The sequence below is a fragment of the Flavobacterium sp. DW-iso2 genome (genome assembly GCF_058725285.1).
In genome coordinates this window covers 1-57,671 of sequence record NZ_JBZXDY010000018.1, presented here as the reverse complement: position 1 = coordinate 57,671, position 57,671 = coordinate 1, and the positions used below count along the sequence as shown (strand labels likewise).

Here is a 57,671-nt window from a genome sequence, read left to right as displayed (position 1 = left end):
CCCTGATCTTGACTGGATGTTTATCACTCAAGTGAGAAAGCAGTGCATTCTGATCAAAATCTTTTATAGAAAACAGATCTAAATCAATACTCAATCTATGACCTATAATTAGGCTCAGGGCTGTACCTCCTACAAGATTAAATTCTTTCAATTTTTCATCTTTCATAAGTCTTTGGAGAAGTTCCCACATCTCCTGAGTAACTGTTTCTTTGTAGAGCATAATTTCATGTTTGTAGAAAATTAATTCTCGAAACAATGCGCTCTTACAAAGTGGGTGCTATTGGCTTCCTTTGGCACCAGTTGCCTATATAGAGCTTGATAAAAGCTCCATTAGGTCAACTCAAGGCAAATACTACCAATTGGTTCCATTTCATATTGTTGCTGATGATAATAAAATACATTGTTCGTTAAATTTTTTAAGTAATACAAGTGTTCGTTATGGAAAACCAAGGCAAAACTAATTCGCACAAAGGTGGTAGGCATCCAAAAAATGATCCTGCTGTTCATCGCTATTCTATTAGTTTAACTTCTGAAGAAAATGCACGTTTTCTTTCACTGTATGAACAATCAAGTATGAATGTTAAAGCACACTATATAACTGCATGTATTTTTCAAAAAGGCATCACAACTATAAAAGTGGATAAGGCAGCGGTAGATTATTATATCCGCCTTACTGCTCTATTCGGACAGTTCAGGGCTGTGGGGGTAAATTACAATCAAATAGTAAAGCTATTGTACCATAATTTTTCAGAAAAGAAAGCGGCTGCTTATCTCTTTAAGCTCGAACAGCAAACTATTGAATTGGTTCAATTATCTCAAAAAATAATCATGCTTACAGCGGAATTCGAAACAAACTATCTGAAAAAAAAATAAAAAAATGATAGCTAAAATTAATCGGGGCAAAAATTTAATGGGTGCGCTTTATTACAATTATCATAAGGTTGAAAAAGAAAAAGCGCAGGTTTTGTTTACCCAAAAAATGATTGAAGCGCCCGATGGTAGTTATTCTGTATCTCAGCTGGCTAATTCTTTCGAATTGTATCTATTAGCCAATCGCAAGACAGAAAAACCAGTACTCCATATATCAATTAATCCTGATCCAAAAGATACCGTAAGTGATACTGATTTTAGCAGTATTGCACAGGACTATATGAAACAAATGGGTTACGAACAGCAACCTTTTGTGGTTTTTAAACACACTGATATTAATCGCACTCATATCCATATTGTATCAATTTGTGTGGATGAACAGGGAAGAAAAATATCTGATCAATTTGAAAAAAGACGTTCGATGGTCATCTGCAGATCATTGGAAAAAGAGTATAATCTGATATCAGCTATTGAAAAAAAAGAAAATTTGCAGCATTTTACATGCACCCCCGTTGATTATAAGTCTGGTGATGTCAAAAGCCAAATGGCATCTGTACTCCGCTATTTGCCCAAGTATTATAAATTTCAAAGCTTTGGTGGCTATAATGCTTTGCTTTCTCGATTGAATATTACTGCTGAAGAAGTCAAGGGTGAATATAACGGTATCACAAAGCAAGGATTGGTTTATTTTGCTTTAAGTGAAAAAGGAGAAAAAGCCAGTAATCCATTTAAAGCTTCTCTATTTGGAAAAAGTGCGGGTTATACACACCTGCAATCCTACTATGAAAAATCCAAAATTATCTTAAAGGATCATCCCAACAAAGCTTCTATAAAAGCAACCATCGAAAAAAATATGCAAGCAACAGCAAATGAAATTGATTTCATAAAGCGATTGCAACAGCAAGGAATTGATACGGTCATTAGACGCAGTAAAGAAGGAAGAATTTACGGTATTACTTTCATTGATCACTCATCCAAAACCATTTGGAACGGTTCACAATTTGGAAAAAATCTTTCAGCCAATGTTTTCGAAGGATATTGGAATAAGGATGATAAACTGCAATACTCATCTCATGAAAATAAGTCTAATTCACAAAGGGATCAATCAGAGAAAATTGATATTGGCCAAAACCACCAGATATATAAATTTTTAGATACACAAAATATTCAAAATGTTGCACTTGAAAACGGACTTATAGATACACTGGGTACATTGCTTTCTAACCATCAAGGAGAGGACTATCAGGAAGAAGCATTTGCTAAAATGATTAAGAAAAAATAAAAACAAAGAAAACGGTAATAATGCTAATTCATTTGGACAAAAAAAGATTCTAAGTAGAGGGTACTAAATACCCTCCTATTAGGACTTGCGTTTTGGTAGATATATGGATTGTAAAGGAATTTATCTACCAAATTGCGACTGCCTCTTTGATTATATAAAGACTTTCCCGACCAAAGGAAGGGAGTGTCTTTATTTAATAAAAAAATAGTTTTAAAAATTGGCTTTAACAAGCCATGTTACGACAAGCACTTCCTTTTAGTAGTATTAAAGAGAGAACAATACATCTAATTTATACATTCAGGGGATGATAGTACAACTATTTGAAAACTTATATTAAAGTAAGGAGGTGAAATAATGGATAATTTAGAAAGGCAAACAACTGAAAAAGAAGAAATTATCTCAAAAATTTATGATGAGATAGAAAGAGAAAAAGAAGAAAAATTTGTAAATTTATTGGTTGAGATTATTGTGTCAATTACATTAAAACAAGTTTATGAAGAGAGCGATTAGATATTTGAGATTTAGTCAATTGGGACAAAGTAATGGTTCAATTGAAAGACAGGAATTGTATACAGATCAATATATACAACATCACAATATACAATTGGTCGATACCTTCATAGACAGGGGCAAAAGTGCCAAAACTTTTGATCGTCCTGATTTTATAAAATTACAGACTTTTATAGCCAAGCATTATAAATCGGTAGATTATTTACTTGTGGATCAGCTCGACCGTTTTAGTAGGGATGCAGGCGAAGCTATGAATATGGTCAAACAATTTCAAAAGAAATACAGCATCCAAATAGTTAGTGTAACAGAAGGAATTACTTTCGATTATGATACACCAGGAAGTTTTTTCAGAGCGGGTTTACAATTATTGCTTGCTGAAGAAGACAATATCAACAGAAGTATAAAAGTTCGAGGTGGATTATATACTGCCCGAGCAAAAGAAGGACGCTTTTTAACAAGAGAAAAACCTTTTGGCTATTATAAAGTCGGAGAAGGCAAAGAACGTCATCTTGAAATTAACGAAGAAGAAGCAAAAGTGGTACGCATTGTATATGACATGTTTCTTCGTGATGTCCCTTTGTATAAAATCAAGGAGAAAGCTTATGAATTGGGCTTTGATAGAAAAGGCAATATGGCTGTAGATCGCGTACTTGCCAATCCTGTTTATGCAGGACTTGTGAGAGTAGAAGCTTTTAAAGATTTGCCTGGAGGACTTTTTCCTGCAATACATGAAGCCATTATAGATAAAAGCTCTTGGCAGATGGTACAAGGTAAAATGAAGAATGAAGATAAAGTAAAAGTTGTCGTTGATGATGATATTCCACTTAGAGGTGTTTTAAAATGTCACTGTGGGGTTCCCCTTACTGGTGCGCCTTCACGTGGTAAATCAGGTAAGTACTTTTACTATTACAAATGCAAGCATTCCAAACATAATAATATAAGTGCTATTAAAGCACATGAGCAGTTTTTAAACGCATGTGATCTTATGAGTATTTCTGAAACCAATATCAAAGGAATCAGAAATAATTGTTATTCTACAATTGAACTTGAAATGAAAGTTAATAAGAAAAAAGCAGTCGAGAAAAAGCACGAACTCGATGAAGTAAAGCAAAAACTCAATACAGTTGAAGAAAAGTGGTTTAAAGACGAAATCAATAAAGACACTTATGATAGATGGTATCCCGTTTACAGTGGTCAAATTTTAAACCTCGAAGCAGCTATTGAAAGACTTAGTGCTAATCAGGGAAAAGTTTTCGAAGTTTTAGATGCCAATCTTGATATGTTATCCGATATGCGATACGTTTATACAAAGTCAGATACTTTGCAGAAAAGAGAATTTGTAAACATGGTGTTCAACAAGAACTTGTACTATGAAAAGGGTATCTATCGAACACCTACAATGATGGATATGTTATCGCATAATGCCAGTAAAATGGAGGAAAAGGGATACCTTATATATCAAAAAAAGAGGGATACTTTTTCAAGTATCCCTCAAAGTGGGCGATGAGGGGTTCGAACCCCCGACCCCCTCGGTGTAAACGAGGTGCTCTGAACCAGCTGAGCTAATCGCCCTATTTCACAATTCGAATAATTTCTTGTTCCTTATTGCGAGTGCAAATATAAGCCTAGATTTTATATTTACAAGCAAAAAACGAAAATAAATTAGTAATATTTTTACCAAAATCCCTTTCGTACTCACTTACAGCGCATTAATACAAATAGTCCTAACTACTATTTTTTTGTAATGAATCACGATAGTATTACATTTGCATTATAAACAGCAAATAATGGCAAGGTTCAAAGAAAATGATTTACCAAAATCAAAAATTACCGCAAGTTCTCTCAACAAAGCAACTCTTATATTTAAATATGCAGACAATCACCGCTGGAAGTTTTATGTAGGATTAGTTTTTTTATTGCTTACAGGAGCCACAGCATTGGCTTTCCCCAAATTAATGGGTATGTTGATTGACAGTGTGAAGAATAAAAGCTATACTGATGCCAATAACATTGCTTTATTACTGATTGGGATTCTTTTTATGCAATCCATTTTTTCGTTTTTCAGATTATCCCTGTTCATCAATTTTACGGAACATACTTTGGCCAACCTAAGACTGTCTTTATACAGCAACTTAGTAAAACTGCCGATGTCTTTCTTTTCGCAAAAGCGTGTTGGTGAATTAAATAGTAGAATCAGTTCCGATATTACACAAATTCAAGATACTTTAACTTCTACCATTGCTGAATTCCTTAGACAGTTAATTTTAATTGTGGGTGGAGTTGCGTTACTAGCCACCGAAAGTATCAAACTAACTCTATTAATGTTGTCAGTTGTTCCTTTAGTAGCTGTTGCTGCAGTTGTTTTTGGTCGGTTTATTCGAAAATTTTCAAAAAACGTTCAAGACCAAGTAGCTGAAAGTCAAGTTATCGTTGAGGAAACGATGCAAGGAATCAGTATTGTTAAGGCTTTTGCCAATGAGTGGTACGAAATTGCCCGTTATGACGGAAAAATAAAAGAAGTCGTGAAGTTAGCCATCAAAGGCGGAAAATACAGAGGATACTTTGCATCCTTTATTATATTCTGTCTTTTTGGAGCTATCGTAGCCGTAGTTTGGTTTGGTGTTCGATTAAGCATCAACGGAGAAATGAGTGTGGGACAATTGATCTCCTTTGTATTGTACTCTACGTTTGTAGGAGCTTCTTTTGGTGGAATTGCCGAATTGTACGCGCAAATCCAAAAAGCAATTGGAGCTACCGAGCGTGTTTTTGAATTATTGGAGGAAACTCCAGAAAAAATCAACTCAAAACAAAATGCCTCTTCGATTCAAAAAATAAAAGGAAATGTTACTTTTAAAAATGTAGCCTTCAGTTATCCTTCAAGAAAGGAAATAAAAGTATTGAAGAACGTCAATTTTACGGCAAATTTTGGTCAAAAAATTGCCATCGTTGGACCTAGTGGAACGGGGAAATCAACTATTGCCTCTTTATTATTGCGTTTCTATGATATTGATTCTGGTGAAATACTAATTGACGGAAAAAATATTTATGATTTCGAATTAGAAAATCTTCGAGGCAATATGAGTATTGTTCCCCAAGATGTGATTCTTTTTGGCGGAACAATAAAAGAAAATATTGCTTACGGAAAACCAGATGCTACAGAAGAGGAAATTCTTTTGGCGTCCAAGCAAGCCAATGCTTTCAATTTTATCGAAGGTTTTCCTGAAAAATTTGAAACCATTGTGGGAGAACGAGGAATTAAACTTTCTGGAGGTCAAAGACAACGTATTGCAATTGCGAGAGCGTTACTTAAAAATCCAAGTATATTGATCCTCGATGAAGCAACGTCTTCACTGGACAGTGAAAGTGAAAGATTAGTGCAAGAAGCTTTAGAAATTTTAATGCAGGGAAGAACAAGTATAATTATCGCTCACCGTCTCTCTACTATACGTACTGCTGATCAAATATTAGTACTTGACAATGGCGAAATAACTGAACAAGGTACGCATCAAGAATTAATGACTTTAGAAAACGGAAAATATAAAAATTTGAGTAATTTACAGTTTAGTAATTCTTAATCTTTTTATTAACCCTCTCCAAAAGAGAGGGAGTTGTTAATTCTACAATTTTAAAAAGCGCTAATTAGTCTGGAAATCAGAATCAATTAGAAATACGATACCTTCGATTTTAAGTAGCAATTAGACAATGAAACTAAATAAAACTTAGCTGATAAATGGGTTGTAACATCGTATTGCTGATTTATATTTTATAAAAATACCGATTCAATAATTATCTCTGTTAAAACTGAGTTTGCAATAAAACACTCCGTGTGGGCGCGATGGTGAATTTCATTTATTATCGTTTCATCTGGAATGTAATCTCCTGTAAAGGTTATTTTTGGTCGTAGATGGGTATGATCATAATTTTAAAAGATAAATTGTCTGAATCATTTTTTCATCTTAAATTAACTTTATGTTCTGACATGGTTATTTTTTTTAATTAATTATTCTGGTTTGCGTTTCTTATTTTTAATATGGTGTTTTTTAAGCTCACTCCCTTTAGTATCAAAACGGGTTATGCTATCCTGACCTACAACATTTACGTAGGATAGTGGCTTTGCAACTTCAGGCTTTTTTTTTGTGTGTGCCTCATCGTGCCAAGCATCCGATTTGATTAGTTGATTATTTTCGCTTTCATCATTGATGTAGCATTCAAATTTATCACCTTGTCGCTTATATAATGATTTTTTTTTGTGAGGACCTACCCAAGGAGAATCGGTTTTAAAATTAGTTGACCAGGTTTGGCAACACAAATAGCTTCCACAAGGACCAATATCGCCAATTCGATTTGCTTCTTCACGCAACCCAATTTGACACATCTCTATCCGCACATGAAAGGCTTCGAAAAGGCATTTAATTAACTCCCGATAATCCACACGTCCTTCGGCAGTGTAATAAAATGTGGCTTTAGCTTTATCACCCTGATAATCTACATCGGTTAGTTTCATTGATAAACCGAGCTCTGTGGCTATCACGCGTGCTTTACACATCGTATCAAATTCCATTTCTTTGGCAAGCTTCCATTTACTTGCATCATAGGAGGTTGCTTTGCGTTGGATTTTTTTAAAAATATCTTCGCTGCGTACATTCTTTTTCTTAAGCTGCAAACTTACCAGTTCACCAGTTAAGGAAACATGCCCAACATCATAACCACCCTTATTGCCATCAACTACAACTAATTCTCCATTTTTTAAATCTATGTTTTGATGGTTAAGATAAAATTCCTTTCGGGATCCTTTAAATTTTATCTCAATAATAGTGTAAACTTTATCATCAAGTGGTACAACAATATCCGATAGCCAGTCATATACATCGGATTGGCTGCTACCATAGGTATAAACTAAGTCGTTACTTTTGATTCCACTTAGAACAGAAGGACCTTCTGTTGAATAATTTTCCATAGTACCCTATATATTAATTCCCTTTCGAGAGTGTATGAAAGTTTGAAATTTCAGTTTAATAAAAGAAAGATAATCAAAATTCGTCTTCATCAATCCCTAGAAGCATATTGTAAACTTCTTGTAATTCCAATAACGTTTTTTTATTCCCCATTTTTTTGGCAATCTCAATTCCTCTTTTATAAGTTTCAGCTGCTTTGTCTACTTCATTCAGCGACTCATATAATTTCCCCAATTGATAATAACTCGCTACATAATTTTCATCATCCTTTATCAATTTCAAAAAGCAATTTACAGCGGTATCATTTTCTTTAACCAAAACATATTCTAATGCCAATGCGTATTTCAGAAAAGAGTCGTTGCTATCTTCCTTTAAAAATTCCTGTAATTGTTCAATTCTATTATTCATTATTTTTTTTTTGGTGAAAGTAGTAACCACAATAAAAAATCTTTTGTAAAATAATTCCAAGCCCAGTTGATGAATACAATTTGCTTATTTATTAGATTCCAAATAACATTTAATCTTTAAAAATGCCAAACGATAAATCGGCGATTATCGAGTTAAAATTAGAAGCTAATTTTTTTCTTTGTTGATTAACAATACTCCTCATAAGCGGCCTTTAGGTTTTCGGCAATCATTGCTCCCGACTTTCCTTCAATATGGTGGCGTTCTACAAAATGGACTAATTCTCCGTCTTTGAATAGGCCTACACAAGGCGATGAAGGAGGAAATGGGAAAAAATGTTTGCGTGCTTCTGCAGTGGCTTCAGTATCGAAACCTGCAAATACAGTTGTGATTCGGTCAGGGCGCTTGCTTGCGTCCAATGAAAGTTTTACTCCCGGTCGTGCGGCACCGGCAGCACATCCACAAACTGAATTGACAACTACTAAAACGGTACCTTTTGAATTAATGGCTGCATCTACTTGCTCAGCGTTGCGCAGGTCTTCAAAACCAGCAGATGTAAGTTCTTCCTTCATTGGTATTACTAATTGTTCTGGATACATAGTGTGATATTTAAAATAAAATTCAAGGTTTTAAAGAGAACCCTAATAAACTCTGTGATTTTTTTAATTTAAAATAGGAATCATTCGAATGAATAATCAATTTAAAAACATTGGTTAAAAAATATGCTTTTCAGCATGATAGGAAGAACGAACCATAGGGCCACTTTCCACATAACGAAACCCTTTTTCGAGACCTATTACCTTATATTTAGCAAATACTTCAGGATGAATAAATTCTACAACCGGCAAATGTTTTGGTGAAGGTTGCAAGTACTGCCCCATTGTTAATACATCGCAGCCTACTGCACGTAAATCATCCATTGTTTCATAAATCTCCTGTTCGGTTTCTCCTAATCCAAGCATAATTCCTGATTTAGTTTTCATTCCGGCCTCTTTCAGTCGTTGTAATACCTCGAGGCTTCGATCATATTTTGCCTGCACACGAACCTGTTTTGTTAACCTGCGAACCGTTTCTGTATTATGAGAAACGATGTCGGGATGTGCATCTATAATACGTTGAAGGTTTTCCCAACTGCCCATAAAATCGGGGATAAGCGTTTCAAATTTTGTTTCAGGACTCACTCTGCGAATCGCATTAATCGTTTCTACCCAAATAATGGAGCCGCCATCTTTTAAATCATCACGGTTAACCGAGGTAATTACGCAATGTTTCACATTCATGAGACGCACGGATTCTGCTACACGCTCCGGTTCTTTTAAATCAACAGGCAACGGACGACCGGTAGCCACATTACAAAATCCGCAGGAACGGGTGCATATATTTCCTAGAATCATATAGGTGGCGGTACCTGCCCCCCAACATTCGCCCATATTAGGACAACTGCCGCTTTCGCAAATGGTATGTAATTTATGAGTCGATACGATTTCTCGAACCTTTTTATATTCTTCGCCCATTGGCAGTTTCACTCTCAGCCAATCTGGTTTGGTTTTATACCTTGGCTCTTCTACTATTTTAATATCGTTATGTAACATTTTTAAAAAAATTGGGAATTATTAAAATAAAAGCAACCCTTTTATTTTTGGTTCCGGTTAAACATTTGTTCTATCCTAGACTAAAAAAAGGGTAAAACGGTATAATATATTAGTTCGTCATTTATATTGTTAAGTGATAATCGCGTAATTTATACTGTATCTGTTACTGTTGCCGTGGTATAGCTGTTATGCGGTTTCCGTAACTACATTTTTCACTTCGGGAAGCATTTCCCGCAGCATGTTTTGGACACCCATTTTCAAAGTAGTATTAGTAGAAGGGCAGCCGTGACAAGAACCTTTGAGCATCACGGTTACTGTTCCGTTTTCGAAAGATTTAAAATTAATGGCGCCACCATCTCCTTCAACGGCTGGCCGAATATATTCATCAAGAATTGAAATTATTTTTTGTTCAATATCCCCAGAAATGTTTACCGGTACTTCTGATTTTTCTTCAATTAATTCGCCATTGAGAAGAGGTTCTTTTAGGGCAAGCTTTGCTTTAATTAGCTCCTTAATTTCCGGTATTACCTCATACCATTCAAAGCTTTCGTCCTTGGTTACGGTAATAAAATTGGAAGTAATAAAAACGCCTTTTACATAAGGAAGTTCAAATATTTTTGTGGCAAGAGGAGAAATGGCTGCCTTTTCTTTTGTGCGGAATTCAATACTTTCTCCTTCCTCATCGATTAACAAAAAGGTCAGTACAAATTTCATTGTGACGGGATTAGGCGTCATTTCGGTATAAATGGAGATTGGTGCGTTCATTTTTTTATATTTATTTAACCTTTTATCGAAAAAAGGATAGGTGTTATTTTATTAATTTTACCATTTCACATCTGCCACTTGAGCTGGTGCTTTTGCATTTTGGATAGACACTTGTTGTGCCACCTTGCGTGCCATTTCCATGTAAGCAATAGCCTGGGGTGTGTTTTCCTGCAGCACAGTGGGGCGACCTAGATCACCAGATTCACAAATATTTTGTACTAATGGTATTTCTCCCAACAACGGAACTTCTAATTCTTCGGCAAGTTTTTTTGCTCCATCTTTGCCAAAAATATAATACCGTTTCTCCGGCTCGTCGGGAGGACTGAAATAGGCCATATTTTCTACAATGCCTAAAACGGGTACATTTATCGACGGTAATTGAAACATTCCAACTCCTTTTTTGGCATCAGCCAAAGCCACAAATTGAGGAGTGCTTACAATTACAACTCCGTTCAAAGGAACGGCACCAACCAGTGATAAATGAATGTCGCCAGTTCCGGGAGGTAAATCAATAATCATATAATCTAATTCCCCCCATTCTGCTTCCTGAAACAATTGGACAACCGCTTTTGATGCCATTGGTCCACGCCAGACTAGCGCTTGGGAAGTATCTACAAAAAACCCGATTGATAATAATTTGACTCCAAAACTTTCTACGGGAATCATTTTATTTACACCATTAATCTCTTTAATCAGTGGCTTTGCATCCATTACATCAAACATAATGGTTTGTGAAGGTCCATAAATATCAGCATCTACCAAACCAACCGATGCCCCTAGTTTTACCAAAGCCAAAGCCAGGTTTGAAGCTACCGTTGATTTCCCAACACCACCTTTACCAGATGCTACTCCTATAATATTTTTAACATTTGGTAACAAAGGTCCACCGCTTTTTCGAGAGGAAACATCGGAAGTCATTTTCACATTTACATTTGCTTCTTCATCTATAAAATGCAAAATCGAATTTACACAAGCCTTGTGAATCAATTCTTTCATTGGGCAGGCAGGCGTTGTAAGTACTACGGTAAAACTCACGTTTTTACCCTCTACTTCTAAATCCTTGATCATACCAAGAGTTACCAAATCCTTTTTTAAATCAGGATCTTCAACATTTTTTAAAGCTTCTAAAACTTGTTCTTTTGTAATATTCATTTTGGCCTCCTTTTATTTCTTTAATTTTTTGTTCTAAAAACTATTTACTTCCCGTACCATAACCAATCTATCATCACCTACAGAAACCAAATAGTTATTATAAGTACTCCAAATCAATTTATTTACCGAATGTGTATGAGCATCAAAATTTTCTTTGGTGATGCGTTTTAATAATTGAAACGTTTTTGCATCCCAAATTTTGATGGTTTTATCACGGCTGGCAGTGGCAAAAAGTGTAGCATCGGGACTAAATACGATATCGTAAATTGCCCAATTATGTGCAGGAATTGACTTTAGTAAATCATAATTTCCTACTTGCCATATGTTTAAATGTGCATCTCTTCCTCCAGTCAAAAGAAATTTACCATCAGGGCTGTAACGCACAACATTTGATGCAAGTCCATGCCCAATAAAATCTTTTTTATAATCCAATGTATGCAGATCAAATACAAGAATATTACAATCCCCTAGTGCAACCGCTATTTCGGAAGTGGTATAATTAAAATCAATGCTGCGTACTTTTTCCTTGGATAGTTTTTTCATTTTAATCAATGACAAAGTATCGAGTGAGCAAACGGCAAAATTACCATCGCCACCGGCTGTATAAAAGCAATTGGTTTCTAAGGAATATTTGATATCAAAAATCGGTGCCGTATGATGTTGCAGCATTTTTATTTCTTCCTTTTTCTCTAAATCAAGGATGTGAATACTTCCGGTTGTTGTTCCCGCAAGCAATAATTTTTTTTCAGGAATATGACAAATAGCATAAACAGCAGCAGGTAAAGATGCTGAAAATTTTTCGGCTTGCAGAGTTTCTAAATTCCATAATGCGATAAACATATCGCTACCCGCTGTAAAAACAGTATGTTCAGATATGCCTTTATCCATCGCATATACACAGCCGCTGTGGCCAGTAAGTGTTGCGATATGTTTTATACCAATGTTTATTTTTTTTATTGTCTCCATTTTATTTTAAAAAATTATGCCCACACTATTTTATTTGTAAAGCTGTAACCTAGTGGATTATTGAAATGCTAATTAATTATTTTTTTATCGGGCTACTTTTCTTTCCTTATTTCGAAACTATAGCTACTTCTGACGGTTATTATTTTGTTATAATCCCAGTATATTTTAATTTTGGGGCGATTATCAATAATTAGTTCATCTCTCTTTTTTTATTTCTTTTAATACTATTCCTTTTTTAATTCCTTTTATTGCTAAATTCAGGAAGGCGATTATGGTATTTTTGATTTTTGAGTAGCTATTCTATTCCTATTTAAAGAATATGGTATTTAGTCGTTTTCCAAATTTAAATTTGTTTGGGCTGCTTGTATAACGGCACCATAGAACAAGCTTCGCCATACATAACACTTTTTGCAATTGGTCGTAAAAGCCTAGTGATTTCGACATAAGCCGCTTTAGGAACTGGCAGATGGCCACAACCCTTGATCACGATGCGAGCATCTTTATATTCATCGAAATTTAGTTTGTTAAGGATCTCATTATACAAAATGGTTTCCAGTGTTTCTAAATCACCAAACACAACCCTTTTTACGTAAGGCTCTAATTGAATTGCTAACAACATATAAGCCCAAGTAGGGACAACGGCATCTGCTGAACAAATAAGTGAAACGTATTTATCTGAGTATTTACTCCAGTCTTCATGCTTAACAAATTCCCTAAAGTCTTTTTCTTTCAAGATTAAACCTTGAAATAAATGCTCTTTTATATCCAATACTACACGATTACCTTGAGGGTAAAACGTTTCGAGGTCAATGGTGATGATGCCACTTAATGCTACTTTATTAATTATTTCTTTTTCCATTTTACATAAATCCTAATTCGAGTTCTGCCTCTTCGCTCATCATTTCTTTTTCCCAAGGCGGGCTATAAGTCATTGTTATTTTTGCTGATTTAATCCCCTCTATTTCACGTAATTTTTGTTCTGTTTCAGGGGGCAAGCTTTCAGCTACAGGACAGGATGGTGATGTTAAAGTCATTAGAATAGTAAGGTTGTTCTCTATATCAATATTGAGTTCGTAAATCAATCCTAACTCCCAAATATCAACTGGAATTTCCGGGTCGTAACAAGTTTTAAGGGTATTGATAGCCTTTTGCGCAAGCTCCATATTTTGTGTAATAATTTCTGCTGCCATATCTTTTATTCAAATGTTTTAGCAATCTTTCCTTCAATATAGTCACGCAAAGCCTCAATTTTTACAGTGTTCACAACTTCCGAAGCGAAGGCGTGCATCAATAATTTTTTAGCATTTGTTAGACCTATTCCACGAGCCTGTAGGTAAAATATTTTTTCTTGATCTAATTTTCCGGTGGATGTCCCGTGCGAACATTTTACATCATCGGCATAAATTTCTAATTGCGGTTTTGTATTGATTGTTCCGTCTTCGCTTAGTAAAATATTTTTATTGGATTGAAATGCATTTGTTTTTTGAGCATCTTTTCTAACAAATATTTTTCCATTAAAAGTAGCGGTTGACTTTCCGTCAATAATCCCTTTGTAAAGCTCGTTGCTGTTGCAATTTGGCTTGCGGTGATCTACGACAGTATGATTATCAACTACTTGATTTCCTGCAGTTATATACAATCCGTTCAAATGCGATTCGATATGTTCATCATCTAACACTAAAGTTAAATTATTGCGAACTAATGCGCCACTCAAGGTAAAAGTATGGGTAGAAAATACGCTTTGTTTCTTTTGAATTACTTGTGTGGTATTCATTAAATAACCCAACTCATTTTCATCCTGAATTTTATAATGATCTAGAATAGCGTGCTTATCGACTACAATTTCTGTTACTGCATTACTGAATGTTTTGGCTTTAGAATCAACCGTTTCAAACGATTCAATAATTTTTGCTTGCGCATTTTCATCCACAACGATTAAATTACGTGGATGAATAATGGTACTTTTGGATGCTGTTGAAATGTGAATGACGTGTATCGGTTTTTCAATTATCACATTTTTTGCAATATGAATAAACACGCCATCTTTAGTCATTGCGGTATTTAACGCTATGAATGGATCCGTTTTAATATCTGCATATTGCGCATAATGTTTTTCAAAAAGAGCAGAATTGCTAGTTGCCGCATTTACTAAACTGCAAATCGTTACCCCTTTTGGAAGATTTTCTAAATTGGATAATCCTTCCACAAAAATGCCGTTTTCGATAATTACATTATAAGCCTCTTTTAAAAATTTCAGCGGTTCAATTTGCTCATCACTACAGTTTTTACTGGTCGATAAATCAAATTCCCCTTTTAATATTGAACTGATAGGAGTATATTTATATTCTTCGTGATTTCTGGTTGGAATACCTTGTTTGTAAAAGCTTTCCATCGCCTGATCACGAAGTTGTGTATCGCCGAATAAAAATAATTTTGATGTCTCAAATTCAAAAATCAATTTATCTTTTATCGTACTGGTTTTAATTGCTGTTTCCATTTTGTACTAAATTAAGCTTCTACTTCTTCTACTTCTTTAATAAAATCGTATCCTTTTTCTTCTAGTTCTAAAGCCAATTCTTTTGGCCCTGTTTTCACAATTTTTCCATTGTATAAAACGTGAACAACATCGGGGATAATATAATCCAACAACCTTTGATAATGCGTGATAACAATGGTTGCGTTATCTTTCGATTTTAATTTATTCACGCCGTTAGCAACAATTCGTAAGGCATCAATATCAAGTCCACTATCGGTTTCGTCAAGTATGGAAAGTTTTGGCTCCAGCATTGCCATTTGAAATATTTCATTTCGTTTTTTTTCACCACCGCTAAAACCTTCGTTTATCGAGCGACTGATAAGTGCTTTATCTATCTCAACTAACTTTTGCTTTTCTTTCAACAGTGTTAAAAACTCTTTTGCTGCCAGAGGTTCCAAACCTTTGTAAGCACGAATTTCGCCAATAGCTGTTTTTAAAAAATTAATATTGCTTACCCCCGGAATTTCAATTGGATATTGAAACGCAAGAAATATACCTTCTCTAGCTCTATCTTCCGCTTCTAGTTCTAATAAATTTATACCGTTATAGATTATTTCACCTTCTGTAACTTCGTATTCGGAACGCCCTGCAAGTACTGCAGATAAGGTGCTTTTTCCAGAACCGTTAGGGCCCATAATAGCATGTACTTCTCCCGCTTTTATTTCTAGATTAATCCCTCTTAATATTTCTTTCCCGTCAATTGACGCGTGTAGATTTTTTATTGATAGCATTTTTTTAAAATTTATGAGTTAAAATTTATAGGTTATAAAAGATCTCTCCTTATCCTACTGAGCCTTCCAAGGAAACCTCCAGCAATTTTTGGGCTTCAACAGCAAACTCCATTGGCAATTGACTTAATACGTCTTTGCAATAGCCATTTACAATTAAACCAATGGCTTTTTCATTATCAATACCCCTTTGTTTGCAATAAAATAATTGGTCTTCACCAATTTTTGAAGTTGTTGCTTCATGCTCGACAATGGCGGTGTTGTTTTTTATTTCGATGTATGGAAAGGTATGTGCTCCGCATTGATCAGTCATCAATAAACTATCGCATTGTGAAAAATTACGGGCATTCTCTGCACCTTTTCCAATACGGACTAACCCTCTGTAACTGTTGTTGCTGTAACCTGCCGAAATCCCTTTGGATATGATGGTACTTTTAGTATTTTTACCAATGTGGATCATTTTTGTTCCAGTATCGGCTTGCTGATAGTTATTAGTGAGGGCAACAGAATAGAATTCACCTATCGAATTGTCGCCTTTTAAAATCACCGATGGGTATTTCCAAGTAATTGCAGAACCTGTTTCTACTTGAGTCCAAGAGATTTTAGAATTTTCTTCCAAACAAATACCACGTTTTGTAACAAAGTTGAAAATACCTCCTTTACCGTCTTTATCCCCTGGATACCAGTTTTGTACGGTGCTGTATTTTATCTGTGCATCTTTATGTGCCACGAGCTCTACAACGGCTGCATGCAATTGATTTTCATCACGCATCGGTGCCGTACAGCCTTCAAGATAACTCACATATGAATCTTCATCAGCAATAATTAAGGTGCGTTCAAACTGACCAGTTCCAGCCGCTTCTATTCTGAAATAAGTGGAAAGTTCCATCGGACAACGAACTCCTTTTGGAACATAACAAAATGTACCATCTGTAAATACAGCCGAATTCAGCGCTGCATAAAAATTATCGGTGTAGGGAACAACAGAGCTCATGTATTTTTGTACCAATTCTGGATGTTCCTGAATTGCTTCGCCAAACGAACAAAAAATAATTCCTTTTTCTGCTAATGTTTCTTTATATGTTGTTGAGACCGAAACGCTGTCCACAATAATATCCAACGCTATTCTACTTTCCACACCTGTTAGGCGTTCTTGCTCTAAGATTGAAATACCGAGTTTCTGAAATGTTTTCAATAATTCAGGATCTACTTCATCTAAACTGTTTAGTACTTTTTTTGGTTTTGGAGCTGAGTAATATATGATATCTTGAAAATCTGGTTTTTGGTAAGAAACATGAGCCCAGTCTGGCTCCTTCATTGTTATCCAATGACGGAAAGCTGTTAAGCGATAGTCTAACATCCATTCGGGTTCCTTTTTTTTGGCAGAAATAAAACGAATAATATCTTCATTCAATCCTTTTGGTGCGTTGTCAGCTTCAAAATCGGTAACAAACCCGTATTTGTATTCCGTGCTGAGCTTTTGTTCTAAAACCTCGTTCATACTATTTAAATTTTACTATTGTTATTTTGTTCATCGGTAATTCCCAATCCCAAAAATCATTTTGATTAAATTATTAAATGCAAACTATCTTTTTTGGCAAATAATTCTTCTTCGCTTTCGCGCCAATCTTCATCATCTACACAGCAATCAACAGGACAAACTGCAGCACATTGAGGCTCATCATGAAAACCAACACATTCAGTGCATTTATCGGCTACTATGTAATAAACATCATTGGATACAGGTTCTTGCGGTTCATTTGCATCGGCAGTCAATCCGCTTTTTGAGGTAAACATTCCCTTTATGGCTGTTCCATCCGCGAAGCGCCATTCATCGCCGCCTTCGTAGATTGCATTATTCGGACATTCTGGTTCACAAGCGCCACAATTAATGCATTCGTCTGTAATTATAATTGCCATTTTTCTTTTTTTATATTGTTGAAAAGTCGAAAGCTTTTCCAAGAAACACTTACAAGCTTTAAACCTTAAATCTAATATTAAACGCCAAACGATTCTCCACAACCGCAAGTTCTGCTTGCATTTGGATTAACAAATACAAATCCTTTTCCGTTTAAGCCTCCCACATAATCGAGCTCCGTACCTATTAAGTAAAGGAAGCTTTTTTTGTCAACGGCAATCTTTATTCCTTTGTCTTCAAAAACCTTATCGCTCTCTGTAATCACATTGTCAAACACGAGTTTATAAGTAAGACCGGAACATCCGCCACCATCCACACCTACTCTAATAAAGGTTCCTTCTGGGCTGTTTTCGTTTGCTATTAAACTTAATGCGTGTTCTTTTGCATTTTCTGAAACTGTTATCATTCTATTTCTAATTAATGATTATAATAATTCTTTATTTTCTCCACTTATTTCTTCAAATAAACTTTTAAAAGTAACTGTAGCTTCTTTTTCACCATGGGACAAATCAGATAGTGTGATGGTATCTAGTAACTTATCTATTGCAGATTGAACTATGGTCCAAAGTGATCGAATGGAGCAATCAACTGAATTGCTGCATATTTTCATTACGCCAACATGATTGACGCAAAATTGTTCGTCAAATAACCGCCCGCCTAAGGCATTCAAAATATCGTTTACTGTTATCGTATTTGCAGGTCTGGCCAATACATATCCTCCAACATGTCCTTTGGTACTATTAATTAAACCTTCCATACGAAGGATTCGGGTCAATTTAGAAACATTAGGTTGCGATAATCCTTCCGCTTCACTGAGCTGAGGAATGCTCAAGCCGGACTGATCATTACATTTTGCAATCCGGACTAATAGTCTTAAGCCATATTCGTCTTGTGCTGTTATTTTCATTGTTTAAAAGTTTGATGTTTTAATAATGGATTTTTAATATTTAAAATAAACCTATAAGACAAATGTAAACATTGTTTTTCAATATATACTAAAAAGTATATATTAATTTATACTAAAAAGTATATTAATGGATTTAGTAAAAACTACTATAAAAAGTATCTCTTCATTTGAAACCTCTTTATTGTAACAAAGAGCAATCTGTTAAATGACTAACAACGCTTATTAATCTAAGAAAATAGCCTTTTGTTAATCATACGATTAACCTTAATTCAGTACCTCGGTTAAAAAAAAAAGTTAAAATTGACCTTGAAGGTTGTTTTTTCAGGATACAGTCAACTGTCCAAAGAAGAACTTGACTTAAAAAAATAATAGAAAAGCAAAGGAATTATGCTAACTATTATAGATAAATAATTAAACGAACTACATTATTTTTATTAGCTATGAAACAAGCAAGTACTTTCGATTATAAAAAAAATGAAACAAAAAAGTGATGCATTATACTCAAAATCATCAATATAATAGGATAATATCTCCTACTTATATACTAATAACTATACTTAGAAGAGCTAGTAATTAAACGTAATTATATACAAAAAAGCTCCGATTTTGAAAAATTGGAGCTTTTTTTAATGAAAGAGATTTAAAAACTACTTGTCTTTTCTTCTTTTGCGTTCTGTCTTTATTAGTCCTAACTCGCGACTAGTTTGACCAGCTACTGAAGTATTTTCCTCTGCACGACGAATGAGGTATGGCATAACATCTTTTACGGGACCAAAGGGCAAATATTTGGCAACGTTATAATGATGATCCGCTAGGTTATAACTGATATTATCACTCATACCATACAATTGACCAAACCAAATTCTGTCATCCTTAGTAGGTATTCCCTTTGCTTCCATCAGCGACATTAAATTATAAGTACTTTCTTCATTATGAGTACCAGCAAAAACAGACATGTTGTCTATATGATCGATCATATAATGCACTGCTGCGTCGTAATTAGCGTCTGTAGCTTCCTTTGACGAACAAATGGGTGTTGGATATCCTTTTTCTTCAGCTCTGTTGTTTTCTTTTTCCATGTAAGCACCACGAACTAACTTCATTCCGATAAAAAAGCCTTCTTTTTTTGCCACATCATGCAACTTTTTTAAATAATCCAAACGATCCCAACGATACATTTGTAGCGTATTAAAAACAATTGCTTTTTCTTTATTGTATTTGCGCATCATCTCAGTAACTAAATCGTCAGCCGCATCTTGCATCCAACTTTCTTCTCCGTCAATAAGTAACGCTACATCTTTTTTATGTGCTTCACTGCAAACCAAATCAAAACGAGCCACTACTCGATCCCACTCTTCTTGCTCTTTTGAAGTTAATGTTTGTTTTGCTCCAAGTTTTTCATACAATTCAAAACGACCAAGGCCCGTTGGTTTAAAAACCGCAAATGGTATTGCCTGACGTTCTTTGGCAAATTCTACAGTTTTTAAAGTCATCGCCAAGGCAGCGTCAAATTGATCTTCTTCCTCTTTCCCTTCTACTGAATAATCCAATACCGAAGATACTCCTTTGGTATACATTCTATCAACAACAGAAAGGCAGTCATTTTCATTTACTCCTCCACAAAAATGATCGAAAACGGTAGCGCGTATCAAACCTTCCACTGGAAGATTAACATTTAATGCAAAATTAGTAACCGCTGCTCCTATTCGTACCAATGGTTGGTTGGATATCATTTTAAAAAGAAAGTAAGCTCTATCTAGTTCTGTATCACTTTTTAAAGCGAAGGCCACTTGCGTATTATTGAATATTTTGTCCATTTAACGATGTTTTTTTCACAAATATAAAGAGAGTTTTATAAATATTTATCAAATTAATAATAATAAAAAATACAATCCCTGTTTGACAATATTTTCAATAAACTTCTTATTAAAATTAATAATTTATAGATTTGTACTAATATTTTAAAAAATAAAAATGAATAAGAAAAATAATTCTACTACTTCTATAAAATCAGATTCCGTTTCTCCAAATAGTACTTATTATGATTTTATGTCTTTATTTTTCTTTAGTTGTTATTTAGTATTAGATTTCTTACCTGATTTTAAAAGTATAGAGATTATTGGTACTCAATTTTTTTACTTATCTGTTTTAAACTGCATAATTGTTGTCTATTTATATAAAAACCCTTCTTTGCTTTCGCAGAATTTGATTGGGGCTTTAAAAAAAGATTCGGTCTTTAAAACTTATATCGTATTTCTATTCTTTTGCGGAATTACATTATTTACTGCAAAAAACATTTCAATAGCTATAGTCAGTTTTACCGAGCTTCTGGTTGTATTAACTATGTTCTTCAATTTATATGTACTATTTTACAAAAGACTGTATTTGATCTATAAAGTTTCATTTATAGTAGGTATAAGTGTGTTTCTTCAAACATCCTTTACCTTTTTTCATTTATTCAAAGAAATTAAAACTAATGCTATTTTCACTGCGATTTCTAATTTAAAGGGAAATACTGGGAATATAAATGTTTATGCCGCTAGTTTGAGTATAAAAATTCCATTCATACTAATAGGAATTACTCATTTTTCAAAAATAAAAAAATGGGTTCTAACCCTGTCTCTCTTCTTAGCTGCTTTAACTATTTTACTAATAAGTGCTAGAGCCGCATATATTAGTATGTTTTTTATAATCTTACTATTCATAGTTTATTACTTAAAAACAAACACGTTAAAAAAGTCCAGTTTTATTAATGTTGTATATATAGGTATAGCATTAATTGCATCTTTTATAATAACAAATTCAGTATTTAAATACAATAATGGTAAAGATCGCTTTGAATCAGTGACAAGCAGAGTTACACAAATCGTTGACAAAAAAGAAGCTTCAATAAATGCACGATTAACCTATTGGAACACCGCATTATCTATTATTAAAAAAAATCCCGTGTTAGGTGTTGGAATAGGCAACTGGAAAATTGAAAGTTTGACCTATGAAAAAGCATATATAGATGATGCATTTATTTCGTCACATACTCATAATGATTTTCTAGAAATTGCAGCAGAAACGGGCGTGTTTAACGGATTAGTATATCTCTTGCTATTTATACTTTTATTAGTTAGGAATTTAAAAAAGATAGTTAGGAAGAACGACTCAACTAATAAAAATGTTGCAATTGTAACAACATTAGTATTGGTTAGTTATGGTATAGATGCGCTCTTCAATTTTCCGCTATATCGATCTACAATGCAATTTAGTTTTGCCGTCCTTTTAGCTTTTACAATCTTAAATGATTCAAAAAAGGAAGTTGAAGAAAACAAAGAAGCTGAAAATTCGTTTTTTTCAATAGGAGTTATAGTTCTGTCTCTACTTACAATATATTTTACTTTTGTAACTTTAAGGACTTATCAACTTGAATATCAAATTAAATACAGTAAAATTAATTCGACTGAAATTAACGACAGATTCCCGAAGTTCCCTAATGTTGGAATCTATGCTGAATCCTTTGCTGAACATTTAGCAATTGCCTATTATAATGAAGATAATTATATAAAAGCCGCAGAGTACTTTAATGTGGCCAAAAACATTAACCCTTATTTAGGCATACCAGATTGGTATTTACATAAAATTGAAAAATTAAAAGGGAATAGTGATGATGCCTATAAATATGCAAAAAATGCTTTTTACATGCGACCTAGAAATAGTAATTATTTCCTAGATGTTCTAACTATGGCTTCAAAGAAAAAAGATACACTTGAAATACTAAAAATTCATAACTTATTTTCTAGCTATAGAAAAATGCCGAGTAACTGGAAAAATACTGCTTCGGCCTTATATAATTCCAATTATAAAATAAAGAAAATTATAGTATTTGTTGATCAAGGATTACTTTCTTTCCCAAAAGACACTGCCCTTTTAAAGCGAAAAAGAATATTAACCGAACGATTGAAAGGAGTAAAAAACAGCGATAATTTACTACCCCAAGATAATCCAGTTTCACCTTTGGCTAAGATAAATTATATGGTTGAGGCAAAAAAATTGGGGGATCAACTAAAATTTGAAAAAGCAATTGAATTCTATAAAATGGCATCTCAAGAAAATCCTGAAAAAAGAGTTATTTTACAGGACATCGGTATTTGTTATTATAAATTAAATAAAATTGATTTAGCAATAAAGTATTTAAAACAAACTTTGAATGATCCTAATTTAGAAAGTGGAAAGACTGAATATTTATTAGCTGGTTGTTATATGAATCTAAAGGACAAAGAAAACGGATGCAAATATTTGACAATAGCTTTTGATAAAAAGTATCCCAATACAGAAGTTCTTTTAAATAAACTTTGTAAATAATAAACGATCCATTTGATAAATTTTCTGATAAAAATAAATCATTGGTAAAAGAAAAATTAAATAATTTAGAATAATTAAACAGAATAATGGAATTTGTTATTTTACTAAATTCAAAATGAATCTGATAAAATATTATTTAGAAAAACCTTAAATTCGCCAATTATACCAATTAATTATTGATGTATAAAAAATTATCTAAGAACTGAAGTTGTAATATTCGATATTGCATATAAAATAGTAAAACATGTCAAATTTATTAAAAACAATCGAAGCAAGTAATCATCCTATTCATTTCAATGAAAAAGGATATGAAGCTTTAAATTTACATTTAAACCAAAATAAATATTCCAAAGTTTTTGTAATTGTAGACAGTCATACCAATGAATTTTGCTTGCCAATTTTTTTGCCCTACTTAGAAACAGAGTTGATAATTGAAATTATCGAATTTGAAGCTGGTGAAGAGAATAAAAATATTGAGACTTGCGTTCAAATATGGAACGTACTAACAGAACTTGGCGCTGATAGAAAAAGCCTCGTCATAAATCTTGGTGGCGGTGTTGTTACTGATTTAGGTGGCTTTGTAGCCTCAACCTTTAAACGAGGTATTGATTTTATCAATATTCCTACAACCTTGCTTTCAATGGTTGATGCTTCTGTAGGAGGAAAAAACGGAGTTGATTTAGGAAATTTAAAGAATCAAATAGGTGTTTTTAATTTGCCAATAATGGTACTTATAGATACACAATATCTAGAAACGCTTGCGCGAAATGAAATGCGCTCCGGTCTTGCCGAAATGCTAAAACATGGTTTGATCTTCGATAAAGCATATTGGGAACAATTTTTAGATCTGAAAGCAATTGACTTTGCCGATTTTGACGAGCTAATTTACCGTTCCGTTACAATTAAGAACGAAATAGTAACATTAGACCCTACTGAAAAAAATATCCGGAAATCATTAAACTTTGGTCATACACTGGGTCACGCGATTGAAAGTTATTTTCTTGAGAGTGAAAGTAAAACTACCTTATTACATGGAGAAGCCATTGCAGTAGGAATGATTCTGGAAAGTTATATCTCTTTCGAAAAAGAATTGATAAGTGAATCTGAGTATATCCAAATTAAAACAACAATAAAGTCTATCTTTGATGATATCGTGTTTCTTGAAAACGACATCGAACCCATACTAGAATTACTCATTCACGACAAGAAAAATGAGTATGGTACCATACAATTTGCCTTGATAGAAGGCATTGGTAAAATAAAAATAAATCAATCTGTTGAAAATGAATTAATTCTTAAAGCATTTAACGATTATAAATCTTAAATATTTTTTAGTTAAAAGGATTGCATTACGTATATATTATTTTTTACATTTGCCGCAATGAAAAACAATCAAAAACAAGGGAATTACAGTTCAGATGAAAACAGAAACAATAAATCTTTTTTAAGGATATTGAGGCGTTTTTATTCGACCAAAGAATATTTTTGTTTTGATCTGTCTCAACATTTAAAAGTAGATCACGAAAAACTTCAGATTATTTATGCAAACATTAGGGTTTGAAAATTAGTTTAATTCTTAATACCAATTTAATTAATCTACAATACTAAAAGCTACATGAATACAAAATATTCTGATCTAATCAATCAAACGTATTACTTTCCACAAGAAGAATTTACTTTAAACAAAGACAATCTAAAGTTTCACAATATTGATTTGATGAAACTCGTTGAAGAGTATGGTACTCCATTAAAATTCACCTATTTACCTCAAATTTCAAATAACATCAACAAAGCCAAAAATTGGTTTCGTAAATCGATGGAGAAAAATAAATATGAGGCAAAGTATTATTATTGCTATTGTACAAAAAGCTCCCATTTTGAATTCATTATGAATGAAGCTTTTAAAAATAATATTCATGTTGAAACTTCTTCTGCTTTCGATATTAATATTGTTGAAAATTTGATGGCAAATGGAAAAATAAACAAAAGCACTTATGTTATATGTAACGGTTTCAAAAGAGACCAATACATCGAAAATATTGCAAGGTTAATTAATAACGGGCATAAAAATACCATTCCTATTATTGATAATTTTGAAGAGCTGGATTTACTTCAGGCAGAAATTAACGGAAAGTTCAAAATTGGAATTCGTATTGCTGCCGAGGAAGAACCAAAATTTGAGTTCTATACTTCCCGTCTTGGAATTGGGTATAAAAACATTGTTAGTTTTTACAAAAAACAAATTCAGGATAATGATAAATTGGAACTTAAAATGTTGCACTTTTTTATCAATACAGGAATCAACGATACGGCTTACTACTGGAATGAATTAGTGAAATGTATTAAAGTGTACATCGCATTAAAAAAAGAATGTCCTACATTGGATGGTTTAAATATTGGTGGTGGATTTCCTATAAAAAATTCATTAGCGTTTGAATACGATTATCAATACATGATTGATGAAATCATCAATCAGATAAAAATTGCCTGTGATGAGGCTGAAGTTGACGTTCCAAATATCTTTACTGAATTTGGTTCTTTTACCGTAGGAGAAAGCGGAGGCGCTATTTATCAAATTTTGTATCAAAAGCAACAAAATGATAGAGAAAAATGGAACATGATTGATTCTTCTTTTATCACTACTTTACCTGATACTTGGGCAATCAACAAACGTTTTATTATGTTGGCAATCAACCGTTGGAATGAAACTTACGAACGGGTTTTACTAGGTGGTTTAACTTGTGATAGTGATGATTATTACAATTCTGAGCAAAATATGAATGCCATCTATTTACCAAAATACAATAAGGAAAAACCATTATACATTGGATTTTTTAATACAGGGGCCTATCAAGAAACGATTGGCGGATACGGAGGTTTGCATCACTGTTTAATTCCACAACCCAAACACATCTTAATCAATAGAGATGAAAATGGAATCATAGCAACCGAAGTATTCTCAGAACAACAAACAGCCGATGACGTATTAAAAATTTTAGGTTACGACAAAAAATAAACAAATAAATACACAATTAGTCAATTTAAAAATTATTATATTTGAATCTAACCATTCAATGAGTTGATTTTTAAATCTTTAAACCAAATAAAATGAGTAAAGGACCTATAAGTCAGTTTATAGAAAAGCATTATTTGCATTTCAATTCTGCGGCTTTAGTAGATGCAGCAAAAGGCTATGAACAACAGCTAGCAAATGGAGCTAAAATGATGGTAACTCTTGCTGGAGCAATGAGTACTGCCGAAATTGGAAAGATTTTTGCAGAAATGATTCGTCAAGACAAAGTACAAATTATATCTTGTACAGGTGCAAATTTAGAAGAAGATATCATGAACTTGGTAGCTCATTCACATTACGAAAGAGTACCGAACTACCGTGATTTGACTCCAGAACAAGAATGGGACTTACTTGAAAGAGGGTTAAATCGAGTAACAGATACTTGTATTCCTGAGCATGAAGCATTCCGTCGTTTACAAAAACACATCTACAAAATTTGGAAAGACGCTGATGACAAAGGAGAACGTTATTTACCGCATGAATTTATGTACAAAATGCTTTTATCAGGCGTTTTAGAAGAATATTACGAAATTGATTTGAAAGACAGTTGGATGTATGCTGCAGCAGAAAAAAACTTACCAATTATCTGTCCAGGATGGGAAGATAGTACTATGGGAAATATTTTTGCTTCCTATGTCATTAAAGGAGATTTAAAAGTCTCTACGATGAAATCTGGAATAGAATACATGACATTTTTAGCAGATTGGTATCCTAAAAATTCCGCTAATGGAGTAGGATTTTTCCAAATTGGTGGCGGTATAGCTGGAGATTTCCCAATTTGCGTGGTTCCAATGTTGTACCAAGATATGGAAATGCCAGAAACACCTTTTTGGAGTTATTTCTGCCAGATTTCAGATTCAACTACCAGTTACGGTTCGTATTCTGGAGCAGTACCGAATGAAAAAATTACTTGGGGTAAATTAGATATAAAAACACCTAAGTTTATTATTGAGTCAGATGCTACAATTGTGGCCCCTCTTATTTTTGCTTATTTATTAGATTTATAGAGTATCCTTATGAAAAGAGTAATTGTTGATTACGCAAAGCTAACCAATGAAATTTTAAACCTTTTGGTGGAAAAATTTCCTGATGGTTATGATGATTCAAATATCGTTCGTTTTAGAAACGCTAAAAATGAATTAATTGAAGCAGTTGAAGTACACACAGATGACACTAATTATTTAGTGAAAGTAAGTACCAAGTTAGCTGATCGAATTGAAAACTATGACGAAGATGATGAAATCGATGATGAAATCGAACCAATCATTCCAATAAAAGGACTTGATTTAGATGATGACAACGATGATGACGATGATGACGATGACAATCGCGATAAACCGGATGTTGATGAAGACGATGAAGATTCAGACAAGTCTGATTATTCTGATGACGAGGACGACGATGATGAAGATTAACTTCACTTAAAAATACAAAAGGAACTCTTAATCGAGTTCCTTTTTTTTAGCAGATTAATAAAATATGTATTTTTATTATTTATATCGAATTAAAATCAAAGGCACCATTCATTAAATGATCACATCTCAAATATTACATGACTCTTTAAAAGAAAATTTTGGTTTTGAAAAATTCAGAACCAACCAGGAGCAAATTATAAATACTATTTTATCCGGTCAAGATACCCTAGCAATTATGCCTACGGGCGGCGGAAAATCGATTTGTTTTCAATTGCCTGCACTTTTATTTCCGGGAATTACAATAGTAATATCACCGCTAATTGCTTTAATGAAAGATCAAGTAGATAGTTTAAAAGCAAATGGAATTCAGGCTTGTTTTATTAACAGTAGTCAATCTAATGAAGAACAGCAATTACACATTCAAAACCTAAAAGACAATAAAGTCAAAATGGTTTATGTAGCTCCAGAAAGCTTGTCTTATTTAGAAAATGCATTTAGCCAGATCACCATAAGCCTTATCGCAATTGATGAAGCACATTGTATTTCTTCTTGGGGACATGACTTTAGACCTGCTTATACTAACTTGGGATATTTAAAAAATCGCTTCCCTTCTACTCCAATTTTAGCTTTAACTGCCACAGCAGATAAAGCTACACGTAAGGACATTAGCCAACAATTAAACTTAGTAAATCCTAAATCGTTTATCTCTTCTTTTGATCGAAAGAACCTTAGTTTAGAAGTACGCCCCGCACTCGACAGAGTCAAACAAATAATTGATTTCATCAGTGATAAGCCTACCGAATCAGGAATTATTTATTGCTTAAGCAGAAAAACAACAGAAGAACTTGCAGCAAAACTTAAAAAAGCAGGAGTCAACGCAAAAGCATATCATGCCGGCTTAGACATTATGGTACGATCGCAAACTCAAGACGACTTTATTAATGATGATTGCCAAGTTGTTTGTGCTACTATTGCTTTTGGTATGGGAATCGACAAATCAAATGTTCGCTGGGTCATACATTATAATTTGCCTAAAAACATTGAAGGCTATTATCAGGAAATAGGAAGAGCTGGCCGCGATGGCCTACCTTCTGAAACTATTTTATTCGAAAGTTATGGAGATGTTATCCAATTACAGAAATTTGCTTCCCAAGGTTTAAATGCAGAAGTGCAACTGGCGAAGCTCGAAAGAATGAAACAGTATGCAGACGCATTGAGTTGTCGGAGAAAAATACTACTGTCGTATTTTGGCGAACTAGTAACTGAAAATTGTGGAAACTGCGACATTTGTAAAAATCCACCTGAATTTTTTGACGGAACGATCATCGCACAGAAAGCTTTATCGGCCATTATTCGTCTGAAAGAATCAGAGCCACTGCCCGTTATTATTGATTTTTTGAGAGGTTCAAAGAATGCTTATATATTCGAAAATGAATATCAAAACCTAAAAACCTACGCCGTAGGGAGTGATATATCGTGGTACGACTGGAATCAGTATATTATTCAATTAATCAATCAAGGCTTGTGTGAAATTGCTTTTCACCGACAAAATAAAATTCGCTTGACCGCATTAGCACGTGAAGTTTTATTTGAAGGAGACAAAGTACAATTGACAACAGTTATAAAAGTCAACACCGAAAAAACAGAAACTAAAGCAACCAAAAGCAAATCAGCAGCCGACTCTCTTTTTGAAACCCTCCGCAAATTGCGTTATGAAATCTCTAAAGAGGAAAGTGTTCCTGCATATGTCATTTTCAGTGATGCTGCTTTACGCCAAATGGAAACAATACGGCCAATGAGTGATGACGAATTCATTACCATTGACGGAGTAGGAAAAGCAAAACTAGAGAAATATGGAGATGCCTTTATAAAAGCAATAATTGCATTTCAAAAAAACAAAGTAGTAAAACCTAAAAAAGAGGCAGGCACCTATAAAGAAACACTACTATTGTTTCAAAGCGGATTATCTACGCAGGAAATTGCGTTGAAGCGCAAATTAGGTATTGGCACAATTATGTCACATGTAGCGAAATTATATTTGGACGGAGAAACGATTGACTTACATCAATTTGTTTCTGAAGACGAAGTAAGTTTGATCGCTAAAGCCAAATTACATCTAGAAAGTCCGACAACTTTAAAACCGTATTATGATTACCTTGAAGAAAAAATAGCCTACGATAAAATAAGATTGGCTTTGGCTATTATCGAAAAAGAAAAACGGAACTAATAATCTATTATTATGATTACTTCATTTCCACATTTTGTAAATTCTCAGACAGAAATTCTAATTTTAGGCACGATGCCTGGCGTTGTCTCTCTTGAAAAGCAAGAATACTATGCGCACAAAAGAAATCATTTTTGGAAAATTATATACACCCTTTTTGATAATTTGCCGATCTCAGAAATTTTTGAAGAAAAAATAAAACTTTTACAGTCCAATAATATGGGTTTATGGGATGTTTTAGAAAATTGTGAACGAAAAGGAAGTTTAGATGTCCATATAAAAAATCAAAAAGAGAATGATTTTGAATCGTTGTTCAACGAATTTCCCAGTATTCACAAAATAATTTTCAACGGAAAAGAAAGCCATCGTTATTTCGTTAAAAAGTTTGGACAAATAGAAGGCATCACGTATTATGTGATGCCTTCAACTAGTCCTGCAAATACAATGTCTTTTGAAAATAAATTAAAAATATGGTCGACTTGCTTCCAATAATTTATAAATATCTTTCCTGAAAAACATTTTGGTGATGCTTTTGATGCCCAATAATGATAAACCCAATCGCACGTACTGAAACGGGACTGCTTGAAGCAACTCCCATTCTTGTTAACTGCTCTTCAGAAAAACTTTTAAACAGCGCTAAAGTAGATTGTCTTACCACCGCCAATTCTGTCAATAATCCTTGCAGATTTCTTTCGTTAGCATTGGTATTATCAACATAATCGTTTTCTTCAAAACCTGGTAAAGGGGTTTTATCATTTCTAGAAATACGCATGGCACGGTAACTAAAAACACGCTCGGTATCAATAAGGTGCTGAATGATGTCTTTTATAGTCCATTTTCCTTCCGCATAACGGTAATCGAATTTATCCATAGGGATGTTCTGTACAAATTTGATAAAATCATGAAGACATATTTCTAATTCTTCAATCATATTAACGTCGTCTAATACATGAACATAACCCGCATAAAAGGGAGCATACTCCGTATCTGGTAATTGGTTTGATTTCATTTTTTTACTTGTTTATGCTGAGTTTCTACTTGCGTTTGTGTTTCCAAAAAGCGAACGCATTACAATTTTTTCATACACCTTTATTAAATTCTCATCTGGTACACTTTCTTTATTAAGCTCATTAATTCTTAATAAAGCATATTGCTGTATTGTCAATAATGGCAATACAATACGTTCTCTAATTTGAATAGATGCTTTACCATCGGGATAGTTTTCCATCAACTCTGTATGACCAGCAATTTTTAGTAACAATCGTTTAGATTCTAAAAATTCTTCATAAATAATTTGCCAGAATTCTCCAAATTCAGGATCGTTTTTCATGTAAGCCGTTAATGGAAAAAAGGACTTAGTAATTGACATCATACTGTTTTCTAAAAGTGTTTTAAAAAATAGAGAATTGTCATATAAGTCTTGAACTTTATCCCATTGCTCCGTATCTTCAAAATGTTTTAATGCTGTACCTACTCCAAAAAATCCAGGGACATTTTGCTTCAACTGACTCCAAGAACCAACAAATGGAATCGCTCTTAGATCATTAAAATCTAACTGTTCCGACTTCCCTCTTTTTGAAGGTCGGCTTCCTATATTAGTTCTAGCATAATACTTCAAAGTACTCATCTGTTCCAAATAAGGAATAAACTTTGGGTGATTCTTAAAACTTAGGTATTTTTTATAGCCCAAATCAGCTAATTGCCCCATTACATTCTTTTCATCTAGAGATAACTCATTCTTATTTTTACTAAACACTTGATTTGTAACCCCAGCACTTAATAAATTTTCCAAATTATATCTACAAGAGTCTAAAGTCCCAAAATTTGAACTTATTGTTTGTCCCTGAACGGTAATTTGAATTTCTTTGTTTTCTATATTCGGACCTAAAGAAGCATAAAATTTGTGTGTTTTACCACCACCACGAGCTGGCGGACCACCACGCCCATCAAAGAAAATCACTTTTACTCCGTATTTCCTTGAAATCTCGGTAAGCGCTTCCTTCGCTTGATAAATACTCCAATTCGCCATTAAATACCCACCATCTTTTGTACCATCAGAAAAACCAACCATTATCGTTTGTTTCATTCCTCTATTTTTTAAATGATTTGCATACATCGGATTAGTATACAATTGCTCCATACTGTTGTGCGCATTCAATAAATCTTCAACTGACTCAAAAAGCGGCACAACATCCACTGTAGGCTCTTCCCAATCACATAAACGGATCATTGCAAAAGTTTCGAGTACATTGAGTGCGTTCTCGTTATTACTTATTATATACCGGTTAGCACCAAACTCCCCATTATTTTTCTGAATTACCTTTATCGCTTGAATTGACTCAATAGTCGACTTTGTTATTTCATTGTCAAAATCATTTGAGTTTATATCTCCTTTGACATTTGCTAACACTTCAAATTTCTCTCCTTCCGATAAATCATAATAGTTTTCAGGAAAAATAGTTGAATTTGATTTTACATAAAAATCATGAATATCTTTAAAAACAGCATCATGTATTCTACTATTTTGACGGATATCTAAAGTAGCAAAATGAAAACCAAATAAGTTCACTTTAATAAGAAGTGCTTCTAATTGATCTAAATACAACGACTGATGCTGCTCTATAACAATTCTCTTTATCTTATTTAATTGCGCTTTAAACTCCTCTAAAGTGATGTAGATTTCCCCTTTTGAATAAAAAACAGAACGGTAAAGTTTATGTTCAAGTTCAGCAACTAAAACATCTACATTAAAGAACGTTAGCTTCCTTTTTAAATTTCTAATTTCAATATAATAACACTTTAATATTGAAGTTCTTAATCGTTCGGCTACGTTCAATGTGATCTCAGTTGTCACAAACGGATTCCCATCACGATCTCCACCAGGCCAGAAGCCTAATTTTATCAAAGCATTTTGAATCGATTCACCATGAAAAACATTCTTCTGCAAGTAATGAACCATGTCTCCTGAAGTACTGTAAAACACATTCTCAAGGTACCAAATCAAACTAACCGCTTCATCAAATGGATTTGGTTTTTCGTTTTTTATAAATGGTGTTTTGCCCAATTGAGCTAAAAGCTCTTTTATATTCAGTAAATTATTTCCGCGTATAGCGTCTGTTAAATCGTTAATGATACCGAGGACTGAACCAGGGTAAAACTGAGTAGGATGCGCCGTTAGCACTGTTCTTACATTAAAATTTTCAAGAAAGTCAATCAACTCTTCCTTCTTTCCTTTTGCATCTGCTTTTTCTTTAATATCTCGTAACGATCCCCTACCTTCCATATTATTTACAATGGGAAAAGCAGCATCTTCGACTGCGTCAAAAAGAACGATTTGACGTTCAATGTATTGGATAAAACGAAACATGATATCAATTTTATCTGCTTCTTCATTACTATGCGAATACTTATTAGTAAAAAAATCCACAATTTCTTTTGGAGTCTGCAGTTTTTTAAAACCACTCTCGCAAACATCTGTAAACAAAGGAAGTAAAGCCCCTGTATTGTCTATAGAATCAAATGGCAAAGTAATAAATACACTATTGTAAATATTGTATTTAGAGAGGACGTTTTGGTTAAAACGCTCGATTTTTGGCAGCGTGTACATAATTTTGTTGTAGTTGGTTGAGTTTAGCGGAAAATAGTTATAAAAAAAATAACCCCAAGAACTAACTTGAGGTTATAGTAAAATATAGCAATCAAGTGTATTACATGTTTTTAAATATCGTATGCATCAAGCGCTTCTTATCATTGATGCTTTCTTCCAATGAAATCATAGTTTCTGTTCTATAAACACCGTCAATATCATCAATCATAAAAATAACATCCTTAGCATGCTTTGTATCTTTGGCTCTAATTTTACAGAAAATATTAAATTTTCCAGTAGTTACAGAAGCCACAGTCACAAAAGGAATCTCATTAATACGCTGTAAAACGAATTTAGTTTGAGATGTATTATTAAGAAATACTCCTACATAAGCAATAAATGAATACCCTAATTTGTCATAATCAAGCACTAATGACGAACCCATAATGATTCCTGCATCTTCCATTTTTTTAACTCTAACATGGACAGTTCCAGCAGAAATTAATAATTTCTTGGCAATATCTGTGAACGGAACTCTTGTGTTATCAATCAACATATCTAATATCTGGTGATCTACTTCATCTAAACGGAACTTACTCATATTTCTATAATTAATATTTATAATTGACTAATACAAAGTTTAAAAATATACATAAAAACAATAAATTGACGCAAAAAATTATTTTTTTATCAATCCATTAACAAATTTAACGCTATTTTCTAAATAAAAATTGGCTTTTTGATTTAATTTCGGAAAACTACCGTCTTTATCTTTATATTCTGCTTCTTTTGCATCATACTCGAAATGACCATAATATCCTTCTAAATCTCCAATCTCTACAAAATAAGCATTAAAAAACAGTTCGTTTTCTATTAACTCCTCTTTGTATTGTGCGGCAAAATTCGTAATTTTTTCAATACCATCATAATTTAATTTGACATTTTTATATAAAAAATCATAAAAAACGACTTTATTTTGAGGAATATTCAAATATTTGTTAATTCCGTTAACAACTATATCGTTTTCGCTAAGTATCGCAAAACTAGAAGTTAATGCCATAAAAATGTACTTTCTTGTTTTTTCTCTTTGATAATCCTCTTGAAAATGTCCTGCCTCAAATAATAAAGTAGGTACTCCAAGTGCCTGAAAAGTATCTCCAATACAGTTTAGATTAAAAGAATCATCAAATCGACCTATCTGACCTGGTATATACTGCTGTAAGACCTTATTAATACCTGCAATAAGATTAATAGCCTTCAATCGAGATTCGTTTATTTCGCGCTCTTCGTTAAATGAAGGAGCCAAAAAAGAAACTGTAGCAGGCTTACCGGTACTTTCTACTCCAAAAATAGTACGCTGGTCATGCAGATTAAAGCAATAATTAGGTTGAAATGAATCAAAAACATCTCTCAACACCCTGCTTTCCGGTTGTGTTAAGTTTTGGGAATCCCTATTCAAATCAACTTCATTTGCGTTTACACGAGTATACCGCTGCGCACCATCTGGATTCAACATTGGAATACAACAAAAAGTAAACGTATTTAACAATTCCGCAGCAAGCACCGAACCATTATGTAGCACATTTAAAAAGTCAAACAAGGCTTTTGTGGTTGTACTTTCATTTCCGTGCATTTGAGACCAAAGCAATATTTTAGTTTTCCCTTCGCCAATTTGATAGCTATAAATTGGTTTTTTAAGCACCGATTCCCCAATAACTGATAGTTGATTATTCGTGTTTAATCGGTTTAATAAAGGTTCAATTGATTCTAAAGGAAGGTACCTTCCTTCAATAGACTGCTCTTTATTATCATTGAATAATTGTTCTAAATCCATAGTGTATTATTTGATTTACAAAAGTAAACATCTTTATTTTTACAATTGTAAACAGATTGAAATTGGTAGATTTTATAAATGTAAACAGTATTATACCGTTATATAAGCATTCGATGGAGTTGCTAAATGACAAATGTCACTCCGTTTACTATCATGAAAGATATATTTAATTATCAGTATGTTAGCGTACCTATATTAATGCTTTAATTATGCTTAAATACTGAGTCGGATACAATTTACACTTGTAATTTTGCTATTCTTATTGGAATGTGTTACATTTGTAAATACATTAATTTGAATAGCTATTTACAATGGTAAACACTGAGGATTTTATTAAACGACTCGAAATTATATTGGATTATTATAGTTTAAATGCTTCGGCATTTGCTGACAAAATTGGCGTACAACGCTCCAGCTTGTCTCACCTTCTATCGGGCAGAAATAAACCCAGCTTGGATTTTATTCTTAAAATTCTTGATGTTTTTCCTGATGTAGATTTGTATTGGATTTTGAATGGGAAAGGCAGTTTTCCAAAAAATGACGAACCAATTCAAAATCAGGAAAAGAAATTAGATGAAATAATCAAACCAAATGCACCTGCTCCAATTCCAGAATCTATTGCACCTCAAAATTTATTTTCTGAAGAGAAAAACCAAGAAGAGAAAAACAGATTTGTTTCAAAAAATGAAAATATTCAAAATGTAGTCACTGAATCCATTTCGGGTGAAGTGGAAAAAATTGTGTTCTTTTATAAAAATGGTACTTTCAAAGTTTTTACGCCAAACTAAAAAAGCCAACCCTTTTTTAATAAAAGGATTGGCTTTTTTAAATGCGACTAATTTTAAGTTGGAATTATTCTTTAAATCCTTTTTCGGCAATTTTACCTTCTACTCCTTCAAAATGCTTTTTTAAAATAGTCAGGTCTTCTTCAATATTTCCTGTTGGCATTAGCGGAGCTCCAAGATTAACTTCTTTTTTTCCAAAATTAAATGCAACTGGAACTATGGGCACATTTGCTTTTAAAGCGATATAGTAAAATCCTGTTTTAAGTTGGTCTACTTTATTGCGTGTTCCTTCTGGAGCTACGGCAAGACGAAAAGTTTCTCTTCTGCTAAAAATGGCTGCAATCGAATCTACTTTATTCATTCCGCCAGATCGATCGAGCGGCTCTCCTCCCATGTATTTGAAATACCAACCCAAAGGAAAAGTAAACAATTCCTTTTTCCCCACAAAATTCATTTCTAGTCCTGTTATACCTCTAGTAAAAATACCTAGATAAAAATCATGAGCGCTGGTATGTGGCATAATCATCATCACACATTTTTTTATGACTGGGTCAATCGTACCTACAATTTTCCAACCCATAAGGCGGAAAAAGATCCATTTATAAATTTGTTTCTTCATTACTCTCTAATTTGTTGCAAAATATATAATTTAAAACTTATTTTTGATAAAAACCGTCTTTGATGTTTAAAAAAGTACTTAGTTACCTTATTCCTATTAATATTCACACCGTAAAATCTGCTTTAAGCAAATCCATTGAGATTACTTGGGCAAATGGTGAATTAGTATTGGATTCAGAAAATACTAATTATTCTTACGGCAGTTTACAACGTATTTTAAGATTAGGACTAAAAACCATTGGCTTCGACAAAATAAATAAAATGAATCACATTTTAGTGCTTGGCGTCGCTGGCGGTAGTGTTGTAAAAACGTTAGTTGATGAAATTAATTTTGATGGAAAAATTACTGGAGTCGAAATTGATCCCGAAATTATCAAAGTGGCCAATCACTATTTTAAACTGGATGAAATTCAACAACTAGAAATCGTAATTGATGATGCTTTTGAATTTGTTTTGAAAACCAAAGAGAAATACGATTTGATTATTATTGATGTTTTCCAGGATACTACAATGCCTAATTTTTTATATGAAACTTATTTTATCAATCGCATTTGCTATCTATTAAAAAGCAAAGGATTTGTACTCTTCAATACGATGCTTCTAAATAAGGAACACAACCTTAGAAATAAAAAATACATCTCAGATTTTTGCACCACTAATTACAGTATAAAATCGATACCCAGAATTGAAGTTCATAATGAGTTAATTGTTATTGAAAAAAAAGTCTAAAATAAATTAATGCTCCATTTTTTCCTTTTGATAAATAAAACATATATTTCGTACTTTCGATAGGAATAGCAAAACTAAATTTAATGAAAAAAGTCTTTCGCAAACTACTTTTAGGTAATGTTACCAAAATGGCAAAGCCAGAGTTTAATCCTGTTCAAAAGAGAATTCAGAATATAAAAGCAATTTGGAATAACGACCATCAGGATGATAACGGAATAGAAAAAATTGTTCGTTTATTCCTTTCGACTTCGCAGTTATTTTTTCCAGGAATTTATATTAAATATTTAGTTTCAAAAAAAGGAGCAGAATATGAAGACCTAGCAGTGGATTTCTATGTTTTGCTAAAAGTGAGTTTACCATTATTGATTCTCATGAATCATTGGCAAAACCATCCTTTCATTCTTGGTATAATGGTTTATGTTATGCTAGAAACGATTTTATACATTCCCACATTAATTTTTGCCTCTGATCTATTTTCAAAACCGCGTTCTTATAAAAGATCGATGCTATTGCTTTTCTTTAATTATATAGAAATGGTATTCGGTTTTGCAGCTTTGTATTCCTTCACTAATAATTTCAACAAACCCTTTACGCATTGGTTTGATGCTATTTATTTTAGTACGGTAACTTCATCCACAATTGGGTATGGTGATTTTTATCCCATAGACCCTTTGGGGAAATTTTTAGTAAGTGTACAATCTACGATTGTGCTGATGTTTGTGGTTTTATTCCTGAATTTTTTCTCTACCAAAATAAAATCTAAAGGCTATTTTGACCAAGACAGTAACTAACAGTTTACAGCATCAGTCTTGCTTTTTCTAAATCTTCGGGAGTATCGATTCCAATCCCTACATGTGTAGTTTCAACCATTTTGATGCGTTTTCCAAATTCTAAGTAACGTAGTTGCTCTAGTTTTTCGGATGCTTCCAATGATTTCATAGGCAAACTATAAAAATCCAACAAGGCTTGCTTCCTGAAGGCATAAATCCCGATGTGCTGCATGTAACGAACCCCTACGTTCTTTTCTCTGGGATAAGGAATTACCGAACGCGAAAAATACAATGCAAAACCGTTTTGATCTGTTACTACTTTCACGTTATTGGGATTATTGATGACTTCCTCATCCATAATTTCGCGCATTAGCGAAGCCAAATCGACCTCGCCAGCAGCATCTTTTCTGAAGATTTCAATCAATTTCATTAAAGGTTCCGTATCAATAAAAGGTTCGTCCCCTTGTACATTAACCACAATTTCCACATCTAGATTCGCAACTGCTTCTGCAATTCGATCACTCCCCGATTCATGCTCTTTGATGCTCATAATGGCTTTTCCTCCGTTAGAAACAATTTCTAAAAAAATTAAATCAGAATCCGTCACTACAAAAACATCATCAAACAATTGTGTGCTTACTGCTGCTTCATAGGTTCTTAAAATCACAGTTTTTCCTCCAAGGTCTTGCATCAATTTAGCAGGAAATCGTGTAGAGGCGTAACGGGCGGGAATGACGGCTATTATTTTCATGTTTATGTGTTTGTTCATGTTTTTGCCACGAAGGCGCTAAGACGCTAAGAAAAAATTTAATTCAACTGATACAAAGGCTTGTTTATATTGTCAGCAAATATATCAATTCTTGTTTTATTTTTGTCTGGAATATGTACTTGGATTATTGTGATTTTTTTTACTGCAATATTAAAATGATAGACCTTCTCTATAAATTTTAAAATGTTATTAAAATTGGATTATGATCACTTAAATGTTTCCAATCTTTAAATTCACCAACTTCAATATTTGTAAGTTTTTCAACGAAATTTTTAGATCCGAAGCAATAATCTATATGATATGGCTTTTCTATATTTCGCTGTAAATAAAATGTAGGCTGTTTTTCTTCTCCTTGTTTTTCTTTTGTGAAATTATGATAAAGGCTTTCAATTCCTAATTCATTTAACTCTTTGACGACATCAGAATGATTCCACCATCTATCCCAACAATCCCACCTAACATTACTATTAAAATCCCCCGCAATTATTATATTCTTAAAGTTGCTTTTATTTACTTGAAGATATTTCCAAAACTGCCCGATGTAGCCAAAAGTTGGAGAATTATTTTTGTGAGTCCAAATAGCTAATAAATTAAAACTTTCATTAACTGAACAAGGTAGAAAGTGTTTTACATTATGATCTTTATATTTATTAGTCCAATCTAATTTTTTTAATTTAATTTCTTTCGCTGCAAAGATTCCAATCCCTTTATTTTTAGAACCTCCAATCCATAAATAATTTTCAGCCCAAATTTGATATTTCTTATCTTTTGATTCTTCTGGATTTTCGCATTCTTGAATAATTATTATATCAGCATTTAATGAAGTAATTTGTTCGAATTTATTTCTAAAAGCCCCGTTACAATTCCAAGTTACTATTTTCATTTAAACTATATTCTTTTAAGTTAATAAAAACAAACCCCACTTAGTGAAAGTGAGGTTTGCTTTTTTTTAAATATCTAAATCTGTATAATGTCCTTTTAAACTATGTATTAATAAAATCCCATCGGTAGGTATCTCATACAAAATACGATGTTCTTCATTTATTTTTCTCGACCAAGTTCCTTGTAAATTATATTTTAATGCTTCAGGTTTTCCAATACCTTCAAATGGGCTTTTTATTATATCTTCAATAAGAAGTTGAATCTTTTTTTGAATCGCTTTATTTCCTGATTTTTTCCAAAACCCAATATGTTCTATTGCTTTTTTGGTGAATTTTACTTCCATAAATCTTCAACAGACATCGTCGTAGATTCGCCGCGATTATATTCAGCTTTACCTTCTTGCACTGATTTTACAAAATCAGGATTATAGGGACTGTCCTCATACTGAACAGTAACATTTCTAACTCCTTTTAGATGTTCTAAAAGTGTTTTAACAAACGAAATGTGTTTTTCATCGACTTCAATAGTTATTGTACTCATAAAATGACTTTTTGTAATACAAATATAATAAAAACAATCCTCCTTTGTAATTATTTTAAAACTCTAATCCTTCGTTTTCTTAATCAAAATTCTTTTTAAATATCTATTTACTGGATTTTCAAACCAGATTAAACTAATATAACTTATTATGAGCGAAACGATTAAAATGATGGAAATAATTAAATATTCATTTGTAATATGAAGGAGCGATTTATTTAACATTAAGAAATATTTCAAAACTAGTTGATGAAACATATAAAAACCAAAACTTATTTCGCCAAGTAAAATCAAAGTGTTAGTAGATAATAATCTTGATACTACGCCTTTTTGGAATGCAAAAACCAGTATTAAAAAACTCATGGGTAACCAATAGTAAATGGAATATCGAACCACTAATGGAAGCTCGCTATGAAAAATAAAAAAAACAACTAATAATAGTATGGAACTAAATTCCAAGACATTATAATTAATGACCTTCTCTGTATTTTTTATTTTTAAATATAATTCGAAAAGAAGTATTCCAACGACAAAATCAAAAATCCTAAAAAATGGATTAACATAGAATAGATTTTTATAATAGATTGGAGGGATTACTAACATCAATATTGGCAGTAAAAGTAAAAATGGAATTAATAAGCCTTTACTGTATTTAAGAATTTTGAGTTTCGAAATTAAAAGGATTAAAAAGGGAAAAAGTAAATAGAAAAAAAGCTCATTAGATATACTCCATGACGGAGAGTTAAAAGAAAAGTATATTTTCTTTATTGGAACAAAACTTTGGGTCAATGTAGAATTAAAAAACAACTGTTTGAACCAAAGTGAAAGTTCAAAATTTACATTTTGAATCGTTATGGGGACAGCAATTAGTAAGGTTAATAGATGAAGCGGGTAGATTCGGGCAATTCTGGCGATATAAAAATTAGATTTTGATATTTTTTGATTTAACATCGAATCGCGGTAATTATAAGCAAGAATAAAACCACTTAAAATAAAAAAGAAACTTACTCCTATGTATCCCTCTTTCAAAATAGATTCATGAATCCACCGCAAAGTCGATGATTTACTTTTTGCCAAAAAAGTCATATGATGTACAAATATCATAAAAGCAAAAAGGAAGCGTAACGAAGTAAGCGGTTTAATCATTTATTTTTAAAAATTAGATTCGGTTATAACGGCGAAAAGAACGAAATTATTCCACAAAACTCTCGTCTTTAAAACCGATCAAATATAATTTATTTTTTGCTCTTGTCATAGCGGTATACAACCATCGGATGTAATCTCTATCAATTCCGTTTGGCAAATAAGGTTGTTCAATAAAAACAGTATTCCACTGCCCTCCTTGCGATTTATGACAGGTAATCGCATAAGAGAATTTTACTTGCAAGCCATTAAAATATTCGTTGGCTTTTACTTTTTGAAATTGCTTGTACTTGGTCTCCCCTTCATAGTCTTTCAAAACTTCCTGATATAATCTGTTTGATTCTTCGTAAGTCAAGGACGGTGATTCACTTTTTATAGTGTCTAATAATAGAACCGTTTCAAAAGGCTTTTGATCTGGATAATCGACCATTCTAATTTTTACATTGGCAAACTTAAAACCGTAGAGTTCCTTAATATTGAAAATCTCTAATACTTCAATAATATCCCCATTGGCAATAAAACCAGCTTCATCTGAATCTTTCAACCAAAAATAATTGTTCTTAACTACCATCAGGAAATCGCCTGAGGACAATTCGCTTTCTTTATCGAGAATTTTGGTTCTAATTTGCTCATTATATTGATTGGCTCTTTTATTCGAACGAACAATAAAAGCGGTGTCTTCTATACTATAATTACTGTAGGCTGAGTTGATCGCATCCTGAATGTCATACCCATCAGTCAGGCGAACAATGTCTTTAAATTTTCGAACATTAAACTGAAAATCTGTGATGAAGGAATCTTTCAATAATTCCCGAAGTTCCGTTGCATTATACAATATTCCAGAATCCTCTTCCTGACGCATCACTTCGTCAAGTTCGATATATTCGACTTCCTTATTATAATTCAAACTCAATGTATGGGTATCCAATGCTGGACTAATATCTAAATTCACCGGAGGCAATTGAGCTGTATCTCCCAATAAAATCATCTTGCAATTTGTTCCTGAATACACATATGAAATCAAATCATCGAGCAAAGAACCGTTTTCGTACAATTTAGAATCCGAGTTGGTGTCCGAAATCATCGAGGCTTCATCAACGATAAATATGGTGTTTTTATGTTTGTTTTGTTGCAAGGTGAAAGAAACTCCCCCACCAGAAGACTTTTTTGGAAAATAGATTTTTTTATGAATCGTAAAAGCTGGTTTGTTCGAATAACTGGCGATTACTTTTGCGGCACGACCTGTTGGCGCAAGCAAAACATATTTTTTATTTATGTCCAAAAGGTTATTTACAATCGTCGAAATTACCGTCGTTTTACCCGTTCCTGCATAACCTTTAAGGACAAAAATCGTGTCGTTATCCGTTTCAGTTAAAAAAATAGCGATCTTTTGAAAAAAAATATCCTGTTTGTACGTGGGAGCAAAAGGGAATTTATTTCGTAAAAGACTATAAAACAAGGAGGAGTTCATCTGACATATTTTAACTGCAAAGTAAGGGTTTCAATATCAAAAACCAATGAAAATTTCAATTTCAATTTAGATATTAGTCTCATTTATCTCTTTTTTTAATTTCTATGGGATTTTGATATTCTCATTACTTTTTGTCACTGCCATTGGCATTGCTATTGTTATTTTAATTTGTAAGTTTGTCATCGCATTTAACTCGTTCCGTTTTCTACAAACAGAATGGATTATAAATCAGATTATGTCTACACAAAACACAAATATTACCGAAAAGAAATATAAAAAACTCTCCATCCAAGTTTCCTTGGCGGGATTGTCTTTTTGCTGTTTTGACACACTCAATAATACAATTACTTCCTTTAACGAAGTCCATTTTGATTCTTTTCACAAAGGAATTAAAATTGAAGATTTATTTTCGAATGCCTTTAGGGATCATCCTGAATTGAGCGAAACCTATGATGATGTCTTGATTATACACAATAACAATCTGTCTACATTTGTTCCCGCTCCACTTTTTGACGAAAATTTCCTGGGGAGTTATTTGCAATACAATACCAAGGTTTTTGATACTGATTTTTTTGCATACGACGAAATCAGTAATTACCAAATCAATTCTGTTTACATTCCTTATGTAAATATGAACAACTTTTTCATAGATCAATTTGGCACTTTCGATTATAAGCATGCAAATAGTATTTTAGTGACGAAGCTTTTAGATGCATCCAAAAATATCGACGACAAGAAAATGACGGCGCATTTCAGTCAAGGACACTTTGAGATTATTGTGATCCAAAATCAGAAGCTGTTATTATTCAATTCTTTTGATTATCAAACTCCCGAAGATTTCATTTACTATGTTTTGTTTACCGCAGAGCAATTGAGTTTAAATCCCGAAAATTTTCCGTTAGAATTGATAGGAAATATAGACACCGAAAGTGATTTTTTTAAAATAGCTTATAAATACATTCGTAACGTTTCACTTATTGACGTCGACGATTTACGATGGAACAATTATTTTTCTGAGGCCGAAAACAGAAATCATTTTATACTTTTCAACTCATGAGAATCATTTCAGGAAAATACAAGGGAAGACGCATTTCTCCCCCAAAAGGCTTGCCTGTTCGCCCCACTACCGATATGTCTAAAGAAGCATTATTCAATGTAATCAATAACCATTTTAATTTTGATGGTTTAAAAATATTGGACTTGTTCGCAGGAACCGGAAATATAAGTTATGAATTTGCCTCCAGAGGTAGCGCACCAATTACATCAGTAGATGGCGATTTTGGTTGTGTAAAATTCATTAAACAAGTGGCTGCCGAATATGATTTTAATATCGCGGCAACTAAAAGTGATGTTTTTAAATTTTTAGAAAGAAACAATGCTAGTTTCGACATTATTTTTGCTGATCCACCTTACGCACTTGATCAAAAGATTTTTGAAAAAATTGTCTTATTGATTTTCGAAAAAAATACGCTTAATGATGACGGAATGATGATAATCGAGCATTCTAAATACACGAAGTTAGACCATATGGATAATTTTTCTTTCAAGAAAAGTTACGGTGGTTCTATTTTTAGTTTTTTCGAATTGAGTTCTGGTGAGGAAGAATCGGATGCTGATCTATTTGAAGGCGGCGAAGAAGAATAATCAATGTACTTAGATAATATAAAAGCCTTCGTTTCACGAAGGCTTTTATAATTTGGATTAAATTCTTAATACTTCAGTATGATAAATAAGAGAATAAATAGCATTAATTAGTTATTGGAAACCTCTGCTAATTTATCCAAAACCATTTTATAAGTTGGTAATTCCATTTCATATTTCAGTCCTTCATTGACAACAAATTCAGTCAAAGAAGCCAATTCAAATTTTCTACCGGCCAATACGTCGCGATGCATTGAAGAAGTTGCGTCTTTTGGTGTTTTCTCTAATTTATGAATCGTTTGCATAACAATATCATTAGGTAAATTCAATCCTTTTACCGCGGCTAGCATCGTAATCTCATTTAAGAGTTCAACATATAGTGCTCTGCTAGAATCACTATTTATGATTTCGCCTATATTTTGATTTAAGTAGGAAGTAGCTGAAGCCAAAGCAGAAATGAAAATAAATTTTTCCCAAACCGTTTCCTCTATGTTATCAACGAGGTAGCTTTCTACTGACGCATTCTTAAAAATAGTTTGTAGTGCTTTTAACCTTCCTATTGGTGCGGTATCAGATCCGAAATACAATTTTTCATAAGGTCCCATTTTTTTAATGACTCCTGGGGATTCAATCATCGAAACGATATACACGCTGCCCTGTAAAACTTCATTATCAGGATAAAGGGTGCTTATTCTTTCTGTTGCGTCAACACCATTATATAAAGGTAAAAAAAATGTATTTTTACTGATGCATTTTTCTAACGAAAGAAGACTTTCTTCTATATCATACGTTTTTGTCGCACAAATTAGATAATCGAGTTTTCCTATTGTTAGCGGATCATTAGAAACAATACTTGGAAAGGCAATAATTTCCTGATCATCAGTGATGATCTTTAATCCTGAAGCTGCAATTGCTTTTTGGGTTTCACCGCGAGCGATAAATACAATTTCGAATTGATCTGATTCGGCATAGGCTTTCGCCAAAAGTCCGCCAAAATAACCACCTACTCCACCCATTCCTAAAATTCCAATTCTTGTTAGCATACCTACAGTTTACAATAAAAATGAAACCATTAAGAAATTTAGAAAATTAAGCCTATTGACTTAATGAGACTTAATTTCTTAATGGTTCCCTTTTAGATTTCACAATCCCTTTTTATTAATTGTTGAATAAAAAAAACAGACCTATAAGCCGGATTCTGTATCCCGATAAATCGAGACCCTTATCATTTATCTAGATCATACATTACTGTATGACTCAAGCTATCTACCCTTCAACAACGGACGAGAAGCCCTTAAATGCTGATATACTTGATATTTCACCGCATAGAGTTTACCTGGTTTCACTACAGCATTACCTGTACATACTTTCTGTTGCACTTGTCCTAATCTCGCCTTTGCAGACAAAACCGACGGGGGTTACCCGCTATGCTTCTCTAAGGTGTCCGGACTTTCCTCCCTCTCGTCCCAAAAGACGAGACGACGATAAGGCGGTCTGTGGGGCGAAATTACAACAATTTTAACTCGAAGTCAAACATTAAATTTTACTTTAACAGCTATTTTACAAAGTCTTAATTTTAAATTACTTATCTTTAAATGTAATTTAAAACACTATCTATGAAACCTATATATCACTATTCAACCGTCTCTGAAGCCCTTGATGAATTATATGAACTAGGATTTACTTACGATTATAACATCAATCAGGAAGACATTATTGAGAAACCTGCTGAACATCAAGTAAAACATGTTTACAGATATGAAGGAGATTCTGATCCAGGCGATTCAGCTATAGTATATGGCATTACCTCTTCTGCTGGCAAAAAAGGGGTTTTTGTCGCTGGCTTTTCGGCCAAAACAAACAATGAAGCTGTAATTGTATTAGCTAAGTTATGTATTGAAAATAGTGACAATCAATGTAGAACATAGTCTAATTTCTTTAATTTAGTAAAAATAGATTCGAAATAAAATCTCCTAGTACTATATAAAAATAAAAATTATGACTCAAATGTATCATTATGCCACTGTTTCGAAAGCCTTAGATGAGTTAAATGAAAATGGGTTTACCTATGACTTTAACCTTCACGAAGAAGATATTGTAAAAAACCCACAGAAATATGAGATTAAACATGTGTACCGATATGAAGGAAATACAGATCCTGGGGATGAAGCTGTAGTTTATGGCATACAAACAACCTCTGGAAAAAAAGGAGTCTTTGTTGCGGGATTTGCTGCAAATTCAATTAGTGATGCGGCTCAAGCACTGATAAATATTAGTATAAAAAACAGGATAAAATAAAAATTAGACTCTCTAATTTGACAATAAAGTTATTTTATATTTTTTGCAATTATAAATTTAAAAATGAATTAAAAAATACCATGGAAAATATTTATCATTATGCCACTGTTTCAAAAGCCTTAGAAGAATTAAAGGAAAAAGGATTTACATATGATTTTAATCTTCATGAAGACGATATTGTAAAAAATCCCAACAATTATCAAATTGTGCACATCTACCGCTACGAAGGAAATACAAACCCAGATGACGAAGCGATAGTTTACGGCATAACTACAAAATCTGGTGAAAACGGTGTTTTTGTCACTGGTTTTGCCGCAAATTCAGTTAGTGATGCGGCACAAGTACTAATTAAACTTACTATTGAAGGAAGAAAATAATAGTCTTCTTGATTTTGGCCTATAAAATTTTTAAAACAAAGCTCCAGTAAATTTTTGACTTGTGAGATAAAATCATCTGAAATTAGAAGTTATGAATTTAAAATTCAAGCTTTTAAATTGACAAAAGAGAACCGTAAAAAAACTGCTAAAAGACTTAAATCTATACTTTTTTTTAAGTCTTTTTGTATTGTAAAAACAGGAGTTCAATTTTCTAATTCCAATAATTTTAGAATTAAACAAATTATCATTTTCATAATATAATGGCAATGACTATATTTGCTTTCGAATAAAAATTCTATGGAACAATTTATTGTATCGGCTCGTAAGTATCGTCCTCAAACATTTAATGATGTAGTAGGACAAAAAGCCATTACTAATACTTTGCTGAATGCCATAGAAAGCAATCATCTAGCCTCTGCCCTATTATTTACGGGACCTAGAGGAGTTGGAAAAACGACTTGTGCTCGTATTTTAGCTAGAAAAATTAATCAACCGGGCTACGATGACCCTACTGAAGATTTTGCTTTTAATGTATTCGAATTAGATGCTGCGTCTAACAATTCAGTTGATGATATAAGGAACTTGATTGATCAGGTTCGCATTCCGCCACAAACTGGAAAATATAAAGTTTATATTATTGATGAGGTGCACATGTTATCTTCAGCGGCTTTTAATGCTTTTCTGAAAACACTGGAAGAACCGCCAAAGCACGCCATTTTCATATTGGCAACGACCGAAAAACATAAGATTATTCCAACCATATTATCGCGTTGTCAAATCTTTGACTTCAAAAGAATCACGGTAAAAGACGCTAAAGAACATCTTGCGGAAGTGGCAACTAGTCAAGGAATCATTTTTGAAGATGATGCCTTACACATTATTGCACAAAAAGCAGATGGTGCCATGCGTGATGCTTTGTCGATATTTGACCGAGTTGTTTCTTATTGCGGAACTAACTTGACCCGTCAGGCCGTTACCGAGAACTTGAATGTACTCGATTATGAGACCTATATCACGGTTACAGATTTAATTCTTGAAAATAAAATTCCTGAGTTACTGATGGCTTTTAACGACATTCTTTCTAAGGGTTTTGATGCGCATCATTTTGTATCTGGATTAGCCTCTCATTTTAGAGATTTACTAGTAAGCAAAACGCCTTCTACTTTATCTTTATTAGAAGTTGGTGAACAAGCTCAAAAAATGTACGAGTTACAAGCTCAGAAATGTAGCCAAGATTTTTTGTTGAAAGGAATCGCTATTGCAAATGATTGTGATTTAAAATACAAACTGAGTCAAAACCAGCGATTACTGGTTGAACTTTGCCTGATGCAACTCGCCTCTATCACTTATGATGGAGAAAAAAAAAAGTTGAGTCCTTTATAATTCCGCCTACTTATTTTAGAAAAAGAGATTACTCTATAGCAGATCAAACAAAAGCTACAGAGAATGCGCTTGCTCCATTGCAAGCAGTCTCAGAACCAAAAGAAATTGTAGTAGAAAAAAAACCTGAAATTAGCATTTCTGTTCCTTCCGTTAAAACGGATACCACATCAAATGAACCTAAGGTTTCAGCTTTTTCATTATCCAGTATTCGTGCTAAAAGAGCGTTGGAAGAAAGCAATAAAGCGTATGTAAAAGAAGTGGTTGATTTGCCTACTGAAGCTTTTTCAGAAACGGAGATGTTAGTACAATGGACTAAATATGCCAAGCGATTAGGTGATAAAGGATTTAAGATTATGGAATCCTTGTTACTCATCAATGATCCCGTTTTGAATGGATCTGACATTACGCTTGAACTGCCTAATGAAGGTTCGAAATTAGATTTTGAAAAAGAGTTAAATGGACTTTTGGGACATTTAAAAGGACATTTATACAATCATGATATTACAATCGAAGTTATTGTAAATGAAAGTTTTGAAAACAAAAAGAATTTCAATGATCAAGACCGCTACAATAGATTACATGAAATAAACCCTAGTATTGAACTGTTAAGAATCACATTTGGATTGGACTTAAACGGATAAAATCAAAATCAATTTTTAACACTTGTCCGAATTTATTTTTTTTCTATTTTTTTATCCCCTACTAACCAAATCATTAGTACCGAAACATAATAACTACGGAAATCAATTCGCTATAAAAAGAACAGAAAATTGCGACAAAATATAATATAAAGCTAAGCTTGCCTTTAGTGTCTTTCCCTACCGCTATTGCAATCCGTGATTCTTTGCCCTCATTTGCTATAATAGCATTCTGCAGCAGCCAAAAAGATATTGAACATAAAAATAATATTATTCCATAAAAAGTAAGTATTGCTTTGGCAAAATAATGGACTCCCATCCACTTTGTAGAAATGGGAATTAACGACAGCCAAAATAAGAAATGTAAATTAGCCCAAAGTATTTGTGCATTAATTTTAGAAATACTTTGCATTAAATAGTAATGGTTTTTTCAATAAATTCCCACATAGGTAAAGCTCAATACGTAACTAAAAAAAGCTGGAAAAAGAGATGTCAAATCATTAAATGCATTTCCAACTTGACCGTCAATTTCCAATACCATAATGGTAATTATGATTGCGAGCACTCCGTCGCTAAACATCTCCAATCGATATTTTTCCATTGGGTATTTTTAGGCAAAGATAATCTCAATATAAAACATAAATAGTTAAAAATCAGTTATTTAACTTAAAATTTGAACCAGCTACTTCCTTTTATATTTTACCAAAATACATGGCCTTTACAATTCCATCCGATAATCCAATTTTAGGAACATAAATTTGTCTTGCTCCACTCCATTTCATTGCATTGAGATAGATTCTAGTAGCGGGAATAATAACATCGGCACGGTCTGGGTTTAACCCTAATTCGGAAATTCTTTGTTCATAAGTCAATGAATTCAAGAAAGAATATTGTGAAGTCATGTAAATATAAGACAAAGGTTTTTCTTGCATTTTGCCCGACATTTTAAATAATTTATTAATATTACCTCCAGAACCTATAAGGGTTACTTCTTCATAATCGACAGTTATTGTTTTAATCCATTTTTCAATTTCGTCCCATACTACATCACAAACCATATCATTTAACAATCGAACGGTTCCAGCTTTAAACGACCTAGAAGTTACGATTTTGCCATTCGAAAAAAGTGTAAATTCAGTACTACCTCCACCAACATCCACAAAAAGATACGTTTGATCTGTTTTTAACAAGTGGTGTAAGTCTGTTGAAGCAATAATTGCTGCTTCTTTTTTTCCATCAATGATTTCTATATTAATAGCTGCTTTTTCCCTGATAAGATCTGCAACTTCCTTACCATTGTATGCTTCCCTCATTGCTGATGTTGCAAATGCCTTATACGACTGCACTTTATGTACTTTCATCAAGAGATTGAATGCTGTCATGGCGTCGCACATTCTATCAATATTTTCTTCGGATATTTCGCCTACAGTAAAAGCATCCTGTCCTAAACGAATAGGCACACGAACCAAAGAACTCTTATTAAACTGAGGTTCTTTACCCTCTTGCTCAACAATATTCACAATCAATAAGCGCATGGCATTTGATCCAATATCGATTGCTGCGTATTTTTTTATAGTAATCATTCTTGATTATGATTTTTAATTTACTTTTTTGTCGAAAAACGAAAAAAATAAAATTGATTTTTTTAAAAAGTTTCAGCCAATAATTCGACTTTCTTTTGATAGTATTCATAGGTTTCTATTTGAGCTCTAAATACAGGGTCACTATTTCTTTCACGATACTTATTATCCAATAAAGCAGAATGAACACGTGCTTTTACATTTCCTTTCCAACCTAAATCAAAATTGTCAATCAATTCTTTTTTAATTCCCTGATCATATATTGGGCATGTTACTTCTACTCGTCCATCAAGATTGCGAGTCATAAAATCTGCCGAAGAAATAAAAACCTCTGTTTGTCCGGCATTTCCAAAGATATATATTCTGGAATGTTCCAGGTAATTATCAACAATGCTAATCGCTTCTATATTGGCACTCATTCCTTTAACACCAGGAATCAATGAACAAATCCCTCTTACTTCAAGCTGTATTTTTACCCCTGCATTACTGGCTTCATACAATTTATCAATCATCCCAAAGTCAGACAAACTATTCATTTTAAGTTTTATGTATGTTTTTCGTCCCGCTAATGCATGCAGAATCTCTCGATCAATTAATTTATAGAATCGAATACGAGTGTAATGTGGCGAAACAATTAGATGTTTATAGCGGTACAACCTATAATTAATATTAAAGAAATCAAATATTTTATTAATGTCTTTCAGAATCTGTTGATGGCTCGTAAACAGCGTGACATCCGTATATACCTTTGCCGTAGCTTCATTAAAATTTCCTGTTGATATAAAGCCGTATCTTTTTACTTTACCACTTTCAATTCTTTCAATAACACATATTTTACTGTGCACCTTTAGTCCTTTTACGCCAAAAATAAGTTCAATTCCCTCCGTTTGCATTTGTTCTGCATACGATATATTTGACGCTTCATCAAATCGAGCTTGCAATTCAATCTGAACTGTTACTTTTTTACCATTCTTAGCAGCATTGATTAGGGAACTTATAATTTGCGAATTCTTAGCTAATCGGTACAAAGTTATTTTAATTGTCGTGACCTTAGGGTCCAAAGCTGCTTCACGAAGAAATTTAGTGAGATAAGAAAAGGATTGATACGGCGCATTCAATAAATAATCTTTTTCACTAATTTTTTGCAATATACTTCCTTCCAGACTTAATCCAGGAATGGGTAAAGGATCATTTTTTGCGTATAACAAATCGAATCTCCCTAAACTTGGAAAATCCATATAATCTCTTCTATTATGATATCTACCACCTGGTATTATACTGTCTGTAGAATCAATGTTCATCTTATCCAAGAAGAAATTCAATGTGTCTTTTTCAATTAATTGATCGTATATAAAACGAACAGGCTCGCCTATTCTTCTGTCTTTTACACTTGTCGAAATTTTCTCCAGCATGCTCTTGCTCAAATCACTGTCAATGTCTAATTGAGCATCGCGGCTGATTTTTATCATATGTGCAGAAACACTTTCATAATCAAAAATATTAAAAATACTTTTTAAATTATGTCTGATTACATCATCAATAAGGATTATATATTGTTTTTCATCGGCTGAAGGTAAAACAACAAATCGATTCATTGTCTTCGGAATTTCGATAATGGCATATCGAACTTCTGAGTTTTTTTTCATTACTAATTTGATCGCTAAATACCCCATATTATCTCTCAATAATGGAAATTCAGACAAATCATTTAATATAATAGTGACTAATTCAGGGCTCAATTTTTGTATGAAAAAATCTTTCAAATATATTTCTTGCTCTACTGAAATTTCATTCTCATTAATAATAAAAATATTTTCGCTTTCAAGTTCTGCTTCAATTTTTTTTAGAATTATAAGGCTTTCTGTTTGATCTTCTATTACAATCTCTGTAATATCTTTTACTAGCTGTTGCGCTGAAATACCTCCCAGAATTTTCTCTCCGGACTTACCAGAAAGACTTAATCTTCGTATTGCTGCAAAACGAACTCTAAAAAACTCATCTAAATTATTTGAAAAAATTCCTAAAAAACGTAATCTATCTAAAAGTGGTACTGATTCATCTGCTGCTTCTTGAAGTACTCTGGCATTAAAAGCTAACCAACTTTTCTCTCTATCTATATATCTTTGTTTTAACACTATTTTTATTTTAAATCTTTTGGAACAATTATTTTTTGGGTTATCCCTTTTTCAATTTCCGCCCAGTAATCGGTATCGAATTGTAAAGATACAAATCCAGCTGTAGGTACGTTACTAATAAAAGTATTTCCAAATTTATTAACAAAATTTGTAATTGCAGCATTATGTCCAAAAAGAATGATACTTTCTAAACTATTATCACTTGTTTTTATAATTTCTTCTAATTGTTTTTCATCAAATGTATAAAGCTCTTCTTTATATATAATACACTCTAACGGATATAAAATGTTTTGTGCAAAAATTGTAGCCGTATCTATTGCTCTTTTTGCAATACTACTCCATATCACATAAGTCTTAGGTAAATAATCGAAGAGATTTAATGACACTAAATGCGCATCTTTCACCCCTCGTTGATCTAATGGTCTATCACTATCTCGTAGAGGAGCATCCCAATTGGATTTAGCATGTCGTATTAATATCAAATTTTTCATATTTTTAGAATTTTATTATAATCTTCAAATAAGATTTAAATCAAACAGAAAGATACGATTAATATTAGTTAAACATCTTTTTATCTGAAATAAAAATCACAATCATCTTTATTTTTTAACTTGCTAAACAATAGCTAGTTACATTTAAATAATGTTTTTTTTATTAGCATTTTGCTTACTAAATATTTATCTTATAGATGTATTTATATTTAGCAAGAATTAACTTCAAAAATTATTATTAAATTTTACCCATTAATTTTTTTACAATTCTAGATCTAAATTTATTGATTGACAAATATCGAAATAACAAGCGTTAACGAATATTATTTATTATTTCAAGTACTAAAATGACTACTGATAGTTTATATATTTAAAAAATTAAAATTTATAAAGTACTATTGAAACAGTAAACAAACGAGTACCAATACCTTTTATATTGTTAAAATTTTAACATATAAACGATCTGTTTTTAGTAATTTTTAAAAAAGCAATACCTTAGTTTACATGAAATCTTATCAAAAAATGTGATTTAACGAGTATTTAGGCTATTCAAAGATAAATAAATTGGAAACTATTAATTATTCTTAATTTTGGATATAAGTAATTAGAAAATAGTTCTTACAATTATTAAAAACAGGAAAAAATCGCCTACGATGAAATAATCTTTTAACCCAAAAAGAGTGAGTTTCATTCCTGAAAATTATCAAAAAAAAATAAATTTAGTATTGTTACAAGGTAATTTATTTATCAACATATTGACACTATTTAAAAATTTATTGGAATAAATATAATGTTAATTGGAAAGTTTACCTACAACTGAAAATTTCTTTAACCCAAAAAAAGAATGTTTTCTTCCATTAAAATATTGAATAAAGGCTGATTTCGATATCGGAATCAATAAATTAGGAATTATTTTAAACGATTTAAAAGAAGATTTGCTACTAGCTTTTTAATTTTTCATACCCAATATGAAAAACATGATTTTTTAGATTTAGAATACCAATATTTTTTATTACATATTTATAGCTCATCAAGCAAAAGGTTACCTACTAACCAATACTTTCTTCCCAAAAAAAGAAAGAATATCCTTAAAATAGTTTCAATATTTCGCTTAGAATAATTTTCAATAATACGGAAAAAAATAATATTCAATTAATATATAATCAGTCCAGAATAATAACCCTAAATCATAATGTATGGAAACTAATTCTACTCAAACAACGAATAAAACTACAAAACTTTCAATTATTAAAATAGCGCTATTGAGCCTTTTTTTACTAGGGTTTACTTATTCTTATAGTCAAAGTAATTCCTGTAACGCTACTTTAAAAGTTGAAAAGGATAGAAATATTCAAAGCTCATCTTCTACAGCTGGAGCTTATTACGTGATGATTCTCACAAATAATTCCTCCTTTTCGCAAAACTTTTCTCTAAACACTTTTAATGTCAATAGCACTTGTTCTAATAATGATGGAACAAATACTTCAAGTAATGTAAACCTTGAATCATCTTTTTTTGATATTAATCAACAACCCATTTCTCAAATAATAATAAGTTCGGGTCAATCAGTTAATTTTTTAGTAAAAGTGAGTGTTCCTATTGGTACCGATTTTGACAAGTGGTGTTGTACACAAATAATTGCAGAATCATCCAATTGTCCTAACTACAAAGTAACAACCGTAGTTCATACACAAGTAATTAATCCAAATGAAGGATAACTAAAATAGAATGGAATTAGGCAGTTCACCCAAAAACTATTTAAAATGGAAAAAATTTTACACTTAATCACGAATCAGATATCAGGAATAAAAAAGATACATTTTGTATTAGCATTCCTTATTGTATCTTCATATATGGTAGGTCAATCTATAGCTACAACAAAAAGCGTCACAAGCTCATCTTGCGGTGTCATTGATGTTGAGGTAGATTTCACAGGTGTTAATCCTATAAAGGGGCCTGTTGAAGTAATGTTAGTCATCGATGTGTCTGGCAGTATGGGATCTAATTCAGGTTATCCCACTTCTTTAAGCCGTGCTCAGGATGCTGCCATAGCTTTCGTTGATAAAATTTTAGCTGATCCTATCTCTGTAAATGGACTCAATCCAACTGGAAAAAACAGAGTTGGTTTGGTCTCATTCAGTGATAAAGCGTCGCTAAAGAAAACATTAACCAATTATAGTGATAAAGCCGCTTTGAAAACCGCAATAACTAATTTAAATGCTGGTGGATGGACGAATAATCAAGATGGCATTGTACTAGCTGATAAAGAGCTTACAGACTATGGAGTATTTGATTGCAGCACTTCTAGAAGTATCGTTTTATTATCTGATGGTGTTACTAATAGAACTGGCCCAACAGGTTCTGCTGGTACCCAATCTTGTAATACCCCAACTTTTCCAGCTACAACAACCTGCATAACAGCAGCTATTCAAGCTGCAACGGATGCGAAGACTACACCAAAAGGAAGCCCTTCCGTAACTTATAATAATCAAATATTCTCAATCGGTCTTTTTGGAGGAATATCCGGAAATGATGAAAATGTGGCTCGATTTACACTACAAAAAATTAGTACTACGACTGGTACCCCCTATTATTTTGAAACTCAATCTTCCGCTGACTTATCAGGTATTTATATTCAAATTGCCAATCAATTGAACTGGGTAGCAAAAGACCTTATAGTTACAGAAACCATACCTAGTGGTTACTCAATTAGCAACGTGATTTCTTCCAGCGGATCCGTTTCTCCTTCCATACCTCCTACTATTGGGCCCGGAGCTATCACTTGGAAAACTGATTTACTAACTGTTACTCCAATTACTTTAACTTATAAACTAACACCCGATGGAACTGTTTGTGGTCCTCAAACAGTTAGTGCAACAGCATTTAAATATATTAACTCTAATTGTAGCACTGTTACTGGGCAGTCCGTTATCACTCCAGAATATTTCATAACTTGTAAACCTATTATAACTGGCACTTTAACCGCATGTGAGACAACCACATTAACTGCAATTACTAATACTATTTCTCCTATTTATTCTTGGTACAAAAATGGTACTATAATATCGCCGGCACAAAATAGTCCAACTCTTATTGCTACTTCTAGTGGTAATTACACCGTAAAAATTAAGAATAGTGCTGGTAGCCCTAAATGTGAGTTAAGCTCAGAACCGGTAACAGTAACCGTAAATGCTTTACCTATCTTAACAGTGGTAAACCCCGCTGCAGTATGTTCTCCTTCAACGGTAGATATTACTACCAATACTGTTCAAACTACAAATACTGGAACAACAACTAAATATTATACTACTTTGGCTTTAGCCAATGCAGGTGGAGCATCAGATCTAACAACACCAGCGGCTGTTACAACAACTGGAACCTATTATATCCGAAGTGAAGTGGCTACTGGATGTTTTATCGTAAAATCAGTAGAAGTGACAGTAAACCCATTGCCAACATTATCAGTGGTAAACCCCGCTGCAGTATGTTCTCCTTCAACGGTAGATATTACCAGCAATACCGTTCAAACTACAAATACTGGAACAACAACTAAATATTATACTACTTTGGCTTTAGCCAATGCAGGTGGAGCATCAGATCTAACAACACCAGCGGCTGTTGCAACAACTGGAACCTATTATATCCGAAGTGAAGTGGCTACTGGATGTTTTATCGTAAAATCAGTAGAAGTGACAGTAAACCCATTGCCAACATTAACAGTGGTAAACCCCGCTGCAGTATGTTCTCCTTCAACAGTAGATATTACCAGCAATACTGTTCAAACTACAAATACTGGAACGACAACTAAATATTATACTACTTTGGCTTTAGCCAATGCAGGTGGAGCATCAGATCTAACAACACCAGCGGCTGTTGCAACAACTGGAACCTATTATATCCGAAGTGAAGTGGCTACTGGATGTTTTATCGTAAAATCAGTAGAAGTGACAGTAAACCCATTGCCAACATTATCAGTGATAAACCCCGCTGCAGTATGTTCTCCTTCAACAGTAGATATTACAAGCAATACTGTTCAAACTACAAATACTGGAACAACAACTAAATACTATACTACTTTGGCTTTAGCCAATGCAGGTGGAGCATCAGATCTAACAACACCAGCGGCTGTTGCAACAACTGGAACCTATTATATCCGAAGTGAAGTGGCTACCGGATGTTTTATCGTAAAATCAGTAGAAGTGATAGTAAACCCATTGCCAACATTAACAGTGGTAAACCCCGCTGCAGTATGTTCTCCTTCAACAGTAGATATTACCAGCAATACTGTTCAAACTACAAATACTGGAACAACAACTAAATATTATACTACTTTGGCTTTAGCCAATGCAGGTGGAG

The 57,671-nt window shown here is 33.0% G+C and carries 57 protein-coding genes, 1 tRNA gene and 1 other RNA gene (1 of these 59 running past the window's edge); 24 read left to right on the top strand and 35 right to left on the bottom strand.

Going from position 1 to position 57,671, the window contains the following annotated elements; genetic code table 11:
- Positions 1–220 carry the start of a nucleotidyl transferase AbiEii/AbiGii toxin family protein gene (locus AC4PRO_RS12590; RefSeq protein WP_492117578.1) on the bottom strand. 461 nt of this gene lie to the left of the window's left edge, so 220 of the gene's 681 nt are visible here — the first part of the coding sequence; it begins with the start codon at positions 218–220; its stop codon lies beyond the left edge, outside the window.
- Between the two features lie 218 nt (positions 221–438).
- Between AC4PRO_RS12590 and mobA the strand changes: the two genes are divergently transcribed.
- The 4 genes from mobA to AC4PRO_RS12570 all read left to right on the top strand — a co-directional run bounded on the left by mobA (position 439) and on the right by AC4PRO_RS12570 (position 4,169).
- Positions 439–873 (top strand): conjugal transfer protein MobA, encoded by a 435-nt coding sequence (mobA, locus tag AC4PRO_RS12585; protein WP_492117577.1) that lies wholly within the window; start codon positions 439–441, stop codon positions 871–873.
- A gap of 4 nt (positions 874–877) precedes the next feature.
- On the top strand, positions 878–2,152 hold the full coding sequence (gene mobB, locus AC4PRO_RS12580) for a conjugal transfer protein MobB (protein ID WP_492117576.1): 1,275 nt from the start codon (positions 878–880) through the stop codon (positions 2,150–2,152).
- Positions 2,153–2,506: 354 nt separating this feature from the next.
- Positions 2,507–2,662 (top strand): hypothetical protein, encoded by a 156-nt coding sequence (locus tag AC4PRO_RS12575; protein ID WP_492117575.1) that lies wholly within the window; start codon positions 2,507–2,509, stop codon positions 2,660–2,662.
- A complete protein-coding gene (locus tag AC4PRO_RS12570; RefSeq protein WP_492117574.1) occupies positions 2,646–4,169 on the top strand; it encodes a recombinase family protein in 1,524 nt (507 codons plus the stop codon). Before AC4PRO_RS12575 ends, AC4PRO_RS12570 begins: the two co-directional genes overlap by 17 nt.
- Here the strand turns inward: AC4PRO_RS12570 and AC4PRO_RS12565 are convergent.
- A tRNA-Val gene (locus AC4PRO_RS12565) sits at positions 4,160–4,234 on the bottom strand. The two genes, AC4PRO_RS12570 and AC4PRO_RS12565, sit on opposite strands and share 10 nt — an antisense overlap.
- Before the next feature lie 215 nt (positions 4,235–4,449).
- Here AC4PRO_RS12565 and AC4PRO_RS12560 point away from each other — a divergent pair.
- Positions 4,450–6,237 (top strand): ABC transporter ATP-binding protein, encoded by a 1,788-nt coding sequence (locus tag AC4PRO_RS12560; RefSeq protein ID WP_492117573.1) that lies wholly within the window; start codon positions 4,450–4,452, stop codon positions 6,235–6,237.
- 425 nt (positions 6,238–6,662) lie between these two features.
- On the opposite strand, the gene ricT is transcribed toward AC4PRO_RS12560, so the two are convergent.
- From ricT to AC4PRO_RS12480, 16 genes are all read right to left on the bottom strand, one after another.
- The gene (ricT, locus tag AC4PRO_RS12555) at positions 6,663–7,619 is read right to left on the bottom strand and encodes a regulatory iron-sulfur-containing complex subunit RicT (protein WP_492117572.1); all 957 of its coding nucleotides are present in this window, start codon (positions 7,617–7,619) and stop codon (positions 6,663–6,665) included.
- Between the two features lie 73 nt (positions 7,620–7,692).
- Positions 7,693–8,025, bottom strand: coding sequence for a tetratricopeptide repeat protein (locus AC4PRO_RS12550; protein WP_196828995.1), 333 nt, complete (start codon positions 8,023–8,025; stop codon positions 7,693–7,695).
- A 185-nt stretch (positions 8,026–8,210) separates the two neighbouring features.
- Positions 8,211–8,621, bottom strand: a complete 411-nt coding sequence (locus tag AC4PRO_RS12545; RefSeq protein ID WP_074723345.1) for a BrxA/BrxB family bacilliredoxin — start codon at positions 8,619–8,621, stop codon at positions 8,211–8,213.
- A gap of 114 nt (positions 8,622–8,735) precedes the next feature.
- Positions 8,736–9,614, bottom strand: coding sequence for a lipoyl synthase (lipA, locus tag AC4PRO_RS12540; protein WP_196828991.1), 879 nt, complete (start codon positions 9,612–9,614; stop codon positions 8,736–8,738).
- A gap of 186 nt (positions 9,615–9,800) precedes the next feature.
- Positions 9,801–10,379 (bottom strand): NifU family protein, encoded by a 579-nt coding sequence (locus AC4PRO_RS12535; RefSeq protein WP_074723347.1) that lies wholly within the window; start codon positions 10,377–10,379, stop codon positions 9,801–9,803.
- A gap of 57 nt (positions 10,380–10,436) precedes the next feature.
- On the bottom strand, positions 10,437–11,531 hold the full coding sequence (locus AC4PRO_RS12530) for an Mrp/NBP35 family ATP-binding protein (protein ID WP_492117571.1): 1,095 nt from the start codon (positions 11,529–11,531) through the stop codon (positions 10,437–10,439).
- A gap of 33 nt (positions 11,532–11,564) precedes the next feature.
- A complete protein-coding gene (locus tag AC4PRO_RS12525) occupies positions 11,565–12,497 on the bottom strand; it encodes a WD40 repeat domain-containing protein (protein WP_492117570.1) in 933 nt (310 codons plus the stop codon).
- Between the two features lie 343 nt (positions 12,498–12,840).
- Positions 12,841–13,356, bottom strand: a complete 516-nt coding sequence (locus tag AC4PRO_RS12520) for a DUF2480 family protein (protein ID WP_492117569.1) — start codon at positions 13,354–13,356, stop codon at positions 12,841–12,843.
- A 1-nt stretch (position 13,357) separates the two neighbouring features.
- On the bottom strand, positions 13,358–13,687 hold the full coding sequence (locus AC4PRO_RS12515) for an iron-sulfur cluster assembly protein (RefSeq protein WP_492117568.1): 330 nt from the start codon (positions 13,685–13,687) through the stop codon (positions 13,358–13,360).
- Between the two features lie 5 nt (positions 13,688–13,692).
- Entirely contained in the window at positions 13,693–14,994 is a 1,302-nt protein-coding gene (gene sufD, locus AC4PRO_RS12510; RefSeq protein ID WP_492117567.1) for a Fe-S cluster assembly protein SufD, read from the bottom strand.
- A gap of 11 nt (positions 14,995–15,005) precedes the next feature.
- Positions 15,006–15,764 (bottom strand): Fe-S cluster assembly ATPase SufC, encoded by a 759-nt coding sequence (gene sufC, locus AC4PRO_RS12505; protein WP_132066560.1) that lies wholly within the window; start codon positions 15,762–15,764, stop codon positions 15,006–15,008.
- A gap of 49 nt (positions 15,765–15,813) precedes the next feature.
- Positions 15,814–17,262 carry a Fe-S cluster assembly protein SufB gene (gene sufB, locus AC4PRO_RS12500; RefSeq protein WP_492117566.1) on the bottom strand — a complete coding sequence of 483 codons (1,449 nt, stop codon included), beginning with the start codon at positions 17,260–17,262 and terminating at the stop codon, positions 15,814–15,816.
- 65 nt (positions 17,263–17,327) lie between these two features.
- Positions 17,328–17,681: a 4Fe-4S binding protein gene (locus AC4PRO_RS12495; protein ID WP_074723353.1), complete on the bottom strand. Its 354-nt coding sequence runs from the start codon at positions 17,679–17,681 to the stop codon at positions 17,328–17,330.
- 77 nt (positions 17,682–17,758) lie between these two features.
- Positions 17,759–18,085, bottom strand: coding sequence for a HesB/IscA family protein (locus AC4PRO_RS12490; protein ID WP_074723354.1), 327 nt, complete (start codon positions 18,083–18,085; stop codon positions 17,759–17,761).
- Positions 18,086–18,103: 18 nt separating this feature from the next.
- Entirely contained in the window at positions 18,104–18,586 is a 483-nt protein-coding gene (locus tag AC4PRO_RS12485) for an RrF2 family transcriptional regulator (protein ID WP_073351071.1), read from the bottom strand.
- 647 nt (positions 18,587–19,233) lie between these two features.
- On the bottom strand, positions 19,234–20,403 hold the full coding sequence (locus tag AC4PRO_RS12480) for a proline dehydrogenase family protein (protein ID WP_074723356.1): 1,170 nt from the start codon (positions 20,401–20,403) through the stop codon (positions 19,234–19,236).
- A gap of 157 nt (positions 20,404–20,560) precedes the next feature.
- Here AC4PRO_RS12480 and AC4PRO_RS12475 point away from each other — a divergent pair, with 157 nt between their 5' ends.
- The 7 genes from AC4PRO_RS12475 (at position 20,561) to AC4PRO_RS12445 (ending at position 30,140) form a co-directional block, all read left to right on the top strand.
- Positions 20,561–22,936, top strand: a complete 2,376-nt coding sequence (locus AC4PRO_RS12475; RefSeq protein ID WP_492117565.1) for an O-antigen ligase family protein — start codon at positions 20,561–20,563, stop codon at positions 22,934–22,936.
- Positions 22,937–23,180: 244 nt separating this feature from the next.
- Entirely contained in the window at positions 23,181–24,260 is a 1,080-nt protein-coding gene (gene aroB, locus AC4PRO_RS12470) for a 3-dehydroquinate synthase (protein ID WP_492117564.1), read from the top strand.
- Between the two features lie 291 nt (positions 24,261–24,551).
- Complete coding sequence (locus AC4PRO_RS12465) at positions 24,552–25,952, top strand: type III PLP-dependent enzyme domain-containing protein (protein ID WP_074723360.1); 1,401 nt, start codon at positions 24,552–24,554, stop codon at positions 25,950–25,952.
- Between the two features lie 92 nt (positions 25,953–26,044).
- Positions 26,045–27,016, top strand: a complete 972-nt coding sequence (locus AC4PRO_RS12460; RefSeq protein ID WP_074723361.1) for a deoxyhypusine synthase family protein — start codon at positions 26,045–26,047, stop codon at positions 27,014–27,016.
- 9 nt (positions 27,017–27,025) lie between these two features.
- Positions 27,026–27,424 (top strand): DNA primase, encoded by a 399-nt coding sequence (locus AC4PRO_RS12455; RefSeq protein WP_074723362.1) that lies wholly within the window; start codon positions 27,026–27,028, stop codon positions 27,422–27,424.
- A gap of 115 nt (positions 27,425–27,539) precedes the next feature.
- The gene (gene recQ / locus AC4PRO_RS12450) at positions 27,540–29,651 is read left to right on the top strand and encodes a DNA helicase RecQ (protein ID WP_492117563.1); all 2,112 of its coding nucleotides are present in this window, start codon (positions 27,540–27,542) and stop codon (positions 29,649–29,651) included.
- Positions 29,652–29,663: 12 nt separating this feature from the next.
- On the top strand, positions 29,664–30,140 hold the full coding sequence (locus tag AC4PRO_RS12445; protein WP_492117562.1) for a DNA-deoxyinosine glycosylase: 477 nt from the start codon (positions 29,664–29,666) through the stop codon (positions 30,138–30,140).
- A gap of 1 nt (position 30,141) precedes the next feature.
- Here AC4PRO_RS12445 and AC4PRO_RS12440 read toward each other — a convergent pair whose 3' ends face one another.
- The 4 genes from AC4PRO_RS12440 to AC4PRO_RS12425 form a co-directional block, all read right to left on the bottom strand.
- Positions 30,142–30,657 carry a DinB family protein gene (locus tag AC4PRO_RS12440; protein ID WP_492117561.1) on the bottom strand — a complete coding sequence of 172 codons (516 nt, stop codon included), beginning with the start codon at positions 30,655–30,657 and terminating at the stop codon, positions 30,142–30,144.
- A 12-nt stretch (positions 30,658–30,669) separates the two neighbouring features.
- On the bottom strand, positions 30,670–33,255 hold the full coding sequence (locus AC4PRO_RS12435) for a phosphoenolpyruvate carboxylase (protein WP_492117560.1): 2,586 nt from the start codon (positions 33,253–33,255) through the stop codon (positions 30,670–30,672).
- Positions 33,256–33,355: 100 nt separating this feature from the next.
- Positions 33,356–33,835 carry an Lrp/AsnC family transcriptional regulator gene (locus tag AC4PRO_RS12430; protein WP_007139244.1) on the bottom strand — a complete coding sequence of 160 codons (480 nt, stop codon included), beginning with the start codon at positions 33,833–33,835 and terminating at the stop codon, positions 33,356–33,358.
- Positions 33,836–33,913: 78 nt separating this feature from the next.
- Positions 33,914–35,068, bottom strand: a complete 1,155-nt coding sequence (locus AC4PRO_RS12425) for a M14 family metallopeptidase (protein WP_492117559.1) — start codon at positions 35,066–35,068, stop codon at positions 33,914–33,916.
- Between the two features lie 311 nt (positions 35,069–35,379).
- Here AC4PRO_RS12425 and AC4PRO_RS12420 point away from each other — a divergent pair, with 311 nt between their 5' ends.
- A complete protein-coding gene (locus AC4PRO_RS12420; protein WP_492117558.1) occupies positions 35,380–35,856 on the top strand; it encodes a helix-turn-helix domain-containing protein in 477 nt (158 codons plus the stop codon).
- A gap of 64 nt (positions 35,857–35,920) precedes the next feature.
- Here AC4PRO_RS12420 and AC4PRO_RS12415 read toward each other — a convergent pair whose 3' ends face one another.
- Positions 35,921–36,472, bottom strand: coding sequence for a 1-acyl-sn-glycerol-3-phosphate acyltransferase (locus tag AC4PRO_RS12415; RefSeq protein ID WP_492117557.1), 552 nt, complete (start codon positions 36,470–36,472; stop codon positions 35,921–35,923).
- Between the two features lie 62 nt (positions 36,473–36,534).
- On the opposite strand from AC4PRO_RS12415, the gene AC4PRO_RS12410 reads away from it, so the two are divergent.
- Together AC4PRO_RS12410 and AC4PRO_RS12405 are read left to right on the top strand one after the other, a co-directional pair.
- Positions 36,535–37,200: a spermidine synthase gene (locus AC4PRO_RS12410; protein WP_074723370.1), complete on the top strand. Its 666-nt coding sequence runs from the start codon at positions 36,535–36,537 to the stop codon at positions 37,198–37,200.
- A gap of 83 nt (positions 37,201–37,283) precedes the next feature.
- Positions 37,284–37,991 carry a potassium channel family protein gene (locus AC4PRO_RS12405; protein ID WP_492117556.1) on the top strand — a complete coding sequence of 236 codons (708 nt, stop codon included), beginning with the start codon at positions 37,284–37,286 and terminating at the stop codon, positions 37,989–37,991.
- 4 nt (positions 37,992–37,995) lie between these two features.
- Here the strand turns inward: AC4PRO_RS12405 and kdsB are convergent, their stop codons facing one another.
- The 6 genes from kdsB to AC4PRO_RS12375 all read right to left on the bottom strand — a co-directional run bounded on the left by kdsB (position 37,996) and on the right by AC4PRO_RS12375 (position 42,772).
- Complete coding sequence (gene kdsB / locus AC4PRO_RS12400; protein WP_492117601.1) at positions 37,996–38,721, bottom strand: 3-deoxy-manno-octulosonate cytidylyltransferase; 726 nt, start codon at positions 38,719–38,721, stop codon at positions 37,996–37,998.
- Positions 38,722–38,917: 196 nt separating this feature from the next.
- Positions 38,918–39,622, bottom strand: coding sequence for an endonuclease/exonuclease/phosphatase family protein (locus AC4PRO_RS12395; RefSeq protein WP_492117555.1), 705 nt, complete (start codon positions 39,620–39,622; stop codon positions 38,918–38,920).
- A 66-nt stretch (positions 39,623–39,688) separates the two neighbouring features.
- Positions 39,689–39,964, bottom strand: coding sequence for a Txe/YoeB family addiction module toxin (locus tag AC4PRO_RS12390; protein WP_492117554.1), 276 nt, complete (start codon positions 39,962–39,964; stop codon positions 39,689–39,691).
- The gene (locus tag AC4PRO_RS12385) at positions 39,955–40,161 is read right to left on the bottom strand and encodes a DUF2683 family protein (protein ID WP_492117553.1); all 207 of its coding nucleotides are present in this window, start codon (positions 40,159–40,161) and stop codon (positions 39,955–39,957) included. Before AC4PRO_RS12385 ends, AC4PRO_RS12390 begins: the two co-directional genes overlap by 10 nt.
- Before the next feature lie 63 nt (positions 40,162–40,224).
- A complete protein-coding gene (locus AC4PRO_RS12380; RefSeq protein WP_492117552.1) occupies positions 40,225–41,304 on the bottom strand; it encodes an acyltransferase family protein in 1,080 nt (359 codons plus the stop codon).
- A gap of 46 nt (positions 41,305–41,350) precedes the next feature.
- Complete coding sequence (locus AC4PRO_RS12375; RefSeq protein WP_492117551.1) at positions 41,351–42,772, bottom strand: ATP-dependent DNA helicase; 1,422 nt, start codon at positions 42,770–42,772, stop codon at positions 41,351–41,353.
- Between the two features lie 235 nt (positions 42,773–43,007).
- Between AC4PRO_RS12375 and AC4PRO_RS12370 the strand changes: the two genes are divergently transcribed.
- Positions 43,008–43,829: a DUF3822 family protein gene (locus AC4PRO_RS12370; protein WP_074723375.1), complete on the top strand. Its 822-nt coding sequence runs from the start codon at positions 43,008–43,010 to the stop codon at positions 43,827–43,829.
- Positions 43,826–44,416 carry an RsmD family RNA methyltransferase gene (locus AC4PRO_RS12365; RefSeq protein ID WP_492117550.1) on the top strand — a complete coding sequence of 197 codons (591 nt, stop codon included), beginning with the start codon at positions 43,826–43,828 and terminating at the stop codon, positions 44,414–44,416. Before AC4PRO_RS12370 ends, AC4PRO_RS12365 begins: the two co-directional genes overlap by 4 nt.
- Positions 44,417–44,523: 107 nt before the next feature.
- On the opposite strand, the gene AC4PRO_RS12360 is transcribed toward AC4PRO_RS12365, so the two are convergent.
- Together AC4PRO_RS12360 and rnpB are read right to left on the bottom strand one after the other, a co-directional pair.
- Complete coding sequence (locus AC4PRO_RS12360; protein ID WP_492117549.1) at positions 44,524–45,456, bottom strand: ketopantoate reductase family protein; 933 nt, start codon at positions 45,454–45,456, stop codon at positions 44,524–44,526.
- 131 nt (positions 45,457–45,587) lie between these two features.
- Positions 45,588–45,911, bottom strand: an RNA gene (gene rnpB / locus AC4PRO_RS12355) — RNase P RNA component class A.
- 118 nt (positions 45,912–46,029) lie between these two features.
- Here rnpB and AC4PRO_RS12350 point away from each other — a divergent pair.
- From AC4PRO_RS12350 to AC4PRO_RS12330, 5 genes are all read left to right on the top strand, one after another.
- Positions 46,030–46,341 (top strand): hypothetical protein, encoded by a 312-nt coding sequence (locus AC4PRO_RS12350; RefSeq protein WP_074723378.1) that lies wholly within the window; start codon positions 46,030–46,032, stop codon positions 46,339–46,341.
- Positions 46,342–46,411: 70 nt separating this feature from the next.
- Positions 46,412–46,711, top strand: a complete 300-nt coding sequence (locus tag AC4PRO_RS12345; protein ID WP_492117548.1) for an SH3 domain-containing protein — start codon at positions 46,412–46,414, stop codon at positions 46,709–46,711.
- Between the two features lie 80 nt (positions 46,712–46,791).
- Positions 46,792–47,088, top strand: coding sequence for a hypothetical protein (locus tag AC4PRO_RS12340; RefSeq protein ID WP_074723380.1), 297 nt, complete (start codon positions 46,792–46,794; stop codon positions 47,086–47,088).
- Positions 47,089–47,385: 297 nt separating this feature from the next.
- Positions 47,386–48,471, top strand: a complete 1,086-nt coding sequence (gene dnaX, locus AC4PRO_RS12335; RefSeq protein ID WP_492117547.1) for a DNA polymerase III subunit gamma/tau — start codon at positions 47,386–47,388, stop codon at positions 48,469–48,471.
- 77 nt (positions 48,472–48,548) lie between these two features.
- Positions 48,549–49,112: a DUF8439 domain-containing protein gene (locus AC4PRO_RS12330; protein WP_245744931.1), complete on the top strand. Its 564-nt coding sequence runs from the start codon at positions 48,549–48,551 to the stop codon at positions 49,110–49,112.
- Positions 49,113–49,539: 427 nt separating this feature from the next.
- On the opposite strand, the gene AC4PRO_RS12325 is transcribed toward AC4PRO_RS12330, so the two are convergent.
- From AC4PRO_RS12325 to AC4PRO_RS12310, 4 genes are all read right to left on the bottom strand, one after another.
- Positions 49,540–49,710 (bottom strand): TMEM175 family protein, encoded by a 171-nt coding sequence (locus AC4PRO_RS12325; RefSeq protein WP_492117546.1) that lies wholly within the window; start codon positions 49,708–49,710, stop codon positions 49,540–49,542.
- 91 nt (positions 49,711–49,801) lie between these two features.
- Positions 49,802–50,692, bottom strand: coding sequence for a Ppx/GppA phosphatase family protein (locus tag AC4PRO_RS12320; RefSeq protein WP_492117545.1), 891 nt, complete (start codon positions 50,690–50,692; stop codon positions 49,802–49,804).
- Positions 50,693–50,754: 62 nt separating this feature from the next.
- Positions 50,755–52,824 (bottom strand): polyphosphate kinase 1, encoded by a 2,070-nt coding sequence (gene ppk1 / locus AC4PRO_RS12315; RefSeq protein WP_492117544.1) that lies wholly within the window; start codon positions 52,822–52,824, stop codon positions 50,755–50,757.
- A 5-nt stretch (positions 52,825–52,829) separates the two neighbouring features.
- Positions 52,830–53,315: a SixA phosphatase family protein gene (locus tag AC4PRO_RS12310; protein ID WP_492117543.1), complete on the bottom strand. Its 486-nt coding sequence runs from the start codon at positions 53,313–53,315 to the stop codon at positions 52,830–52,832.
- 1,196 nt (positions 53,316–54,511) lie between these two features.
- Here AC4PRO_RS12310 and AC4PRO_RS12305 point away from each other — a divergent pair.
- Both AC4PRO_RS12305 and AC4PRO_RS12300 read left to right on the top strand, forming a co-directional pair.
- Positions 54,512–55,033 carry a hypothetical protein gene (locus AC4PRO_RS12305; protein ID WP_492117542.1) on the top strand — a complete coding sequence of 174 codons (522 nt, stop codon included), beginning with the start codon at positions 54,512–54,514 and terminating at the stop codon, positions 55,031–55,033.
- A gap of 45 nt (positions 55,034–55,078) precedes the next feature.
- Positions 55,079–57,671: FIDD domain-containing protein (locus AC4PRO_RS12300; protein ID WP_492117541.1), on the top strand; the 2,593-nt coding region annotated here is incomplete at its 3' end.

Bases quoted from the DNA above. Each gene is read 5' to 3' on its own strand.
- AC4PRO_RS12535 (WP_074723347.1), bottom strand. From the start codon at position 10,379: ATGAACGCACCAATCTCCATTTATACCGAAATGACGCCTAATCCCGTC.
- AC4PRO_RS12515 (WP_492117568.1), bottom strand. From the start codon at position 13,687: ATGGCAGCAGAAATTATTACACAAAATATGGAGCTTGCGCAAAAGGCT.
- AC4PRO_RS12490 (WP_074723354.1), bottom strand. From the start codon at position 18,085: ATGATAACAGTTTCAGAAAATGCAAAAGAACACGCATTAAGTTTAATA.
- sufC (WP_132066560.1), bottom strand. From the start codon at position 15,764: ATGCTATCAATAAAAAATCTACACGCGTCAATTGACGGGAAAGAAATA.
- AC4PRO_RS12380 (WP_492117552.1), bottom strand. From the start codon at position 41,304: ATGATTAAACCGCTTACTTCGTTACGCTTCCTTTTTGCTTTTATGATA.
- AC4PRO_RS12390 (WP_492117554.1), bottom strand. From the start codon at position 39,964: ATGGAAGTAAAATTCACCAAAAAAGCAATAGAACATATTGGGTTTTGG.
- kdsB (WP_492117601.1), bottom strand. From the start codon at position 38,721: ATGAAAATAATAGCCGTCATTCCCGCCCGTTACGCCTCTACACGATTT.
- mobA (WP_492117577.1), top strand. From the start codon at position 439: ATGGAAAACCAAGGCAAAACTAATTCGCACAAAGGTGGTAGGCATCCA.
- AC4PRO_RS12520 (WP_492117569.1), bottom strand. From the start codon at position 13,356: ATGGAAAAAGAAATAATTAATAAAGTAGCATTAAGTGGCATCATCACC.
- AC4PRO_RS12530 (WP_492117571.1), bottom strand. From the start codon at position 11,531: ATGAATATTACAAAAGAACAAGTTTTAGAAGCTTTAAAAAATGTTGAA.
- AC4PRO_RS12475 (WP_492117565.1), top strand. From the start codon at position 20,561: ATGAATAAGAAAAATAATTCTACTACTTCTATAAAATCAGATTCCGTT.
- ricT (WP_492117572.1), bottom strand. From the start codon at position 7,619: ATGGAAAATTATTCAACAGAAGGTCCTTCTGTTCTAAGTGGAATCAAA.
- AC4PRO_RS12405 (WP_492117556.1), top strand. From the start codon at position 37,284: ATGAAAAAAGTCTTTCGCAAACTACTTTTAGGTAATGTTACCAAAATG.
- AC4PRO_RS12570 (WP_492117574.1), top strand. From the start codon at position 2,646: ATGAAGAGAGCGATTAGATATTTGAGATTTAGTCAATTGGGACAAAGT.
- AC4PRO_RS12340 (WP_074723380.1), top strand. From the start codon at position 46,792: ATGGAAAATATTTATCATTATGCCACTGTTTCAAAAGCCTTAGAAGAA.
- sufB (WP_492117566.1), bottom strand. From the start codon at position 17,262: ATGAACGAGGTTTTAGAACAAAAGCTCAGCACGGAATACAAATACGGG.
- AC4PRO_RS12325 (WP_492117546.1), bottom strand. From the start codon at position 49,710: ATGGAAAAATATCGATTGGAGATGTTTAGCGACGGAGTGCTCGCAATC.
- AC4PRO_RS12465 (WP_074723360.1), top strand. From the start codon at position 24,552: ATGAATACAAAATATTCTGATCTAATCAATCAAACGTATTACTTTCCA.
- AC4PRO_RS12360 (WP_492117549.1), bottom strand. From the start codon at position 45,456: ATGCTAACAAGAATTGGAATTTTAGGAATGGGTGGAGTAGGTGGTTAT.
- AC4PRO_RS12420 (WP_492117558.1), top strand. From the start codon at position 35,380: ATGGTAAACACTGAGGATTTTATTAAACGACTCGAAATTATATTGGAT.
- AC4PRO_RS12455 (WP_074723362.1), top strand. From the start codon at position 27,026: ATGAAAAGAGTAATTGTTGATTACGCAAAGCTAACCAATGAAATTTTA.
- AC4PRO_RS12415 (WP_492117557.1), bottom strand. From the start codon at position 36,472: ATGAAGAAACAAATTTATAAATGGATCTTTTTCCGCCTTATGGGTTGG.
- AC4PRO_RS12310 (WP_492117543.1), bottom strand. From the start codon at position 53,315: ATGAAAAATTTGATATTAATACGACATGCTAAATCCAATTGGGATGCT.
- dnaX (WP_492117547.1), top strand. From the start codon at position 47,386: ATGGAACAATTTATTGTATCGGCTCGTAAGTATCGTCCTCAAACATTT.
- AC4PRO_RS12445 (WP_492117562.1), top strand. From the start codon at position 29,664: ATGATTACTTCATTTCCACATTTTGTAAATTCTCAGACAGAAATTCTA.
- AC4PRO_RS12375 (WP_492117551.1), bottom strand. From the start codon at position 42,772: ATGAACTCCTCCTTGTTTTATAGTCTTTTACGAAATAAATTCCCTTTT.
- AC4PRO_RS12440 (WP_492117561.1), bottom strand. From the start codon at position 30,657: ATGAAATCAAACCAATTACCAGATACGGAGTATGCTCCCTTTTATGCG.
- AC4PRO_RS12485 (WP_073351071.1), bottom strand. From the start codon at position 18,586: ATGAAAATAACAGCACAAGACGAATATGGCTTAAGACTATTAGTCCGG.
- AC4PRO_RS12395 (WP_492117555.1), bottom strand. From the start codon at position 39,622: ATGAAAATAGTAACTTGGAATTGTAACGGGGCTTTTAGAAATAAATTC.
- aroB (WP_492117564.1), top strand. From the start codon at position 23,181: ATGTCAAATTTATTAAAAACAATCGAAGCAAGTAATCATCCTATTCAT.
- AC4PRO_RS12410 (WP_074723370.1), top strand. From the start codon at position 36,535: ATGTTTAAAAAAGTACTTAGTTACCTTATTCCTATTAATATTCACACC.
- AC4PRO_RS12305 (WP_492117542.1), top strand. From the start codon at position 54,512: ATGGAAACTAATTCTACTCAAACAACGAATAAAACTACAAAACTTTCA.
- AC4PRO_RS12350 (WP_074723378.1), top strand. From the start codon at position 46,030: ATGAAACCTATATATCACTATTCAACCGTCTCTGAAGCCCTTGATGAA.
- AC4PRO_RS12575 (WP_492117575.1), top strand. From the start codon at position 2,507: ATGGATAATTTAGAAAGGCAAACAACTGAAAAAGAAGAAATTATCTCA.
- AC4PRO_RS12345 (WP_492117548.1), top strand. From the start codon at position 46,412: ATGACTCAAATGTATCATTATGCCACTGTTTCGAAAGCCTTAGATGAG.
- sufD (WP_492117567.1), bottom strand. From the start codon at position 14,994: ATGGAAACAGCAATTAAAACCAGTACGATAAAAGATAAATTGATTTTT.
- AC4PRO_RS12550 (WP_196828995.1), bottom strand. From the start codon at position 8,025: ATGAATAATAGAATTGAACAATTACAGGAATTTTTAAAGGAAGATAGC.
- AC4PRO_RS12435 (WP_492117560.1), bottom strand. From the start codon at position 33,255: ATGTACACGCTGCCAAAAATCGAGCGTTTTAACCAAAACGTCCTCTCT.
- recQ (WP_492117563.1), top strand. From the start codon at position 27,540: ATGATCACATCTCAAATATTACATGACTCTTTAAAAGAAAATTTTGGT.
- AC4PRO_RS12545 (WP_074723345.1), bottom strand. From the start codon at position 8,621: ATGTATCCAGAACAATTAGTAATACCAATGAAGGAAGAACTTACATCT.
- AC4PRO_RS12480 (WP_074723356.1), bottom strand. From the start codon at position 20,403: ATGGACAAAATATTCAATAATACGCAAGTGGCCTTCGCTTTAAAAAGT.
- AC4PRO_RS12370 (WP_074723375.1), top strand. From the start codon at position 43,008: ATGTCTACACAAAACACAAATATTACCGAAAAGAAATATAAAAAACTC.
- AC4PRO_RS12385 (WP_492117553.1), bottom strand. From the start codon at position 40,161: ATGAGTACAATAACTATTGAAGTCGATGAAAAACACATTTCGTTTGTT.
- AC4PRO_RS12430 (WP_007139244.1), bottom strand. From the start codon at position 33,835: ATGAGTAAGTTCCGTTTAGATGAAGTAGATCACCAGATATTAGATATG.
- AC4PRO_RS12560 (WP_492117573.1), top strand. From the start codon at position 4,450: ATGGCAAGGTTCAAAGAAAATGATTTACCAAAATCAAAAATTACCGCA.
- AC4PRO_RS12525 (WP_492117570.1), bottom strand. From the start codon at position 12,497: ATGGAGACAATAAAAAAAATAAACATTGGTATAAAACATATCGCAACA.
- AC4PRO_RS12460 (WP_074723361.1), top strand. From the start codon at position 26,045: ATGAGTAAAGGACCTATAAGTCAGTTTATAGAAAAGCATTATTTGCAT.
- AC4PRO_RS12425 (WP_492117559.1), bottom strand. From the start codon at position 35,068: ATGGATTTAGAACAATTATTCAATGATAATAAAGAGCAGTCTATTGAA.
- lipA (WP_196828991.1), bottom strand. From the start codon at position 9,614: ATGTTACATAACGATATTAAAATAGTAGAAGAGCCAAGGTATAAAACC.
- mobB (WP_492117576.1), top strand. From the start codon at position 878: ATGATAGCTAAAATTAATCGGGGCAAAAATTTAATGGGTGCGCTTTAT.
- AC4PRO_RS12365 (WP_492117550.1), top strand. From the start codon at position 43,826: ATGAGAATCATTTCAGGAAAATACAAGGGAAGACGCATTTCTCCCCCA.
- AC4PRO_RS12320 (WP_492117545.1), bottom strand. From the start codon at position 50,692: ATGATTACTATAAAAAAATACGCAGCAATCGATATTGGATCAAATGCC.
- AC4PRO_RS12495 (WP_074723353.1), bottom strand. From the start codon at position 17,681: ATGGCAATTATAATTACAGACGAATGCATTAATTGTGGCGCTTGTGAA.